The sequence below is a fragment of the Collinsella aerofaciens genome, from assembly GCF_964283865.1.
Taxonomy (GTDB): Bacteria; Actinomycetota; Coriobacteriia; order Coriobacteriales; family Coriobacteriaceae; genus Collinsella.
In genome coordinates this window covers 120,531-178,201 of sequence record NZ_CAXYLS010000003.1, presented here as the reverse complement: position 1 = coordinate 178,201, position 57,671 = coordinate 120,531, and the positions used below count along the sequence as shown (strand labels likewise).

Genomic DNA, 57,671 nt, shown 5'->3' with positions numbered 1-57,671 from the left:
ATGACGCCAGCCGCGATACGGTCCGATCCGCAGAGCACGCCATCGAAAGCAATCTCGCGCGCGAGGATCTGGTGCATGGCCTGATAGCCGTCTCCGCTGTTCCAGCCGGTATAGATAACGTTTGCGCCTGGGAGGTCTTCGCCCAGGACGGTGCGGTAGCCGCGCAGGCGGTCGACAACAGCGGGGTTGTCTTGCGGTCCCAACACGGCGACGATATCTTTGCGCCCGCGATCTTTCATAGCGAGTGCCGCAAAGCGTCCACCCTCTTCGTCGTCAGAGTAGACTGTCGAGAACACATCGCGATAGGGGTGGCCCTCGAGCTGGCCGCACAACACGGTGGGTACGCCCAGCTCGCGCAGCACCTCGAGCAGCTCGCTGCCCTTGTAAGGGGAGACGTCGATCACGGCGTCGAACGAGCGGCGCTCAAAGTGCTCGCGTGCGCGGTTGCGCTCATGCGTAGAAGACGCCTGCAAGATAACGGGCAGATAGGACGACTCCGACAGTTCCTCGGTAATGCCGCTCAAAAATTCGCTATAGGTGGGGTCGCTGAAGAGCTCACTCAGGGGCTCGGTCACGAGCACGGCGATGATTTCCGTGCGCCCGACAGCGAGCGCTCGGCCGCGAGCGTTGGGGACAAAATTGACTTTCTTGGCCGCCGCACGGACGCGCTTTTTGGTTTCCTCGCTAATGCGGGGCGAATCGTTGAGGGCGCGCGATGCCGTGGAGCGCGACACGCCGGCAGCTGCGGCAACCTCGGCAAGCGTAGGTGCGGTGCGAACTGGCTGGGTCATGGCGTCTCCTGGAAAATGCGGTCGATGTTGTCACTGATACGGGCTGGTGCGGATACAGCTTACTATAGTGCACCTGAACAGCGTTCATGATATCCGGTGACAGGTGTCGTTTTGCAACCAAGCCGCAATCGAATACGTCTCGTGTGGGTGAGATATCAGCGGGCGTGGCGGTTGCCTACGAGCTTAAGAACGATGTTTTGCGTTGAGTTTCGATATTCAGGGTGACATAAGTGTCGCGGTTGTACAACCGGTTGCACCGTTAATCCGGCCAAATCGACCGTTCAGCGGACAACCGGTTGCACAGTTTTTTGCATCGCCCGTAAGATAAGGACAACCGGTTGCACAAGAATCACTACGATGACGAAGGAGCATCACCATGGACGCCATTAACGATTGGGAAAACCAAGCGCTCACCCACAGGAACCGCCTGGCACCCCATGCGTACTTTATGGGTTATGAGACCGCCGATCTCGCTGCTACGTACAGCCGCGAGCTGTCGCGCGGGTTTGTCCAGCTGTCTGGCTCGTGGCAGTTCCGCCTCTTTGAGGGGCCTGCTGCCGTCTCCAACGAGGAGCTCTCCACGTACAAGTCTGAGTGGGATCACGTGGAGGTTCCGCACCTGTGGCAGGTAGACGGCTATGGCAACCTTGCCTATACCGACGAGGGTTTCCCGTTTCCGGTGGATCAGCCGTTCGTTCCCTCCGACGACCCCACGGGCGTCTACCAGCGCATCGTCAACCTTCCCGCCGTTCCTGCCGGCGCCCGCGAGATCATTCGCTTCGACGGCATCGAGAGCTATGGCGAGCTGTACGTCAACGGCCAGTTTATCGGCATGACCAAGGGCTCGCGTCTGTCCGCCGAGTTCGACGTGACCGACGCGCTCGTCGAGGGCGACAACCTGTTTGCGGTCAAGGTCCTGCAGTACAGCGATGGCAGCTATATCGAGGATCAGGACATGTGGTGGGCTTCGGGCATCTTCCGCGATGTGTACCTTATGCAGCGTCCCGCCGCGCACCTGGTCGACTTTAGGTTCCGCACGCACCGCGAGGGCGATGCCGCTCTGATCACGCTCGATACGGTGGCCGAGGGCGCTACCCGCGTCGTGTTTACGCTCAGCGATGGCGAGAACGTGGTCGCTACGGGCGAGTGTGTCGACGGCCATGCCGAGTGCAGCGTTGCCGATGCCCACTTCTGGAACCCCGAGGACCCCTTCCTCTATGACCTTACGTTTGAGGTCTACGACGGTGACGAGGTCAGCGAGTACGTTCCGCATCGCCAGGGCCTTGCCGAGGTGACGGTCGAGGGCAATCATATCTACCTCAACGGCACCTACTTTAAGATGCATGGCGTCAACCGCCACGATCACGACGATCACAAGGGCCGCGCCGTGGGCCTCGATCGCATGCGCCGTGACCTGGAGCTCATGAAGCGACACAACATCAACGCGGTGCGCACCTCTCACTATGCCAATGACCCGCGCTTCTACGAGCTGTGCGATGAGTATGGCATCATGCTGGTCGCCGAGACCGATATGGAGAGTCACGGCTTCGAGAATATCGGCAATATCGCCCTGGTCACCGACGACCCGGCATGGGAGGCGGCCTACGTCGACCGCATTGAGCGCCTGGTGATGCAGGAGCGCAACCACGCCTGCATCATTATGTGGTCGATGGGCAACGAGAGCGGCTATGGCTGCAACATCCGCGCGATGTACGCCAAGGCTCACGAGCTCGATGATCGTCCGGTCCATTACGAGGAGGACCGCAACGCCGATACCGTCGACGTCATTTCCACGATGTACTCCCGTGTGTCGCAGATGAACGACTTTGGTGAGCATCCGTTCCCCAAGCCGCGCATCAACTGCGAGTACGGCCACTCCATGGGCAATGGCCCCGGAGGCCTGTCCGAGTACCAGGAGGTCTTCGATCGCTGGGATTGCATCCAAGGCCAGTTTATCTGGGAATGGTGCGACCACGGTTTGGCTGCTGTGACCGAGGACGGCGTTGCTTACGATATGTATGGTGGCGACAACGGCGATTACCCCAACAACAGCAACTTCTGCATCGATGGCATGGTGTTCCCTTGGCAGCAGCCGAGCCCGGGCCTCACTGAGTATGGCCAGGTCATCTGCCCGGTTCGCATGGCTTATGACACCGAGGCGGGCGAGCTGACCGTCACGAACAAGCGCTGGTTTACTACCCTCGAGGATGTCTGCCTGTCGGCGGAGACCCTGGTAGACGGCGATGTAGTGTGCCGCAAGACGCTTATGCCCGGCGCGGTGGCTCCCGGCGAATCCGTCCAGCTGCCACTGGTGATTCGCGAGGCCGCGGTAGGCGAGACCCTGCTGACCGTGTGCGCCTACACCATGGCGGCTCACGCCTGGTGCGAGCCGATGTTCCAGCTGGGCGCAAGCCAGTTTGCCATCGCAAACCATCCGGCGCCGGCCATCGCCGCCCCCGCTCGTCCTGAGCTTACGGTCGAGGAGACCGAGCAGGAGATCCGCATTCACTCCCTCAACGGCGAGCTGACCTTCAGCAAAGTCAACGGTACCGTGAGCGAGTGGAAGGCATCCGGCCGCGACGTAATGGCCTCTGGTCCCCAGGTTGGTTTTTGGCATCCGCTCGTCGACAACCACGCTCAGGAGTATGACTCCCTGTGGAAGGACAACTTCATCGATGTGATGCAGACGTCTACCCGCAAGGTTTCTTGGAAGCAGGACGGCAATGCGGTCGTCGTTACCGTGAGCCAGCGTATCGCTCCTCCCGTCCGCGCGTTCGGCATGCGCGTCGAGCTCGTCTACACCGTGCTTCCGAGCGGTCGCGTCGACCTCAAGGTTTCCGGCGAGCCCTACGGCGATTACTCGGATATCATCCCGCGCATCGGCATCTCCTTCGAGGTCCCCGGTTGCAATCGTGCCGTCGAGTGGTATGGCCACGGCCCGGGCGAGAACTATCCGGACTCGCTGCGCGCCAACCCGGTCGGTCATTACCGCACTACGGTCGACGACATGTTTACGCCCTACGTTATGCCTCAGGACTGCGCCAACCGTGAGGGTACCCGCTGGGTTGCCCTGCGCTCCAGTCACGGTGACGGCGTGTTGGTGACTCGTCCGGCTGATGCCGCCTCCAACCCGTTCTCGTTCTCGGCATGGCCCTATAGCTGCGAGGCAATCGATAACGCCAAGCACGTCTACGACCTTGTCAAGGGCGATACGGTCACGGTCAACATCAACGACCAGCTGCTCGGCCTTGGCTCGAACTCTTGGGGTTCCGAGGTACTCGATTCCTACCGCACCCGTTTTGAGAGCTTCAGCTTTGAGGTGTCCCTGCGACCGCTGACGTCTGCCGATCTGGCTCAGGCGCTGGCACCCATTAAGGAGGCATAAGTCATGCATGTCTTTAACTCGCGCGCCGATTTCGACGCTCAGATGAAGTCTGTCAAGAAGTGGATGCGCACCGGTCAGGCGCTCGATGGCGTTGCCGACCTGCAGCACGACGTGGCGTACTCCATCGGCGACTCGTTGGTGTACTGGTGGGTGAACGCCCACGAGGCGGCTACCGCCGACCTGGTCGGTCACCGTCGCTACCATGCCGTGCTCGCCCCGCTCGACGGCGACCTGACTGTCGAGGTGGCTTCCAAGACGGATCTTACCCGCACGCGCGCCTACAGCGATATCGACGATCGCGAGCGCTTTGAGGGTACGGGGGAGACCGTGACGATTCCCGCCGGCGGCGTTGCCGTCGTCGAGATCGACGAGGCCTACCGTGTCGTGGCCGATGTCGCGGATCCCCGCGTCGTGGTACTGCACGTGACGGTTGAAGGTTATTCCTTCCCCAACAAGTAGTATTCGTCCGTTTGGACGTTTGCTTCGCGCCGTTAAGGGGGATGGCTTTGTTGACTCCCTTTTCCCCATTCCCCTTAGCAGGTGCGTCGTCCACGATTGCGCTTGCAGTCCGGACGGTTTTAGATGAGATATAACGGATGATTGGGAGGGCTTATGAGCTCTGAAAAACGAGGAACGATCGGTTCGTTCGCTCTGCTGGGCATGACGGTCGCCGCCGTGTTCGGTATCAAGAACATCATCAACAACAACGCGGCCATCGGCTTGGCAGCTGCGCCGTCGTTCTTCTTCGCCACGCTTTTGTACTTTGTCCCCTATACCCTGGTTACCGCTGAGTTCGTCGGCCTCAACAGGGACTCCGAGTCTGGCGTGTACGCATGGGTTAAGACCTCGATGGGTGGTCGCTGGGCGTTCCTGACGGCATTTAGCTACTGGTTCGTTAACCTGTTCTACTTTGCGTCCGTCCTGCCCAACGTCATCATTTACGCGAGCTACGTGTTCTTTGGTGCCAATGCCGAGCTCTCGCAGCTGTGGATCACCATTATCGAGATCGTCGTCTTTGCTATCGCCACGTGGGTTTCGACCAAGGGCGCTAAGTGGATCGGCTCCATTTCCTCCTTCGGCTCGACCGCGGCTCTCGGCCTGACTGCCGTGTTCATCTTGCTGTCCCTGGCTGCTGCCTTTGGCGGCGTCGAGTTCGCTACGGCTCCTACCCCCGCTAACATGGCTCCCGACATGAGCAACTTCGCAACTATGTGGGGCTTCTTCGGTACGCTTGCCTGGATCATCCAGGGCGTTGGCGGCGCTGAGTCTGTCGGCGTGTTCCTTAACGACCTTAAGGGCGGCGTCAAGGCCTTCGTGCGCACCGTCGTTATCGCCGGCCTGACCATCGGCCTTCTGTACGCAGGTGCTTCGCTGCTGGTCAACCTGTTCATTCCCGAGGGCGGTGTTGCCATCTCCACCGGTATCTTCGACGTATTCGGCGCTGTCTTTGCCCACTTTGGCATTCCCATGGAAGTGTCCACGCGCGTCATTGGCCTGATCCTTCTCGCTGCCACGCTGGGCTCCCTCATGATGTGGACCTCTGCTCCCATCAAGGTCTTCTTCACCGAGATCCCCAAGGGCGTCTTTGGTAGCAAGATCGTCGAGCTCAACGAGCACGGCATTCCCGCCCGCGCCGCTTGGCTGCAGTTCGCCATCGTCGTCCCCATCCTGATCATCCCGGCCTTGGGATCTGGTAACCTCGACGACCTGCTCATGATCGTCACCAACATGACGGCTGCCACTGCTCTGCTCCCGCCGCTGCTGATCCTGCTTGCCTACTTTATGCTGCGCAAGAACTTCGACGCCGCTCCCCGTGACTTCCGCATGGGCTCGCGCAGCTTTGGTCTGGTCGTTGCCGCATTCCTGCTTGTGGTCTTCTGCTTTGTGCTTGTCTGCGGCACCATCCCGCTCGATCAGCCGCTGTGGCTGACGCTGGTCTACAACGTTGGCGGTGTGGTTGTCTTCCTGGGCCTTGCCGTGATGTGGTACAACCGCTATATCAACCGCCTGCGCGAGACCGATCCCGAGGCCGCCGAGAGCGAGCTGCGCCCTTCCGTCCTCGACATGATGGAGTAGCGGCTAGGATTAATCTACAGCTGTGGAATAAATCGATTCCCTTTCCTAAGGAGGGGCCTTACGAGGCCCCTCCTTTTGTGTTTTGGGGCATGGTTTTGGACCCCGTGGTCAAAAAATGCCAAATATGAGTACTGTTGCAAAAGAGGTGTCATATTTTTCGGCCTGTTCTGAGCAAAAACGGGCTCAAAATCAATTTATATAACCCCCTTTAAAGGGCGTTTGACGGCTTTCAACCTCTTCGAATCGCTCAAAGGAGGCAATTTGCTCTCGATTTTGCTGCTACTAAATTGGTGACAGTACTCATATTTGCCACTTTTTGCCCACGAGGTGTTCAGAGGAGCTCTCGGCAAGCATCTCACGCTACAATAACTACCACGTGGCTGGGTTTGCCGGCCGAATGTGCGATGCCGCGGGAGGGGACATGGTCGAGTTTACAAAGACGATTAAAGATCCGTTGGGACTACATGCCCGCCCGGTTGCGCTGCTCTACGACATCATTGCCAAGCATCGTAGCGACGTGTCGGTTAGCATCGGCGACCGCCATACCGACGGCCGTGATGTGATGGGGCTCATGGCGCTTTACGGCGAGTGCGGCGAGGACATCGTCTTTCGCGTTTCGGGCGTAGACGAGGCCTCGTGTGTCACGTCGATCAGAAACCTCTCGCTCTAAACGCAACAAGGGGCTGCGGACAGTCCCTTTGTCACATCTCTGGGAGGCGCTCTTTGCGGCGCCTCTTTTGTTTCATATGGGAAACTTTTCCGAAAACTGAATAGGGACCCTTTCCAAAAAGTTAACCACGTGCTAGTTTACTGTAGCGAACATAGACGTGGTTAACTTTTGCTGCGTCGATGTTGAGGACGAACTGACGTTAGGAGCACACTCATGTCTTGCGGACCGCAGATGCCGGCCATGCCGCTTTCGATGGTGAAAGCGGGCGAAACCGTGCACGTGTCTCGTGTAAAGGGCAATGAGGACATGAAGCACCACCTCAAGGACCTCGGCTTTGTCGAGGGCAGTGAGGTTCACGTGGTGAGCTCGAGTGGCGCCAATATCATCGTCACCGTGCTGGGCGCACGCTTTGGTATCGATACCAAGGTCGCCATGCACATCATGACCGTCGGTTAGTTCGCAGCATTTCATAAAAGCTGAAAGGGGGAAAAGAATATGAAGACGTTGGGTGACGTTAAGGTGGGCGAGAGCTCTACCATCGTCAAGCTTCACGGCGAGGGCGCGCTTCGCCGTCACCTTATGGACCTGGGCCTCATCAAGGGCACTTCGTTCAAGGTCGTTAAGGTTGCACCGCTCGGAGATCCGGTCGAGATCAACGTGCGCGGCTACGAGCTTTCCATCCGCAAGGAGGAGGCTGCCGTCGTCGAGGTCCAGTAAGGGCCCGCGGCAACTATTTATGCAGATAAAGTTAGGTTTTTCTAACTTAAATTTGCAATGTTGAAGCACATTATCCAGCCCGTGCGGAGAAAGCAGCGCGGGCACACAAGGAAGAAGGATTGAATGGCGGATTCTCAGATCCATGTCGCGCTGGCGGGTAACCCCAACTGCGGCAAGACCACGCTTTTCAACCTGATCACCGGCGCCAACGGCTACGTTGGCAACTGGCCCGGCGTCACGGTTGAGAAAAAGGAAGCCAAGCTCCTGAGTGACAAGAACGTCACGATTACAGACCTCCCCGGCATCTACTCGCTTTCCCCCTACAGCCCCGAGGAGCAGTGCTCGCGCGACTACCTCATGAGCGGCGAGCCCGATGTCGTTGTCCAGGTGGTCGATGCCACCAACCTCGAGCGCAACCTGTACCTGGCGCTTCAGGTTATCGAGACCGGCCTGCCCGTGGTCGTCGCCCTCAACATGGCCGACCTGGTCGAGAAGAACGGCGACAAGATCGACACGGACAAGCTTTCCAAGAAGCTCGGTTGCCCGGTCATGATGATCTCGGCCCTTAAAAACAAGGGTATCAAGGAGCTGTTCGAGCAGGTCAAGAAGTCTGCTGCTTCCAAGGGCCAGGTGCCGGAGCACAAGTTCGATTCCTCCATCGAGGACGTTCTGGACCACATCGAGAACAACCTGCCGGCGAGCGTTCCCGCCAACAAGCGTCGCTACTACGCTGTCAAGCTGTTTGAGCGCGACGCGGACGCCTGCAAGCTCATCAACCTCACCAAGGAGAAGGCCGCTCGCGTCGAGCAGCTGGTCGCCCAGTGCGAGCAGGATTGCGACGACGACGCCGAGTCCATCATCACCGGCGAGCGCTATGGCGTGATTGCCCACATTATCGACGAGTGCATGACCAAGGCTCCGGCCAAGATGAGCACCTCCGAGAAGATCGACCGCGTGGTTACCAACCGTATCCTGGGCCTGCCGATCTTTGTGGTCATCATGTTCTGCGTGTACTACATCGCCGTTTCCACCCTGGGCGGCACGGTGACCGACTTCACCAACGACCAGCTCTTCGGCACCGACGGCTGGTACGTGCTCGGTCAGGGTCGCGACGCCTATGACGCAGCTGTTGAGGCTGCGGGCGACAACGCCGACTCGGTCGATCCAGCACAGTACGGCCCCTATGTCCCGGGTATCACCACCGCGGTGCATGACGCTCTCGTGGCGGGCGGTACCGAGGACGGTGGCCTCGTCGATTCGCTGGTCTGCGACGGCATCGTGGCTGGCATCGGCGCCGTCATGGGCTTCGTCCCGCAGATGTTCCTGCTCTTTGTGATGCTGTCCTTCCTGGAGGACTGCGGCTACATGGCCCGCGTCGCCTTCATCATGGACCGCGTGTTCCGCCGCTTTGGCCTGTCCGGTAAGTCCTTTATCCCCATGCTCGTGTCCTCGGGCTGCGGCGTCCCCGGCGTCATGGCCACCAAGACCATCGAGAACGAGAAGGACCGCCGCATGACGGTCATGACCACCACGTTTATTCCCTGCGGTGCCAAGCTGCCGATCATCGCCCTGCTCATGGGTTCCATCATCGGCGATTCTTCCACCACCGCCGCATGGATCAGCCCGCTGTTCTACTTCTTGGGCGTCTTTGCCGTCATCGCCTCGGGCCTCATGCTCAAGAAGACCAAGCTCTTCGCCGGTCGCCCGACGCCGTTCGTTATGGAGCTTCCCGCCTATCACTTCCCGGCAATCCGCTCTTGGGCGCTGCATGTATGGGAGCGCTGCTGGGCCTTTATCAAGAAGGCCGGCACGGTCATCTTTGCGTCCACCGTCGTCGTTTGGTTCCTCTCCAACTTTGGTAGCTACAACGGCGCCTTTGGCTACCTGCCTTCCATGGAGGGCATCCCCGAGGAGTTCATGGATTACTCCGTGCTTGCCATGTTCGGCAACCTGGTCGCTTGGATCTTCGCCCCGCTCGGCTTTAGCACCTGGCAGGCCACCGCACTGACCGTCTCGGGTCTCGTTGCCAAGGAGAACGTTGTCGCCACCGCCGGCTCGCTGCTGTCCGTTGCCGACGCCGGCGAGACCGACCCGAGCCTGTGGACCGCGTTTGCGGCTATGTTCCCGACCATGGGCGCTTGCGTCGCCTTTGGTGCCTTCAACCTGCTGTGCGCTCCGTGCTTTGCCGCTATCGGCACCATCCGTAACCAGATGAACTCCGGTAAGTGGACCGCGATTGCCATCGGCTACGAGTGTGCCTTTGCTTGGGTCATCGGCCTGTTCATCAACCAGTTCTATAACCTGCTTGTTCTTGGGCAGTTTGGTATCTGGACGGTTGTGGCCATCGTGCTGCTGGCTGCGATGCTCTTCCAGATCTTCCGTCCCATGCCCAAGCATGCTTGGACCGACGAGGACGAGACCAACACCTCTTCCGCCGCAGTTTCCGCTTAAGTCCAAATAAGGATTAGCCCCTTTCCACGAGCCCGGGTGTCCCAGTGACACTCGGGCTTTTTGGTGCAATGGGGGACAGATTGCTTTGCTCCAGAATTAAGATGTGGCGTTTCCGCAGATAAAACCGACCAAAACAAACCTGTCCCTTTTTGGCAGGTGGAAGATGGGGTAAAGTAAGTGGTGGTTAACTAGAGGAGGCTTACTATGGCACCTATCGATATTGTTGTGTTGGCTGTTATCGGCATTGCGTTTGTCGCCGTGTGTGTGCGTATCTACCGAAAGGGCACCTGCGCCGACTGCGCCCAGGGTGGCGTTTGCACGGGGCATTGCTCCAACAAAAAGACGTGCGCCGCACTTAAGGGCGTGGACAAAATCGCCGAAGACTTGGGCCGCGGGATCAAATAAGGCCCGGACATCAAAGCGCCCCGCGAGCATTCGTTCGCGGGGCGCTTTGCGCATTTGGACGCGAGCGCGGCGAGTTGAAGAGTAATTTTGGGCATCGTTAAATCAGTTGCGGTGAAATGCGGACTGTTTTGGCTGTCAAAGGCCTTATCTACTCCGTATTCCACCGCAACTTTTTGTGGGGTGGGCTAGAGACGCTGCATGCGGTACCCGACGCCCATGTGCGTCTGAATCATCTTGGGGTGAGAGGGGTCTGCCTCGATCTTCTTGCGCAGGGTGCGCATGAACACGCGCAGGCTCGCCAGATCGCTGTCCCAGCTCGTGCCCCATATCTCGCGGGTGATGAAGGTGTGGGTGAGCACCTTGTCGACGTTTTTCGCCAGAAGGACGAGCAATTTGTACTCGGTTGGGGTGAGCGAGAGCTCGCGTCCGTCTTTCGTCGCGTATCCCGCGGCGTAGTCGATATGCAGCGGACCGTTGTCGAACGTGCTCGCTTCTGTCGACTCGCTCGACGCCATCGAGGAGCGCCTCAAATTCGCACGGACGCGCGCGAGCAACTCATCCACAGAAAAGGGCTTGGTGAGGTAGTCGTCTGCCCCTGCGTCAAGTGCTGCAATCTTGTCGGAATCTTCGGTGCGCGCCGAAATGACGATAATGGGGACTGCCGACCAGCTTCGGATCTTCGTGATGACCTCGATACCGTCAATGTCGGGAAGGCCGAGGTCGAGCATGATGAGGCTGGGGCCGTGCGACACCGCATCCATGATGGCGGCCTGGCCGTCGCAAACCTTGCTCACGACATAGCCGTGGAGGTCAAGCGCGGTCGAAACGAGGTTTTGAACGGTCAGGTCATCTTCGACCAGGAGGATGCGTGGCTTAGCGGCATTATTCATGAATCTCGATCTCCTCAGCGGGCAGGGTAAAACGGAAGACGGCCCCATGGGGGTGGTTGTCGCGAACTTCGATGACGCCGCCATGCGCCTCCACGATGGAGCGGCAGAGCGACAGCCCAAGGCCGATACTTCGACGCGAATCCACGGGCCGCGTATTGCTTGAGGTGAAGAAGCGCTCAAAGATATGAGGCTTGTCGCAGTCTGCCACACCCGGCCCATCGTCTGCGACGTCCACCACGACGAACGCACCCTCGCGACGTGCGCTGATGGTGACAGTCGAGTCCTCGGGCGTGTATTTGAAGGCGTTCATGATGAGATTCGTAAGCACCTGCATGATGAGATGGACGTCAATGCGTACCAGCAGGATGTCGTCAGTGTGCTCGATGGTGACGGTACGTCCATGCGATGCTTGGGCGGCATGGCTGAGGGCGGCCTCGATGACCTCGTCGATGAGCTCGGATGTGAAGTTGAGGTGAATGGTGCCGTCCTCGACGCGTGTGATGGCGAGGAGGTTCTCCACGGTATCAATAAGCCAGAGGGAGTCATCGTAGATGGCATCGGCAAGATCGCAGCGCTGTTCGAGGCTGAGCCTCTCGTCGCTCTTCCGAAGGATTGCCGCAGATCCGGATATAGCCGTGAGGGGTGTCCTCAAATCGTGGCCGATGGAGCGCAAAAGGTTGGCGCGCAGCTGCTCGTTTTTCGCCAAGACCGCAGCCTCTTCGCGCTCTTGCGCCGCTCGGTCACTTTCGAGCGCCAAGGCGCATTCACCTACGATAGATAGGACGATCGAATGCTCGAAGGCTTCGGTCTCGCGCCCCTCCAGGGCGATGCCGATGACACCGAATACCTTGTCGCCGGTGCGAACCGCGAGGTAGAGACAGCGCGCCTCAGGCAGGGTCCGCGTGCTTGCGCCCGCGCGCTTGTTGTTGGTGAAGGTCCAGGTTGCAACGGCGCGCTCGTAGTCGGTGAGCAGCGACGCGGATCGGTTTTCGGTGCCAGCGGACTCATAGAGCGCCTTGCCGAGCGTGCCGTGTTCGGCGGGGTAGAAGACCACGTCGAGTTTTAGCAGTTTGACGAGTTGGTTCATGGCGACGCGGGCGCACTCCTCCGCGCTATGGGCTTGCTGTAAGAGCTGGTTCGTTTCGAGGAGTACGCGCGTTTTGAATGCGTTCTCGGCGGAGGTACGGGCATTGTCGGCGATGCGCGCAGTTAACTCGCCGGCGACCATAGCGGTAGCGAACATGATGCCGAACGTGACCAGATAGCTTCGGTCGTAGCTGGCGAGCGAAAACAGAGGCGTGACGAAGCAGAAGTTGTAAAGCACTACAGAGAGCACGCTCGATACGATCGTGCAGATACGCCCCGTCGTGGTGACGGCGGTCAGCAGGGCCGTGAGGATATAGAGGGATATGATGCTGGAATCGGCAAATCCCAGATGGCGGAAAGCCGTGCCGATCGCCGTGGCGACAAGAGAGAGGGCCAGCGTGCGAAGCACGTTTCGGCTGCTGGGCGGCTGCAGAGCGAGCGCATGGCGGCGTCCTTTGGGTCGGGAGGGCGGAGTCGACTGGTCTGGAATGATGTAAATGTCGAGGTTCGGGGCGAATGCTATGAGCTGTTCTACGAGAGATTTGCGGCCAAAGAGGGCCTGACGGACGCTGCTGTGCTCGCCCGTGCGCCCCATGACGATCTTCGAAATACCCGACAGGCGCGCGAACTCGGAGATCTGAAACGCGACGTCGTCGCCATAGACGGTTTCCATATGTGCTCCGAGCTGCTCGGCTAGGGCGATATTGGCTGCAAGCTTGGCGCGCTCATCATCGCTCATGGCTTGCGTGCGCGGGCTTTCTACGAACAGGGCGACGAGCTCGCTGCGAAACGCTTTCGCCATGCGTGCGGCGGCACGGACGATGCGGGGATTGGTCGGCGCCGGGGAGACACAGACTAAGATACGCTCCTTGGTGTAGTAGTCACGGTTTCCCAGCACGCGTGCGGCGTCTGTGAGGTGGCCGGTGCGATCGGCGCAGCGGCGCAGCGCGATTTCTCGGAGTGCGGTGAGGTTTTCGACGGTAAAAAAATGCTGTTGCGCTCGGTCGGCTTGTGCGGGACGGTAGACGAGGCCGGCGCGAAGGCGCTCAAGTAGGTCTTCGGGCTCTATGTCGACGAGCTCGACCTGGTCGGCATCATCGAAGATACGGTCGGGGATTCGTTCGCTCACGACAACGCCGGTGATGGATGCAACCATGTCGTTTAGGCTCTCGATATGCTGAACGTTTACGGTCGTATAGACGTCGATGCCCGCATGTAGAAGTTCCTCGACGTCTTGATAGCGTTTGTCGTGGCGAGACCCCGGCGCATTCGTATGGGCGAGCTCGTCGACAAGGATGAGCTGAGGGGCGCGCTCGATAGCCACATCTAGATCGAACTCGCTGAGCGCAATGCCGTTGTGCTCGATGAGTTTACAGGGCACGTTCTCAAGCCCTTGTGCAAGATGGGCAGTTGCCGGACGTTCGTGCGGCTCGATGTATCCCGCGACGACGTCGACACCTCGCCGCTTGGCGGCGTGGGCGGCTTGAAGCATCGCATAGGTTTTGCCTGCGCCAGCAGCGTAGCCAAAGAAAATTTTGAGGTGTCCCCGGCTGGTTCGAGCGTCATCGGCGGCCTCGTCTTTCTCAATTGCCTTGAGGATGAGGTCTGGATTGACGCGAGTGTCCGATGCGTCGCGCTGCATAGCGTAGCCTTTCTGAAGCGTTGTCCATGCGTGCATACGCGGTGAGGACGCCACTGTATGCTCGCGAGGTCGAGTATAGGCGCACTGCAGCCGCAATAGTGCTTTCTACCTGCATCTTTACGGCATCTTAAGGTCGTGAGCCCCAGCCCTCACGCCTCTTTAACACCTAGAAGCGTTTACTGTCCCCAGACGCTTGCGAGGGCAGGCGTCCGAGACATCGGACCGCGCGTGAAAGGGGCGGTAATGGACATCCTCATTCCCATTATCGGAGTCGTCTGCATTGGACTCCTTATCTATTACATCTACATTCTGATGAGGAGTGATTCGTAAACTATGGACGCTGCGATTCAGTACATCTTGTACTTTGCCGTGCTCGTCGTCCTGGCCGTTCCGCTCGGTCGGTTCATGGCCCATATCATGGATGGTGAGCATACGTTCCTGTCGCCTGTGATTGCTCCTGTGGAGCGTGGCGTCTATCGTCTGCTTCGCATCGACGCGGCAGAGCAGATGGGGTGTAGGCGCTATCTGGCAAGCGTGCTGGCCTTTTCGGGGATCGGCCTCGTGGCTCTTGTGGCACTCCAGGCGCTTCAGTCCTTCTTGCCAGGCAATCCCCAGCACCTGCCGGGTGTGCCATGGGACCTGTCGTTCAATACGGCTGCTTCCTTCATAACCAACACCAACTGGCAGTCCTACTCCGGTGAGACCACCCTGTCCTACTTCGTGCAGTTCATGGGCCTCACCGTGCAGAACTTCGTTTCCGCTGGTACCGGTATCGCGGTCATGTTCGCGCTGATCCGCGGCTTCCGTCAGATCAAGGAGCAGGGTCTGGGTTCCTTCTGGGTCGACCTCACCCGCACCGTCCTGTATGTGCTCATCCCGCTGAACCTCGTGTTCGGCATCTGCCTGGCTGCCGGTGGCGTCATCTCCAACTTCCAGCCGGCTCAGAAGGCTGAGCTCGTAGAGCCCGTCGCTGTCCAGCCTAATGCAGACGGCGGCTGGAGCGTCATCGACGGCGCCCAGATCGAGGGCGACACGGTCAAGGTCGACGGCAAGGTTGTCGAGGGCGCGCGCGTGGTCACCGAGCAGTTCCTGCCCCAGGGGCCCGCGGCTCCTCAGGTCGCCATCAAGCAGTCCGGCACCAACGGCGGCGGCTTCTTCGGTGTGAACTCCGCCCATCCGTATGAGAATCCCAGTGCCTTCACCAACATCATCGAGATGACCAGCCTGCTGCTGATCCCGGCCGCCTGCTGCTTCACCTTCGGTATCGGCGTCAAGAACACCAAGCAGGGCAAGGCCATCTTCGCGGCGATGCTTATCCTGCTCGTGGTCTTTACCGGCATCATCGCCGTTAACGAGCATATGGGTACGCCGCAGCTGGCCGATGGCGGCGCGGTCAACATCGAGATGACCGATGGCCAGGCGGGCGGCAATATGGAGGGCAAGGAGAGCCGCTTTGGCATCGCCTCCTCTTCCACCTGGTCCGCTTTCACGACGGCTGCTTCCAATGGCTCGGTCAACTCCATGCACGACTCCTACACCCCGCTCGGCGGGTTTGTCCAGATGCTCCAGATGGCTCTGGGCGAGGTCGTCTTCGGCGGCGTGGGCTGCGGCCTGTACGGCATGATCGGCTTCGCCATCCTCACAGTGTTCATCGCCGGCCTTATGGTCGGACGCACGCCTGAGTTCCTGGGCAAGAAGATCGAGCCGGGCGAGATGCGCTGGGCAGTTGTCCTGTGCCTGGCAACTCCGTTTGCCATTCTGGTGTGCTCGGCCATCGCCTGCATGGTGCCCGGTCTTGCCGACCAGCTCAACAATGGTGGCGCGCACGGCTTCTCCGAGGTGCTGTATGCCTTCACCTCATGCGGTGGCAACAACGGCTCGGCGTTTGCAGGCATGAACTGCAACAATCCCTGGATCAACGTCATGCTCGGCCTCGAGATGCTGTTTGCCCGCTTCATGCCCATCATCGGTACGCTGGCTATCGCCGGCTCGCTGGCCAAGAAGGGTAGGGTCGCCGAGAGCGCCGGTACCCTGTCTACCACCAACGGCATGTTCGTATTCCTGCTCGTGTTCATCGTTCTGCTGATCGGTGCCCTGAGCTTCTTCCCGGCCCTGGCGCTTGGCCCCGTTGCCGAGTTCTTCCAGATGATTGCGTAAAGGAGGACGCAGATTTATGGCTATGCAAAAAGACATGATGGGCCGCGCGGTCCGCGACTCGTTTGCCAAACTGGATCCTCGCGTCCAGATTCAAAACCCGGTCATGTTCCTGGTGTGGCTTTCCGCCGTCATGACCTCCGTCCTGGCCGTCGCTTCCATCTTCGGTGTGCAGGACGCGGGTGTGCCCACCTACTATGTGGTCACCATCGCGGTCATCCTGTGGCTCACCGACCTGTTCTCGAACTTCGCCGAGGCGCTTGCCGAGGGCCGCGGTAAGGCTCAGGCCGATTCCCTGCGTGCGGCCAAGAAGGATGTCGAGGCCCATCGTATCGAGTCCGTTGAGGACAAGGAGCACTTCACCGTCGTTCCCGGCACCGAGCTCACGCGCGGCGACCTGGTGATCGTACGCGCCGGCGAGCAGATTCCCGGCGATGGCGACGTCATCGAGGGCGCTGCCTCCGTTGACGAGTCCGCCATCACCGGCGAGTCCGCCCCCGTGGTCCGCGAGGCCGGCGGCGACCGCTCTGCCGTTACCGGCGGTACCACGGTGCTGTCCGACTGGATCATCGTCAAGATCTCCAGTGAGCCCGGCCAGAGCTTCCTGGACAAGATGATCGCGATGGTCGAGGGTGCCGCGCGCAAGAAGACCCCTAACGAGATCGCTCTGGAGATCTTCCTGGTGGCCCTTTCCATCGTCTTTATCCTGGTCACGCTGGCCCTGTATTGTTACTCCTGCTTCTCGGCCGGTCTTAACGACATGGTCAACCCCACGGCCGTGACCACGCTCGTGGCACTGCTCGTGTGCTTGGCTCCCACTACCATCGGCGCCCTTCTGTCCGCCATCGGCATCGCCGGCATGAGCCGTCTGAACGAGGCCAACGTGCTGGCCATGTCCGGCCGCGCCATCGAGGCCGCCGGCGACGTCGACATCCTCATGCTCGACAAGACCGGCACCATCACCCTGGGTAACCGCCAAGCCGCCGAGTTCATCCCGGTCGACGGCGTCGATCCCGCGGAGCTGGCCGATGCCGCTCAGCTTTCCTCGCTGGCCGACGAGACCCCCGAGGGTCGTTCCATCGTCGTGCTCGCCAAGGAGCAGTTTGGGCTGCGCGGCCGCACACTCGAGGATAAGGGCATGGAGTTCATCCCCTTCACCGCGGCGACTCGCATGTCCGGTGTGAACTACGAGGGCAATGAGATCCGCAAGGGCGCTGCCGATTCCGTGCGCACCTATGTGGAGGCAGCCGGCGGCGTGTTCTCCCAGGAGTGCGACGAGGCCGTCGAACGCATCGCCAAGGCCGGCGGCACCCCGCTGGTCGTGACCAAGAACTGCCGCGTGCTGGGCGTTGTGTACCTCAAGGACATCATCAAGTCCGGCGTTAAGGAGAAGTTCGCCGACCTGCGCAAGATGGGCATCAAGACCATCATGGTGACGGGCGACAATCCGCTCACCGCCGCGGCAATCGCCGCCGAGGCCGGCGTTGACGACTTCCTGGCCGAGGCCACCCCCGAGGGCAAACTCGAGAAGATCCGCGAGTTCCAGCGTGAGGGTCACCTGGTCGCCATGACCGGCGACGGCACCAACGACGCGCCGGCGCTCGCCCAGGCGGACGTCGCCGTGGCCATGAACACCGGAACCCAGGCTGCCAAGGAGGCCGGCAACATGGTCGACCTCGACTCCAGCCCCACCAAGCTCATCGAGGTCGTGCGTATTGGCAAGCAGCTGCTCATGACCCGCGGTTCGCTCACGACCTTCTCGGTGGCTAACGACATGGCGAAGTACTTCGCTATCATCCCGGCCCTGTTCTCGCCGATCTACCCGGGCCTTGGCGCGCTCAACATCCTCGGTCTGGCAAGCCCACTGTCCGCGGTTCTTTCGGCCATCATCTATAACGCGCTCGTTATCGTCGCGCTGATCCCGGCCGCGCTGAAGGGCGTTAAGTACCGCGAGGTCCCGTCTGGACAGCTGCTGACCCACAACCTACTCGTGTGGGGTCTGGGCGGCATTGTTGCCCCGTTCGTATTCATCAAGCTCATCGACATGCTGCTCGCGTTCTGCGGCATTATGTAAGTGGAGGTTTGTATGTTCAAAGGTGTTGCATCGTGCGCACTTGGCGTGTTCGCGCTGTTTACCGTTGTCTGCGGCCTGGGCTATACGCTCGTCGTGACCGGCATCGCCCAGGTTGCGTTCCCGTATCAGGCGAACGGTTCGCTCATTACGGTCGACGGCAAGGTTGTGGGCTCCGAGCTCATCGGCCAGAACTTCGAGGACGAGGACCACATGTGGGGCCGCATCCAGAACGTGTCAATTGTCGAAGGCGAAGACGGCGAGCTCGTGGCGTATGGTGCCCCGTCCAACCTGTCCCCGGCGAGTGAGGAGTACCGGCAGCTTGTGGACGCGCGCGTCGAGAAGATTCGCGCCTCCAACCCCGACGCCGGCATGGATGCCGTGCCCGTCGACCTGGTGACGTGTTCTGGCTCAGGGCTCGACCCCGAGATCTCCCCCGATGCCGCCGAGTACCAGGTACCGCGCCTGGCGAAGGCCACGGGCAAGAGCGAAGGCGAGGTGCGCGACATCATCGCCCAGTGCACCAAGGGCCGTTTCCTCGGCGTGTTCGGCGAGCCCACGGTCAACGTGCTCAAGGTGAACCTTATGCTGGACGGCGCGCTGTAGGTGAGGGAGTGGCGGATGAGGGCATGACTGACTATCTGAGCCCTCAATTCCACCCCGCCCATCAGTTGCGGTGAAATACGGACCGTTTTGGCTGTCAAAGGCCTTATCTACTCCGTATTCCACCGCAACTTTTTGTGGGTTGAGTAAAAGCCGGGGGAGCGTGTACGGTCGGGTACAGCGCGGTTGCTGATACGATAGGTACGTTAGCAACTGCCGCCGAGCGGCTCAAATGAAAGGAACCCTGTATGGAGTCCTCCGCCTACCCGATGCTCTTTAGCCCGATCAAGGTCGGTACGACCGAGGTCAAGAACCGCGTCTTTATGCCGCCGGTGTCTACCAACCTGGCCGATCACGGCTATGTGACCGACGATTTGGTCGACCATTACCGCGCCCGTGCCAAGGGCGGCGTGGGTCTGATCATCACCGAGGTCGTGACGGTCGAGCCTACCTATACCTATCTGCCGGGTGACATGTGCTGCTACGACGACACGTTTATCCCTGGCTGGGAAAAGCTCGCCGCCGCCGTCCACGAGTACGGCTGCAAGATCATGCCGCAGCTCTTCCACCCCGCCTACATGGCCTTTAACATTCCGGGCACCCCGCGCCTGATCGCTCCGTCCTTTGTGGGCCCGTCCTATGCTCGCGAGGCGCCGCGCCCCATTACGGTAGATGAGATCCACGAGCTCACGCATCAGTTTGGCGACGCTGCCGTGCGTATGCAGAAGGCCGGCGTCGATGGCGTCGAGGTTCATGCGGCGCACGCCCACGGTATGCTCGGCGGCTTTTTGACTCCGCTCTACAACAAGCGCACCGACGAGTACGGCGGCTCACTCGACGCCCGCATGCGCTTCCTGCTCGAGGTCATCGCCGAGATTCGCGAGCGCTGCGGCAAGGACTTTATCATCGACGTCCGCATCTCGGGCGATGAGTACACCGATGGCGGCCTGACCCTCAACGACATGATCTACGTCTCGCGTCGCCTGGAGAAGGCCGGCGTCGACATGATTCACGTGTCGGGCGGCACCACTATCAAGCGTGGCTCTGCGATTCCCGCCGCCGGCACCCAGCAGGCCTCGCACGCCGCCTGCTCGCGCGAGATTAAGAAGCACGTCAACATTCCCGTCGCCACCGTCGGCCGCATCAACGAGGCCTGGATCGCCGAGGAGCTGATCGAGGACGGCGCTGCCGACATCTGCATGATGGGCCGTGCCAATCTGTGCGATGCCGAGTTCTGCAACAAGGCCGCTGCCGGCAACGCCGACGACATCCGCCCCTGCATCGGTTGCCTGCGCTGCCTGAACGGCATCATGTTTGGCAAGCGCATCTCCTGCACCGTCAACCCGGACGTGGAGCGCGACGAGGCCGGTTACGAGCCTGCCGCCGAGGCCAAGAACGTGCTCGTTGTGGGTGCCGGTCCCGCGGGCATGGAGGCGGCCTATATTGCCGCCAAGCGCGGCCACAACGTGGTGCTCGTGGATAAGCAGAACGAGCCGGGCGGCGAGATGCGCATCGCGGCCGTTCCGCCGGCAAAGCAGGAGCTCACCCGCGTGATCAAGTATCAGTATCGTCGCCTGGCCGAGGCCGGCGTCGCGTGCGTCTTTGGTACCGAGCTTTCGGCCGAGGACATTCAGCGCGACTACGCGGGCTACGAGGTTGTCCTGGCTTATGGCGCCGAGCCCATTGCTCCAGCCTTTATGCAGGGCTTTAAGCAAGTTATGACGGCCGATGACCTGCTGGGCGGCAAGGCTTTCCCGGGCAAGAAGATTGTCATCGTCGGCGGCGGAACCGTCGGTTGCGAGACGGCCGACTACCTGGCCCCGCTGGTCAACGACCTGTCGCCGGCCAACCGCGATGTCACCGTCATCGAGATGACCAAGACGCTTGCCGCCAACGAGGGCGGTGCCGGTCGCGCGGTGCTCATCACGCGTATGCTTTCCAAGGGCGTTCACGTGCTGACCGAGGCCAAGGTGACCGAGATTACCGAGGACACCATCAGTTACGAAAAGGACGGCGAAGTCCATACCATCGCCGACGCCGATACGCTGGTGCTTGCCATGGGTTACCGTCCCAACACCAAGCTGGCCGATGACCTTGCCGCTGCCGGCGTTGTCACCCACGTGCTGGGCGATGCCCAGAAGTGCGGCAACATCCGCGACGCTATCGGCGATGGCTACAAGATCGCCTGCGAACTCTAGTCAACCCCTTGGCGCATGGGGGCCAGGTTACTTTGCGCTAAGTTGATGCATGTAAACCTGACCCCATTGCACCATTTGATAAAACGCAAGCGCTCGCTGCCTGCGTTTTATCAAAGAAAGATTATTGTCGAGCCTTAAATGCCTTTTGTTTGTGTGCCTTCCGCAATCATATTGCGGTTGTAGACCAGGTGCAGATACATCGCATCGTGAGCGGCGGTGGGGTTGCGCGTCTCAATGGCGTCGGCCACACCGTGGTGCGTGCGGATGGTCTCCTCGACGAACTTTTTTGCCCGTTACGTCGATAAAGAGGGGAACGGATGCCTTGAGCACACCCATCAGACGGGTAACGGCGAGGTTGCCGCCATCCCAGGGCGGCTTCATGGGGTAGCGCCCGTACGCATCGAATTTTTCCTCTCATAGATGTGCGGCACAAAGAGCCCCGAGTTCATACGAGCTCGGGGCTCTTTTCGTTTGGATTTCAGACGTATTGACAGACGAAAACAGTCTGCGTCCGGTATTGAGCCATACGAAAGCGAAATTATGCGTCTTAATTCCGTACGCAAATCAAGACGAAAACAGTTTGCGTCTTATATAAATCAGTACGCAAACGGTTTTCGTCTTATAATACGGTTATGAATGGTACGAAACGAGGGGGTTGTGCATATGGTTGTTAGAGAGAGCCCTACAGTCGAATACAAGGAAAGCGTTACGCCGACGTTTCTTAAAACGGTGAGCGCCTATGCAAACTACGGGACGGGCAAGATTGAGTTTGGCGTTGATGACGAGGGCGTGGCTGTCGGCCTTGCAGATCCGGTCGCAGAGTGTCTCCGCATTGAGAACATGATTAATGACAGCTTGGATCCCGCTCCCCGTTACACGCTCGAGTCCGATGAGAAACACGGGACCGTAATCCTTACGGTTTATGAGGGACAGGACAAACCCTATCGAAGCAAGGGAAAGGCCTACAGACGAAACGATTCGGCAACGGTGGAGGTCGACCGGTTTGAGTATGGCAGGCTGACGCTCGAAGGCAGCAACGTGACGTTCGACGCGCTCACGTCGGCTCGCCAGGACTTGGGCTTTCATACGCTCGAGCATAAGTGTGTTGAACACCTCGGCATTTCCGAGCTAACGCCGGATATCATGCGTACGCTCCGCTTGCTCGGCAAGGATGGCTATACCAATGCCGCGGCGATTTTAGCGGATAAGAATGATTTTCCAGGCATCGACTGCGTCCGTTTTGGCGATACCGAGGATGTGATCTTGGATCGCGAGGCGGCGACAAATGTATCCGCAATTGAGCAGGCGGACAGGGCGGTGGCTATGTTTGCACGCTACTACCGTTATGAGCGTATCGAAGGGATGGAGCGCGTCCAAACCGATCGAATTCCTCTTGAGGCATTCCGCGAAGCTGTTGCAAACGCTTTGGTGCATCGGACGTGGGACGTTCGAGCGAACGTTCAAATTGCCCTGTACGATGATCGTGTCGTTGTGACCTCCCCTGGATCGCTGCCCGCCGGGTTGACGACGGAACAATACCTGTATGGGCAGATATCCGTGCTCAGAAACCCCATCGTTGCAGAGGCCTTCTTAAAGCTGGATTACATCGAGAAATTTGGTACGGGAATCGCGCGCATTAGACGTGCCTATCGCGATTCGATCAATCAACCAATTTTTGATGTTCGCGGCGGCATGGTGGCCGTCACATTGCCCGTTACCGATGCCTTTGAAGGGTCCGAGGAAGAGGTCCAGGTTCTCAAGGCCTTGTCGGGCGGGCGAATTATGTCGCGAAGCGAGATTGAAAAACAGACGGGGCTGAGCCGCATGCGGACGTTGGCGGCACTCGAATCTCTGCTTGAACGGAATGCAATCGTAAGGCAGGGAACCGGGCGGGCCACGAAATACGAGCGCTCATAGTCCAAAAGAGCCATGGTACAAGACGGGCCCCAAGCCAGCGTTGGCTTGGGGTCCGTTATATCCCGGATGGTAACGGGCCGATTATTGTCAAGTTAAAGCAAAGTACAGCGACGTACAGCAAAGTATAGTGAGATATAGCAAGCCGTATAGCGCGCCTTGATTTTCAACCCTTGATTATCAACCGTCCGTATTTCACAGCAACTTATAACAGGCTCGGGGTGCCAATTTGGGGTGCAGTAGTGCTGCGCCACGAAAAGGGCCTATCTACTACGTTTAAGCCGCAGGGGTCAACCATAGTCGGTTTTTTCGAAAATCGACAAGCTATCTACCTGCGGTTTTGTTTTCACGGTTTTCGGTATGGCCGAGGCTATCCGTGTTAACGTAGTAGATGGGCCACTTTTGTGGCAAGGGGGGCCGATCTGCGGGCCAGGGTAGCTAAAAGAGCCCCGTCCCAAAAAGACTGATTGGGAGCTGGGGCGTGTCGATGCGATAGTATTACGTGGTGATATTCGACAAACCGTGGGCTTCATCCGAGGGCTTTATGGAACAGCACCAGCATTATCAGAGCCTGCAAGATCAGGCATACAACGCACTGCGCTCTAAGATCATCTATGCCGAGCTCAGGCCCGGCACGCGCCTTTCGGCGATTGGTCTGGAAAAGGAGACGGGAATCGGGCGCACGCCCATTCGCGAGTCCTTTGTGCGCCTGCGTGAGCAGGAGCTAGTGGAAACGCGTCCCAAAAGCGGCACCTATGTCTCAAAAATCAGCATGGAGCGCGCCGAGAACGCCTGTTTCTTGCGTGAGAAACTCGAGAGAAGCGTACTCATTAAATGTTGCTCTGCCGCCACGCCTGAGCAAAAACATCGGCTCGAGCAGATTCTTGCCGAGTCCGAGTCGCTCGACCATAGCGAAACGCGTCGCTTTTTCGATCTGGACAACCTATTCCACGAGACGTGCTTTGAGATTGCCGGCCGCCACATGTTGTGGGATTGGATGAAGAGCGTCAATACGCATTTTGAGCGGTACAACTGGTTGCGTATGGTGTCGCAGGATATGGATTGGGAGCCGATTCGTCGTCAGCATCGCCGGATTCTCGAGTCCATTAAGAGGGGCGATACCGACACGGCGAGCTATCTGGCAGAGACACACCTGCATCTGATGCCCGAGGAACAGGGACCGGTTATCGCCTTGCATCCCGACTATTTCGAGCTGCCCAAAGACTCGGCTATCTAACTCGCGCCCTTTATTAGCTGCGGTGAAATTAAGATCGCTCTGCGGGTCTGGTGGCGTAGGCAGTTCGCATAAATGCCTAAAATGGCTCAGACTGCCGACAATTGGGAAACGGGGTGCGCTATGGCGCAGATGAGGATTAAGGACATTGCTGCCGAGGCGGGCGTGAGCCCGGCCACGGTCTCGCGCTATCTCAACAACCGCCCTGGGCAGATGACCGAGGAAACCCGTGCTCGCATCGCGGCAGTTATCGAGCGCACCGGCTATCGTCCACGTGCCGCCGCGCGCAATCTGCGCAGCTCGCGTACCAACCTCATCGGCGTGATCTTGGCCGACATTGCTAACCCGTTCTCCAGCGCCATGCTCGAAGGGCTTTCCGCCAGCGCCGCCGCGCGCGGCTGCTCGCTCATGACGGCCATTAGCGGCAACGACCCCGCCAAGGAGGCAGAGTCGCTCACCAGACTTATCGATGCCGGCGTGGACGGCCTGGTCGTCAATACCTGCGGAGGCAACGACAAGGCGATCGCCGAGGCTGCGGGACGCCTGCCCGTCGTGCTGCTCGACCGCGATGTTGCCGACGGCGGTGTCGATCTGGTGACCTCCAACAACCGTGAGCTGGTCGCCGGCCTGGTAGACGCCTTGGCCTCTGCGGGCAGCGAGCGCCTGTGCCTGCTCACCGAGGCAAGCGACGACAGCCCCGTGCGTCGCGAACGCGCCGAGGCGTTTGCCGACGAGCTTTCGCGCCGCGGTCTTGCGGGCGAGGTCGTCACCCTGGCCGACGGTGGCGTCGAGGGTGTCAGTCGCCTGGACGAGACCATCCGCGGCTATGCGGGTAAAAAGCTCGGCCTCATTGCCGTCAACGGTCTGGTCTTCCTGCGCCTGACCGAGGCGCTGGCACAGTTGGGACCTTCGTTGCCGGCGGGTCTCAAGATCGCAACGTTTGACGACTATCCCTGGAACCACGTGCTCTTTGGCGGTGTGACCACGGCAGCGCAGGACACTCTTACCATTGCCGAGCGCGTAGTCGAGCGTCTGTCCGAACGCATCGACATCGTTACCACTACGGTGGGCGATGCCGCAAAGCTCGCCCCCAAGCGCATCGAGATCCCCGGCCACATCGAACACCGCGCCTCGACCTTACGCTAGCCGCTCGTTCGCAACGGTCTGCTCGCGCACGTTTTTTTGAGCGCTTGATACGCTTTAACCCTGCGGAAACATTTTTCTGCGATAGTATCTGCGATATAGACCAGTCGAAACCCGCCCGAAAGAAAGGGGAGCGACATGAACCAGCAGAACATCGATTACGTACTCCGCTCCGTAGAGCAGCGTGATATCCGCTTTGTGCGTCTGTGGTTTGTCGACATTCTCGGCCGCCTCAAAAACTTTGCTATTAGCCCCGAGGACCTCGAGGTCGCTTTTGAGGAGGGCATTGGCTTTGACGGCTCGGCCATCGAGGGCTTTGCCACGCCCGAGGAAGCCGACATGCTGGCGTTCCCTGATGCCTCGACCTTCCAGATTTTGCCGTGGCGTCCGAGCCACAACGGCGTCGCCCGTGTGTTTTGCGACGTATGCACCCCCGATTGCAAGCCCTTCGCCGGCGACCCGCGCGATGCCCTGCGCCGCATGTTCCACAAGGCCGAGAAGGCCGGCTACCTACTCAACGTTGGTGCCGAGCTGGAGTATTACTACTTCCCCGACGAGCACACGCCCGAGCCGCTCGACAACGTGGGCTACTTCGATCTTTCGGTGAGCGATGCCGCCCGCGACCTGCGCCGCAACACGGTCCTCACGCTCGAGAAGATGTCCGTGCCCGTGGAGTACACCTTCCACGCCGCCGGTCGCTCGCAGCACGGCATGAGCCTGCGCCACGCCGAGGCCCTGAGCATGTCCGACGCCATCACCACGGCCAAGCTCATCATTAAGCAGCAGGCTTACGAGAGCGGTTGCCACGCCTCCTTTATGCCCAAGCCGTTGGCAGGCGAAGACGGCAGCGCTATGTTCCTGTGCCAGTCGCTATTCGACCACGACGGCAACAACGTCTTTTGGGGCGAGGACGACGAGAAGTACCACCTCTCCGATATCGCCAAGCACTACATGGCCGGCATCCTGGCGCACGCGCGCGAGATCAGCGCCATCACCAACCCCACGGTCAACTCGTACAAGCGCATTACCACGGGCGGCGACTCCGTGCCGCAGTACGCCACGTGGGGCCTGCGCAACCGCGCGAGTATGGTCCGCATTCCGGTCTACAAGCCCGGCAAGCAGCTGTCCACGCGCATCGAGCTGCGCAGTCCCGATCCCATGGCCAACCCGTACCTGGTCAACGCCGTCACGCTGGCGGCTGGTCTGGACGGCATCGAGCGCAAGCTGGAGCTCCCGCCCGAGGCCACGGCCGAGACACTCAAGCTTACCGACCGTCAGATGGTTGAGGCCGGCTATACGCCGCTGCCGCGCTCGCTCAAAGAGGCGCTCGACGTGTTTGAGGACTCGCAGTTTATGAAGGATGCCCTCGGCGAGCACATCCACAGCTTCTTCCTCAAAAAGAAGCGCGACGAATGGCATAAGTTTGAGTCCACGATCACCGAGTGGGAGATCAAGCACTACCTGGCGAACTCCTAATCACGCTGGCTTGTTCCAGTACGATTGAGCTCATTTCCTTGGAGGCCGATATGTCCGAAAAGAGTGCCCTGTTCATGGCGCGCACGACGCGCTTCCACGAGTTTGCCCGCAGCTTGACGACTACCCTGGGTGTCGAGGTGAGCCTGGCAACCCCTGATTCGCCAACTGCGGCGCACGACTTTGACCTGCTGATTCTCGATTCCGATGGCATCCGCAGCGACCGCATCGATCAGATTGCCAAGTGGCTTGACGACCGCGGCGGCGTTCCCATGCTGGTGATCGTCGACGACGAGGCGCTCGGCACCCTGCGCCTGCCGAATCACGCGCATGCCGACTTTGTATGCCCCACGGCGACGCCCAACGAGCTCAAGGCTCGCGCGCAGCGCCTGATGGGCGAGGAGGAGACCGTCACCGCCGACGATGTGCTCAACATCGATAACCTCGAGATCAACCTGGCTACCTACCAGGTGACGCTCGATAACGAGCCCATCGACCTGACGCTGATGGAGTACTCGCTGCTGAGCTTTTTGGCGACGCACCCCAACCGCGCCTACAGCCGCGAGGTGCTGCTGCACCGCGTGTGGGGCTTTGAGTACTGCGGCGGCACGCGCACCGTCGACGTGCACATCCGACGCATCCGCTCCAAGGTGGGCCCGCAGATCGCGGCACACATCACCACCGTCCGCGGCGTGGGCTATCTGTTTAAGGACTAGATTTCCACCACAAAGGGGACAGGCACCTTTGTGGTGGTTTTGACGCAGGTGCGGGTTTCTTTCGAGTTTGCAGCAGAACTTAAGCCTTCCTAAAAGATTGCGTTCTCGTACACGTACGCCCGCATATTGGGGTACAACTCAACGTGAACAATGATGGCCCGCCACATGTTTGGCGGGCCTTTGGTTATTTGACGAAAGGATCGCAGCTATGAGCGAGTACGATTCCCAGCGTCCCCAGGATGCGGGCAACGCCGGCGAGACCCAGCAGCAGCCGCGCGTGCAGGTGGAGTCGACGCCTGCCGACGGCAACATTCCCTACGTGCAGGCCTACGATACGCAGGCCGGCAAGCCGCTGGGCGGCCAGCAGGTTGTAAACAAGCACACGGTGGTCAAGACCAAGACCAAAAAGCTGCCGATCTTCATTACGGCGCTTGCCGGCTGTGCCTGCGGCGCCCTGCTGGTCATTGCACTCATTATGAGCGGCACGCTCAACATTGGCGGTGGCAAGAATGCCGTGACGGCGGGTGCTTCGGGTTCATCGACGCAAAAGATCACCATCGATTCCGAGGACACTACGCTGGCCGAGGCCGTTTCTGCCAAGGCCCTGCCCTCCGTCGTTTCCATCACCGCCACGTCGAGCGGCAGCCAGAATGGCTCGCTTTCGCAGTCTGCCGACGAGTCGGACAACTCGGGCAGCGTCGGTTCGGGCGTGGTGCTCGATACCGAGGGCCATATCCTCACCAACAACCACGTGGTCGATGGCTATGACCAGTACGTGGTGACCATGGACGACGGCACCACCTACGAGGCCGAGTTCGTGGGCAACGACGCTTCGAGCGACCTGGCCGTCATCAAGCTCAAGGACGCCGACGCCTCCAAGCTCACGCCGATTGAGATCGGTGATTCCTCCAAGCTCAACGTGGGCGAGTGGGTCATGGCGATCGGCTCGCCCTTCGGCAACGAACAGTCTGTCTCCACCGGTATCGTCTCGGCGCTGTATCGCTCCACGGCCATGAGCTCTACCGGCGGCAACACCATCTATGCCAACATGATCCAGACCGATGCCGCCATCAATCCGGGCAACTCCGGCGGCGCGCTCGTTAACGACAACGGCGAGCTCGTGGGTATCAACTCGCTCATCGAGAGCTATTCGGGCTCCAGCTCGGGCGTGGGCTTTGCCATTCCGGTTAACTACGCCAAGAACATTGCCGACCAGATTATCGACGGTAAGACGCCGGTGCATCCGTACATGGGCGCCACGCTTTCGAGCGTCAACGCGCTCAACGCCCGTACCAACAAGCTGAGCACCGATAGCGGCGCGTATGTGGCGAGCGTCGTCGAGGACGGTCCTGCTGCCAAGGCCGGTATCCAAGAGGGCGATGTCATTACCAAGCTGGGCGACGACGAGATTACGAGCGCCGATGGCCTGATCATCGCACTACGCAGCCACGAGGTGGGCGAGAAGGTCGAAATCACGCTCATGCGCGGCAAGGAAGAGAAGAAGGTCACCGTCGAGCTGGGCTCCGACGAGGAACTGCAGAACCAGCAGCAGAACGACAGTGCAACCGACACTGGCAACGGCGGTATTACCGATGAGCAGCTGCGCCAGTACCTGGAGGAGCTGCTCGGCCAGCAGGGCCAGGGCCAGGGCTACGGCCAGGGTTTCTAACGAGCTGTATCGCACATATCGAAGCCAGAGGGGCTGTTCCGCCAACGCGGGACAGCCCCCTCTTTTCTTATTGATCCCTTGGGGACGGAGGAAAACGAATCACTTGTGGCTGACAAGAGGCCTGGCTCGTAATGGTCTGAACTAACTGTCCACCACGGTCTGTCGGCTGCCGATTCGGTGCGGTTCGAAAGGGTTATTCGGCCCCATCGTGACCGGTGGTACTCTTGTATCCGTTTGAAATCGAGCGAAGGAGTGCCGCTATGGAGCAATCGAGCCTGTTTGGTGACGGCGTGGACATCGATACCGAAACGCCCGCGAGCACGGATACCGCTGCACCGGCCGATGCCCGTGCCCAGGCCGCCGCGCGCGCGGCTGAGTTGCGCCACGAGCTCGATTACCACGCCTATCGCTACTACATGCTCGACGCGCCCGAGATCACGGACGCCGCCTTTGACAAAATGCTCGTTGAGCTGCAGGAAATTGAGGCGACCTATCCCGATCTGGTGACGCCCGACAGCTATACCCAGCGCGTTGGTGGCTACGTGAGCGAGCAGTTTACGCCGGTCACGCACATGGCACGCATGTATTCCATGGACGATGCCATGGATCTGGACGAGCTCGACGCATGGCTCCAGCGCACCGAGGATGCGCTCGGTGCCGGCAGCGTCACCTATACCTGCGAGCTTAAGATTGACGGTCTGGGCGTGGCCCTTACCTACCAAAACGGCACCTTCGTACGCGCCGCCACGCGCGGCGACGGCACCACGGGCGAGGATGTATCGCTCAACGTGCGCACCATCAAGGATGTGCCCATGCATCTGTCCGAGGCAGCGCTCACCCACATGGGCGCCGACCGCGAGCGTACCATCGAAGTACGCGGCGAGGTCTATATGCCCAAGGGCAGCTTTGTTCGCCTGAATGAAGAGGCCGATGCCGAGGGCCGCGACCCCTTTGCCAACCCGCGCAACGCCGCTGCAGGATCCCTGCGCCAGAAGGATCCCAAGGTCACGGCACGTCGCGACCTCGCCACCTTTATCTACGCCATTGCCGATACCGACCCGCTGCACGTTCACAGCCAGCGTGAGTTTCTGGACTGGCTGCGTAGCGCCGGCTTTAGCGTCAACCCCAACGTGGCACACTGCGCCACGCCGGCCGAGGTCCACGAGTTCTGCGCCCAGGCCCTCGAGCATCGCGGTGACCTGGACTACGACATCGACGGCGTGGTCGTAAAGGTCGACAGCTTCCAACAGCAGCTCGACCTGGGCTTTACCGCCCGCGCGCCGCGTTGGGCCATCGCCTTTAAGTTCCCGCCCGAGGAAAAGCAGACCGTCCTGCGCGAGATTCGCATCCAGGTGGGTCGCACCGGCGTGCTCACGCCGGTCGCCGAGTTCGACCCGGTGACGGTCGCCGGCTCCACCATCGCGCGCGCCACGCTGCACAACATCGACGAGATCCGCCGCAAGAACGTGCGCGAGGGCGACACTATCATCGTGCACAAGGCGGGCGATGTAATCCCCGAGGTCGTGGGCCCGGTGCTCGACAAGCGCCCGGCCGATTCGGTCGACTGGCACATGCCCGAGGTCTGCCCCGTGTGCGGCAGCCCCGTGGTTCACGAGGATGGCGAGGTGGCCTACCGCTGCGTGTCCATCGACTGCCCCGCACAGCTCAAGGAGCGCCTGCTCCACTGGGTGAGCCGCGGCTGCATGGACGTCGACGGCCTGGGCGACGAGATCGTCGACAAGATGATCGCCGCTGGCCTGATCCACGATGTCGCGGACTTCTACCAGCTCACGGTCGACGACATCGCCGGCCTGGACACGGGGCGCGTGTACGCCAGCTCCAACAGCAAAAAGGGCGTTAAGAAGGGCGATCCCATTCCGGTAGGCCTTAAGACGGCCGAGAAAATCATCGCCGAGCTCAACAAGTCCAAGAGCCAGCCACTCGGGCGTGTGCTGTTTGCCCTGGGCATCCGTCATGTGGGCAAGAGCGTGGGCGAGGTCATCGCCGAGCGATTCCTGTCGATTGACAAGCTCATCTTGGCGAGCGAAGAGGATATTGCCGAGTGCGAGGGCATCGGTCCCAAGATTGCGGCGAGCGTCAAACAGTTCCTGGCCGTGCCCGAAAACCTCGCCGTGCTGGAGCGCTTGCGCCAGGCTGGTCTGTCGCTTGAGGTCGACTTGGGCGCCGCGCACGCGCAAGCCGCAGCCGACGCTGGGGTGGCGGGCGAGCTTGCCGACGCACAGCCGCTTGCGGGTCTGACCTTCGTGCTGACGGGCACGCTCGTCAATCGCACGCGCGACGAGGCGGGTGCGGCGCTCAAGGTGCTCGGCGCCAAGGTTTCGGGTAGCGTGTCAAAGAAGACGAGCTATCTGGTCGCCGGCCCCAAAGCGGGCTCCAAGCTCACCAAGGCCGAGCAGCTGGGCGTGCCTGTATTGGATGAGGACGCACTCGAGCAGATCTTGGCGACTGGTCAGGTGCCCCAGGCTTAGCGCATTGATAGCCTAATTGAAGAACCGCCCGGGAAGCATGATGCCTTCCGGGCGGTTCTTACTTTGCTGGGGCAACCGGCACCGTGATCTGCGTTACGTAGGTTGTCGGGTCGTCGCTGATGATATCGTCGATGAGGGCGATCTCGCGCGAGGGGCCGGCGGGCGTCAGGTTGTGTTCGTGCATGTAGCCGAGCAGCCGCTCGTAGCGCGGGGCTGCTTGTCCGTGCGTGCCACGGAAACTTATGGTCAGGCAGTGCGCGGCAGGCCGCGTCTCGATTTCACCCAGGTAGTCGTCGGTGTCGTCGAGCAGCAGAAAGACCTCGTCGTAGCCATCAAAGTCGCCGGCGGCCAGGCGTTCGGGCGCGATGCCCACACCTAGATTGCCAAGATAGGCAAAGGTTTCGTGCTGTCCCTGCTGAAGCTGGCGGATATGCCATCCCAGCGAATAGGCGTCGGTGGGATTGACGCGCTCGTGCAGCGCGGCGCAGCGAAGTTCGGGTTCCTCGATTTCGCTAATGGTGTCGAGATCAGCATTCAAAGCGCCGTGAAGCAAGGCAAGCCGCTGGTCAATCTTGCGCGACATGCGCTCCAACTCACGTCGCCTGTGCTCAATTAACTCCTGTTGCTTGGTCAGTTGCCGTTGTATCAAATCCATATCGCGCGTAGTGACAAACTCGCGAATCTGCGTCAACGGCAAGTCGAGAACGCGCAGGTTGCCGATGGTGTTGAGGGTGGAGAGCTGCCGCGATCCGTAGTAGCGGTACCCACTTGCCGGATCGACATATGCCGGCTCCAACAGCCCCATCTGTTCGTAATGGCGCAGTGTGCCCACGCTCAAATTGAGCAGGCGCGCCACCTCGCCAATGCGGAGCAGGCCCTCGGTGTGTTCGCTTGGCATGTCGGTCACAGGACCACTCCTTTCGGTAAAAACAGGGGAGAGGTGCTAGGCATGCGTCGCCTCGCTACGCCACCAGCTTGTCAAAAGTTCCGCGGCGGTTGAGCACGGTAAATGCAATCACGCAGATGACCGCCGACAGAATCGACCCGCACGGCGAGGCGATACCCATGGGGAACAGCGTGTCGGAATAGGCGTTCGACAGCAGCCAAGCGCCGGGCACGCGAATGAGGGCCACGGCCAGCACGTTGTGCGCAAAGCCGATGTAGCTCTTGCCGTATGCGGCGAAAAAGCCGCTAAAGCAAATGTGGATGCCGGCAAAAATCGCGTCGAAAATATAGCTGCGCATATAGCCGGTACCGGCGGCGACTACTGCAGCGTCCTTGGCAAAAAAGCCGATAAACGCCGGCGCCACCAGCCACATCAGCACCGTGATCAGGCAGCCGTACACCGCCGAGATGGTCATGGCGTCCTTGAGTACCTGACGCGCGCGGTCACCCTTGCCCGCGCCGGCGTTTTGCGCCGTGAGCGCGCTGACGGTAGCGCCCATGGAACTCGGCACGATAAACAAAAAGCTGATCATCTTTTCGACCAAGCCTACGGCGGCGGCGTCGACCAGACCGCGGTGGTTGGCGATGACGGTGATGAACATAAACGCCACCTGGATGCAGCCGTCCTGCACGGCCACGGGCACACCGATCTTAAGAATGCTGCCGAGCACCTCGGGCTGGGGGCGCAGGTCGCTACGCTTAACGTGGATGTTTGTGCGACGGCTCTTGAGCCACACGAGCGCGAGGGCAACGCTGGCTGTCTGGGCGGTCACCGTGCCGAGTGCGGCGCCTACGGGGCCGAGCCCCATGTGGCCGATAAACAGAAAGTCGAGCGCGATGTTGATGATGCACGCCACGCCAATCACGTACATGGGCGAGCGCGAATCGCCCAGTCCGCGAAAGATGGCCGAGAGGATGTTGTATGCGGCGATAAAGGGAATGCCGACAAAGCAGATGCGCAGGTAGGCGGCAGTGCCTTCGACGGCTTCGGCGGGAGTGCCAATGAGCGCCACAATCTGCGGACACAGTGCGAGCAGGACAGCGGCCAGCACCACCGAGACACCCATAAAGAGCGTGATGGTGTTGCCGATGGCGGTCTCGGCTCGGTCAAACCGGCGCGAGCCCACGGCGTGGCCGACGATGACCGTCGTTCCCATGGCCAGGCCCACGAGCGTTACGGTAATGATATAGAGCGTCTGCGTGCCATTGCCCACGGCGGTGATGCCGGCGGCGCCGCTAAACTGCCCCATCATGTACAGGTCGGCCATGCCGTAGAGCATCTGCAAAAAGTACGAGAGCATATAGGGCAGGGCAAAGACCGCGATGGTCTTGAGGACATTGCCGCGTGTGAGGTCGTGTTCCATGGGCGGGGCTTTCTGGCTGGGTTCGTTTTGCTACCAGTGTAGTGAAAACCCTACAACGATTGTAGAGTCAAGGTTTATGTTGGCAGCGGGGCGAAAAAAGTCGCGCTCGCGTTCATTTCCAATTGAATACAGAGATGCACCTTGCGAGCTTAGCGCCTGCACTAGCCTTGCAGAAATCGATTTCGGAACACTTGACACCGCCGCACGGCGCGCCATAATACGTGGGTTTGCGAACAACGTTTGATGGGGGATGAACCTGCGTGCGCAATCTCAAGATTCTGTTTTCCTATCTGGGGGCATACCGCCGCGATGCCATACTCGGCGTGCTCTTTGTGACGGCCGAAACGGCGCTCGAGCTGTTTATCCCGGTCATCATGGCAAATATCATCGACGTGGGCGTGCCCGCGGGCGACATCAACTACATGCTGTTGCAGGGCACGTATATGTTGGCATGCGCCGCATGTTCGCTGGTACTTGGCTTAGGCTATGCGCGCACGTCCGCCCGCGTTGCCTCGGGGCTGGGCGCTAACCTACGCGAGGCGGAGTATCGCAAGATCCAGACGCTCGCTTTTGGCAATCTGGACAACTACGACGCCAGCTCGCTCGTCACGCGCATGACCACCGACATCACCGTGATTCAAAACGCTATCGGCAATGGCTTTCGCCCCATGGTGCGCGGCCCCGTGACGCTTATCGTCGGCTTGGCCTATGCGCTGGTGCTGTCGCGTCCACTCGCTACGGTATTCGCAATTATTCTGCCGGTGCTGGCGATCGTGCTGGGCGTTATTACCTACCGTGTCAGTCCGCTCTACCGCCAGCTGCAGACCTCGATGGACCATCTCAACGGCGTGGTGCAGGAGGACCTCACCGCCGTGCGCGCCGTCAAGGCGTACGTGCGCGCCGAGCACGAGGAGGCCAAGTTCGATGCCGTCAATACCGAGCTTGCGCGCACCGCGACGAAGACCTTTGGCAACGCTGTGCTCAACCTGCCGGTGTTTCAGCTGTCGATGTACGTGGCGGCGCTTTCCATTCTGTGGATCGGCGGGCGCATGATTCTTGCCGGCGAGCTCGGCGTGGGCTCGCTCACGGGCTTTATGAGCTACGTGCTGCTGATCATGAACTCGCTCATGATGATTTCCAACGTGTTTTTGCTGCTCACACGCGCACTTGCCAGCGTGGAGCGCATCTCGCGGGTGCTCGACGAACGTTCGCTTATCCAAGCGCCCGACGCTGCCGCTGCCGTGCGCGAAGTGGCCGACGGAAGCATCGAGTTTCGCGACGTGTCGTTTAAGTACCGCGCGGATGCTGCCGAGGACGTGCTCGAGCATATCGACCTTTGCATTGAGGCGGGCTCCACGGTGGGCGTGCTCGGCGGTACGGGCTCGGGCAAGAGTTCGCTTGTGCAGCTGATCGCGCGCCTGTACGACGCCACCGAAGGCGCCGTACTCGTGGGCGGGCGCGATGTGCGCGATTACGACCTGGTTGCCCTGCGCGACGCCGTGGGTATCGTGCTGCAAAAGAACGTGCTGTTTACGGGTACCGTGCGCGAGAACCTGCAGTGGGGCAATCCGCAGGCGTCGGACGATGAGCTCCTCGCGGCCTGCCGGGCGGCATGCGTGGACGAGTTCCTGGATCGCATCGGCGGTCTTGACGGCTATCTGGGCCAGGGCGGTGCCGGTGTCTCGGGCGGGCAGAAGCAGCGCCTGTGCATCGCGCGTACGTTGCTCAAGCATCCGCGTGTGCTCATCTTTGACGATTCGACCAGCGCGGTCGATATGGCGACCGACGCCAAGATCCGCGAGCATATCGCTCAGATTCCCAACACGACGGTGATTGTCATTGCACAGCGCATTGCGAGCGTCATGGATGCCGACCGCATTATTGTGCTGGACGACGGCCGTGTCCACGGTGTGGGCACGCACGAGGAGCTGCTGGCGGGCGACGCCATTTATCAGGAGATCTATGCCTCGCAGATGGAGTTTGCGGGGGATGCGGGCGTCGCGGACGGCGCAAATGCCCTGTCTTCCTCTGGCCCCAGTGGATCACCTCAAGCCACGGAAGGGGGTGAGCGCCATGCCTAAGACATCCGCTCAGGCCCGTCCCACCAATCTGACGCAGACGCTCCGCCGCCTGCTCTCCTACATGGGACACGCCAAGTTTTCGCTGCTCGCGGTGGGTGTGCTTGCCTCTGTGGCCGCCATCGCGAGCCTTGCCGGTACCTACATGGTGCGCCCCATCGTCAACGGTTTGGCAACGGGCGGCGAGGAACTGCTCGCTAGGCAGGTTATCTTTACCGCTGCCATCTACGCCGCGGGCGTGCTCTCGGCTCTGGGCTACTCGCAGATCATGGTGCGCGCGGCCCAACGCGTGGTGTCCGATATTCGCCGCGACCTGTTCGCGCACATCCAGATGCTGCCGCTGAGCTACTTCGACAGCACGCGCTCGGGTGACATCATGAGCTTCTTTACCAACGACGTCGACACCGTCTCCGAGGCGCTCAACAACAGCTTTGCCAACGTGATTCAGGCGAGCATCCAGGTGGTCGGCACCACGGCCATGCTCATCATCCTCAACTGGCAGCTCACGATTATCACGCTCGTGTGCGATGTGGCCATTGTGTTGTACGCGCGCTACTCGGGCATGCGTTCCAAGCGCTTTTTTGCCGCCCAACAGGCGTCGCTGGGCGATTTGGACGGATATATCGAAGAGATGGTCTCGGGCCAAAAGGTCATCAAGGTCTTTAATCACGAACAGGCCAACGTGGCTGGTTTTGACGCGCGCAACCAAGAGCTGCGCCGCACCGGTGGTGCCGCGCAGGCCTACGCCAACTCGATGGTGCCCATGACCGTGGTGATCGGATATGCCAACTACGCCATCGTTGCGGTGGCGGGCGGCATGCTCTGCATCAAGGGGCTCGCCGACGTGGGCGCGCTTGCAAGTTACCTGGTCTTTGTGCGTCAGGCCGCCATGCCCATCAACCAGTTCACGCAGCTGGGCAACTTTTTGCTCAACGCGCTGGCCGGTGCCGAGCGCCTATTTGCCGCCATGGACCTTAAGCCCGAGGTAGACGAGGGCTGCGTGGAGCTGGTGCAGACGGGCGACGCCGCGTGGGCGTGGAAGATTCCCGAGGGCCAGGGCGTGGGCGCGTACGGGCACTTGCATGATGTGGCTGCCGTTGATGAGTCGGGCCGTGCGGTGGCTGCCGACGGTACCGAGCTCACGTGCGGCTTGGTCCCGCTTGCCGGCGACGTGCGCTTCCATGCCGTGGACTTTTCCTACGTGCCGGGCACCCGTGTGCTCACGGACCTCAACCTGTTTGCCAAGCCGGGGCAAAAGATCGCGTTTGTGGGCTCCACAGGCGCCGGTAAGACGACCATCACCAACCTCATCAACCGCTTCTACGAGGTCGATGACGGCGAGATCACGTACGACGGCATCGACGTCAAGCACATTGCCAAGGCCAGCCTGCGCGGGTCGCTCGGCATTGTGCTGCAGGACACGCACTTGTTTAGCGGCACCATTGCGCAGAACATCCGCTTTGGCAAGCTCGACGCGACCGACGAGGAAGTGCGCGCCGCCGCCGAGGCTGCCTGCGCGGATTCGTTTATCCGCCGCCTGCCTAGAGGGTACGACACGCCGGTCACGGCCGACGGCGCCAACCTGTCGCAGGGCCAGCGCCAGCTGCTCGCCATCGCGCGCGTGGCCGTCGCCGACCCGCCGGTGCTCATCTTGGACGAGGCCACTTCGAGCATCGACACGCGTACCGAAAAGCTTATCGAGCGCGGCATGGACCGCATCATGCGCGGACGCACCACCTTTATGATCGCGCACCGCCTGTCCACCGTCCGCGACGCCGACGCCATCATGGTCCTCGAACACGGCCGCATCATCGAGCGCGGCACCCACGAAGAGCTGCTCGCCCAGCACGGCGAGTACTGGCAGCTGGCGCATGGCTTAAAAGAGTTGGATTAACCCGTTCGAGCACGATGCTTTGACCTCTCCGTGCTCTTCACCTCGCCTCAAACCATCACAACATTCGACGTTTTTTGCCAAAAACGGGAAAAGCATCGAATGTTGTGATGGTTTTTCTACCACTCGACCGGGTGGAATCGCTTTCTTGCGCACGAAGGTGTGCGGACCCGTGGGCAGGGGAATAAGGTTGGTTATCCGACTCCATTGGAGGGCTCATGGACCTGCCGATCGTCCTGTCCCATAAGACTGCCTGGCTGTACCACAACGTGGCGCGCCCGTCCGAGCCGCTCTCGCGAGCAAGCAGCCTATACGATGAGGACTCGCTTGCTAACGAGGCGGAGCCGACTGCGGGCCTGTCCAAATTGGGACTCGATGTCAAGGGGCTGAGGGCTTCAGGGGCAGTTGGGATCGTTGCCGACTATCTGGTTTCGCTTGGTATTCCACGAGAAGAGCTCGGTCATATCGACACGCTCGTCAACTTCGATTTTGAGCGCTCGACGCCGGCTGGATTTAGGTGCCACGTGTTTGGGGCGCCGGTACCTCCAGACCATCTTCTTGAGGTGGCAGAGGGCCTTCTAGTGGTTGATGAGGTCATGTGCTTTGTCCAAGCGGGTTCGTGGATGAGCGAGCCCGAGCAGCTGGAATATGGGTATGAAATCTGCGCCCGATACCATTTGAATCATCTGTCGACAGACGATTATATCGAGATGGGGCAGAGGTATACCGTTGCCGACTTGATTGCTTATTGCGATGAGAATCGATCTCGTCAGGGGGCTATACGCGCGGCCGGTGTGCTCAGGCGCGTGCACGATGGCGCGCGATCGCCCATGGAGACGGCCACCGCAATCATGGTCGTAGCAAAACGTTCCCAGGGCGGGCTGGGATACGTCAAGGTTGAGCTCAACCATCGGGTCGATGTTCCCAGCGAGTTCAAGTATCTCGCTAAGGCCGGGTATTTCGAGATTGACGTATATGCGCCTGCGAGCGGTACGGGAATTGAATACAACGGCTCGGACCATCTTGATAAACAGCGCAGCGCGTCGGATGCGGAGCGTATGACCGTGCTGAGCGCGCTGGGCTTTAGAATGATCGTCCTCACCGGGACTCAGTTTGCCCATCAGCTGCAATTGCACCGGGCGATGAACGCCATCGCACTCGCTATGGGCCTTAAGTGCGACCGAAGCGAAACGTTCCAAAAGCGGCAGAACGACCTGCGAGAATTCGTGATTCGGCACTGGGACGGCGGCCTTTAGGGGCGTTTTGGTCCTTCTACGGGGTGCCGTGGGCAGGCAGACCATCACAACATTCGACGTTTTTCGCCAAAAACGGGAAAAGCATCGAATGTTGTGATGGTTTGCGTGCTGAGGATGGGCTTGGGAAGCCGGTCTTGCTCGAAGCGACCTGTCCTGTCGTACGGGTGTCGGCATGATTCTCCCGTGGGGTATTATGTTTTCCGAAGAATAAAACGCCGCGTGAGGGGAGGGCTGCGTGGACGGGCACGTGCAACATGACGGCTTTGGCCGCGATATCAACTACCTGCGCATTGCCGTTACCGACAAGTGCAATTTCCGCTGCATTTACTGCATGCCGGTCGATGGCGTGGCGCCCCGTGCACACGACGAGCTACTCAGCGCCGAGGAAATCGCCCGCTTTGTGCGCTTGGTGGCGGGGGAGGGCATTCGCCGCGTGCGCCTGACGGGCGGCGAGCCGCTGGTCAGCCGCCGTATCATTCCGCTCATTCGCGACATCCGCGCGATTCCGCAGATCGAGGACATCTCGCTCACCACCAATGGCGCCCTGCTGCCCAAGCGGGCGCCCCAGCTCAAAGATGCCGGGCTTGACCGCGTCAACATTTCGCTCGACACACTCGACCCTACGCTCTTTGGAAAGATCACGCGCCTGGGTCGGCTCGAGCAGACCATGGCTGGCATCGACGCGGCGCTGGTTTGGGGCTTTGAGCCCGTTAAGGTCAACTGCGTTGTCGTGCGCCGACTCAACCAAGATGTGGCGGCCCTCGCGCGGCTCACGCTCGACCGCCCCATCCACCTGCGCTTTATCGAATACATGCCCATCGGCGACGAACACACGAGCTCGCATTGCACTGTGGACCCGCATGCGCCCGCGCTCAATCCCGAGCTGTGGGACGCGAGCGATACCGTGCCGAGCGACGAGCTGCGGGCGCGCATCAATGCCGGGGTCGCCGCGACGGGACTGGGCGAGCTCGAGCCGCTCGACATCAGCGACGCTCCTGCCGGCGCGGGCCCTGCGCGCTATTGGCACTTTCCGGGCGCGGCGGGAACGGTCGGCTTCATCAGCGCCATGTCCAACCATTTTTGCGCGAATTGCAACCGTCTGCGCCTGACGGCCGATGGCAACGTGCGTCCGTGCCTATTCAGCGATGCCGAGTATTCGGTGCGTGAGGCGCTGCGCCGTGGTGATGATATGCAGGTACTTTCGATTTGGCGCGATGCCGTGGCCCACAAACCGCAGGAACACGCGATAATTGAGGGCACGCAACGATTTATGTCCCAAATCGGAGGATGATCATATGGCCAAGAGCAGGTACGCCGATGCCACCAAGGCCGCTCGCAGGGCCGCGATGTCTGCCCACAAAGTCACGGCCGCGGCGAATGCTGGCAACGCCGACGCGTCCGCACAGCCGACTGCCAGCGCTGCCACCGAACCCGCCCGTGACGCCCGCCGCGACGAGCTGACGCACGTGGACGCCAAGGGCGAGGTGCGCATGGTCGACGTGTCCGACAAGGCCGAGACCCATCGCATTGCCATCGCCGAGGGCACCATCCTCATGCATCCCGAGACGCAGGCCATGGTACTGCAGGACCGCGCCAAAAAGGGCGACGTGCTTGCCTGCGCGCGCGTGGCGGGCATTATGGCCATCAAACGCACGAGCGACATCATCCCCATGTGCCATCCGTTGCTCATTACCAAGAGCAAGTGCGATATTGCGCCCATCGCTGCGGCGGGGACGCCGGCCGAGGACGTGCCCGAGGGCTGGGCGCCGGCGCGCGCGGACGGGCAGGTTGGCTTTCACGTACTGGTTACGGCCGGCGTAACGGGCAAGACCGGCATTGAGATGGAGGCGCTGACCGGCGCGAGCGCCGCGTGCCTAACGATCTACGACATGTGCAAGGCCGTCGATCGCGGCATGGAGATCGTCGACGTGCGCCTGCTGCACAAGGAAGGCGGCCGCTCGGGCGTATGGGATCGCGCAGAGCGTCAGGCCGCTGCCGTTGAGGCCGTGGCCGCTGACGGTGCCGCGCCCGCGAGCGCGCCCGTCGCCGTCGCGCCCGCAGCTCCGGCCCCGGCCGTCCCCGCGATCGCGTTTATCGGCTACCAGAACTCGGGCAAGACCACGCTCGTCGAGAAGGTTATCGCCGAGCTCACCCGCCGCGGCCTGCGCGTGGGTTCGCTTAAGCATCACGGGCACCATGGCTTCGATATCGATGTGCCCGCTAAGGATACGTGGCGCCATCACCAGGCCGGTTCTAAGCACGTCGGCCTGATTTGTGCCACACGCTGGGCCGAGTACGCCGACACGCTCGAGGAGGACGAGATGCCCGCGCGCGAGCTGCTGTCGCGCTACAACGATGTCGACGTGGTGATCATCGAGGGCTACAAGACCGAGGGCTTCGACAACATCGTCGTCGCGCGATCTGGTGTCGACCGTCTGCGCGGCAAGAGCTCGCTCGACCTGGTCGACGGTCACACGCTGGCCCTTGCCTGCAACGAGGCCCTGGCACGCCAGGCTTTCGACGCCGGCTTTGCGACCCGAGCCATCAACATCAACGACGCCCGAGCCATCTGCGATCTGATCCAAGATCATCTGGCCTAAAACCTGCCAAATAGGGACAGGTTTGTTTTGGCAGGTTTTATCTGGGCAAACGCCATTTCCACCACAAAGGGGCCAGGCACCTTTGTGGTGGTTTTGGCCAAAGAGGCTTTGACTTAAACCTACCTCAAGGTGTAATAATCGCTGACAAACGATTGCGATTACGGAGGCCTCATGCCAAAACTGTACTTTATGCGTCACGGTCAAACGCTCTTTAACCTGCTTCGTCGCAAGCAGGGTTGGTGTGACTCGCCGCTTACCGAGCTGGGGATCGAGCAGGCTAAAACTGTCGGCGCGACCCTGAGAGGGCGTGGCCTTACGTTCGACCACGCGTACAGCTCCACGTCCGAGCGTGCGTGCGACACGCTTGAGCTTGCGTTTCCCGGCCAGCCTTACGAGCGCGTCAAGGGCCTTAAGGAGTGGAACTTTGGCAAGTTTGAGGGTGCGAGCGAGGATTTGAATCCGCGTCTGCCGTACGGCGATTTTTACAAGCAGTATGACGGCGAGGGCGAAGACGAGTTTCGCGAGCGCATCATGGCGACCATCACCGAGCTCATGCAGCGCCCCGGACATGAGAGCGTGTTGTGCGTGAGCCATGGCGCCGCAGCGGCTCAGGTTATGCGCGGCGTGGGCGTGGAGCCGCTCAAGATGAAGAACCGTATTGGCAACTGCTGTGTGCTCGAACTCGACTTTGATGCTACTACCGGCACATTTGCTCTTGCAGATTTGTACAACCCCTACGGCACCCCGCGCGAGTAACATCGGGGCATCAGCCAAAACCACCACAAAGGGGCCAGGCACCTTTGTGGTGGTTTTGCCGTTTACAGGCGATTTCCTACCGTTCGGCGGACTTTCGCACTAACGGGGCTTACGCTGCATGCAAGTTTCATCCTACAATCGCTCACGTGCTCACAAGTTTGTTACTCCTCGGGAGGCATCACTTGCGCATAATAGAAGACGAGGAATAACACCCCGTCGTCTAGCGCCGATGTCCGAGGAGTTTTTTCATGCTCATTTTAAAGAAGATCAACAATAACGTTGCTCTTGCCGCCAGCGATGACGGCCGAGAGGTTGTTGTCTTTGGCAAGGGCATCGGTTTCCACGAGATGCCCTACGAGCTTGCCGATGAGTCCCTCATCCAGCGCAAATTCTATAACGTTCCCGAGAGCCTGCAGGATATGGTCGGCACCCTTCCCGACGATGTGCTGCTCGCGGCAAGCGACATTGCCTGTTTTGCGTCCCAGCAGCTTGGCTGCAAGCTATCCGGTGGCCTGCCCTTTATCCTGGCAGATCACCTGCAGTTTGCCGTCCAGCGCGATGACGACCAGCTCAGCGCTCCCAACCCGCTCGAGCATGAGGTGGCTTTCATCTACCCGCGTGAGCTCGAGATCGGTCAGGCCGCGCTCGCCATCGTGCAAAAGCACACCGGCGTCAAGCTGGGTCAGAACGAGGCCACGAGCATCGCGCTCCACATCGTTAACGCCGAGGTCGACGGCATGGGCCGCGCCAAGGACATGGACTTCATCATGAAGAGCACCCGCGTGCTTGACGAGGTAACCCATTCCGTGGAAAAGCAGCTCGGCTGCTCGCTCGACACGGCGTCGTACTGCTACATTCGCTTTCTTGCGCACCTGCGCTTTTTGGTTCGCCGCCTCTGCAAGGGCAAGTGCACGCAGACCGAGAACTCCTCGCTGTTTATGCAGGCCGCCCGCGATTTTCCCGAGGCATACCAGTGCGCGTACGCCATCAACCGCGTGTTCGAGAAAGAGTTTAAGCAGAGCTGCTCGGACGAGGAGCTCTTGTATCTGATGATGCATATCAACCGTCTGCGATCGGCTTCGCAGACCGAGTGAGTAAAGCCGCCAGCCTGGAGGCAATCGCAACAATTCTTTTTGGTTTCTAACTGCGGGCAAGGTACCGGCTCGCGGTAGGGGATATTTTTGTCGAAATTTGGAAAAGAGAGGACAGATCATGGCAGGTAAATATGACGATCTTGCTGCCCAGATCGTAGAGCTGGTTGGCGGTAAGACCAACGTCAAATCCGTCGCACACTGCATTACCCGCGTTCGCTTTAAGCTCAAGGACGAGTCCCTGGCCAGTGATGAGAAGATCTCTGAGCTGCCCAACGTTATCAAGGTCATGCGCGCCAACGGCCAGTACCAGGTTGTTGTGGGCAACATCGTCGAGGACGTCTACGACGCCGTTCTCAAGGCCGGCGGTTTTAGCGATGGCGGCGCCGTCGACGCCGATGACGACGATGTCGCTCCCAAGAGCGTTACCGATGTGATCATCGACCTCATCTCCGGCATCTTCCAGCCCATGCTGGGCACCTTCTCGGCTGCCGGCATCATGAAGGGCCTGCTGGCGCTCGCCACCTTCCTGGTCCCGAGCTTCGCCAACGACGGCGCCTACACGCTGCTCTACACCGTCGCCGACGGCATGTTTTACTTCCTGCCCGTGGTGCTTGGCTACACCGCGGCCAAGAAGTTCAAGATGAGCGAGTTCAACGGCATGGCCATCGCCTTTGCTCTGGTGTATCCCACCATGGTCGCACTCACCTCAGGTGAGGTTGTCGGCTCCGTCGAGCTCGGCTTTGCCGGCACCTTCTCTTGGTACACCACGTTCCTGGGCCTGCCGCTCATCATGCCTGCCTCGGGTTACACCAGCTCCGTTATCCCCATCCTTCTCATGATCTGGTTCGGCTCTACCCTCGAGCACTGGGTTAAGAAGTGGATGCCCGCTTCTATGAAGATGTTCTTCACCCCGCTGATCGTCGTCACCGTTACCGTCACTCTTGGCTACCTGGTCATTGGCCCCATCGCCACGCTCATCACCAACCTGCTCGGCGAGCTCTTCGCGCTGCTGTTTGGCCTGCCCATGATCGGCTCCATCTTGGGCTGCACCCTCGTCGGTGCCTTCTGGATGTGCCTGGTCATCTTTGGCTTCCACTGGTCCCTCGTGCCCATCGCGCTGGTCAACCTGTCCACTCTGGGCTACGACTACGTTCTGGGCTCCGTTATCGCCCACTCCTTCTCGCTGGGCGCCGTGCTCTTTGCCATGTATCTCAAGAACAAGGACGAGAAGTTCCGCGGCATCGCGCTGCCGGCCATGATCTCCGACTTCTTCTTTGGCGTCACCGAGCCCGCTATCTACGGTGTCGCCCTACCCGATAAGAAGGCCTTCATCAACGCCAGCATCGGTTCTGCTGTGGGCGGCCTCATCATCGGCATCTCCGGCGCCGTGGTGTACATGTCCGGTGGTCTGGGCGTCTTCAACTTGCTGTCCTTCATCGACCCCTCCGGTGTTAACGGCATCAACCACATGATCTGGGCTATCGTTGCCTCGCTCGTGGGTGCCGCCGTGGGCTTCGCAATCGAGTTTGTCACCTACAAGCCCGAGGCTGCCAAGTAGCCCAAACGACAAAGACTCGGTACCAAGCCGGCGGGAGAGCGCCCCGCCGGCTTTTCTCGAAGGGGCTAGATGCCATGCGCTCGTCCGAGCGACTGCCCAAAATCAAAACCATGCCGGATTACGGGGCTAAAACGGTGAGTGCTGACCATACCCCGTTTTTCCGTAAACTGACAAGCTTCCTACCTGCGGTTTTGTCCTTGCCGTTTCTGGCATGCTCAAGGGGCACTGGTTCTGCTCCGTAAACCGGCATGGTTTTGAACCTGCCAATAAGGGACAGGTTTATTTTGGTCGGTTTTATCTGGGCAAACGTCGTCTCCGTCAGCTCCGTCCGCATATCTTAAGCCGGCATAGTTTCGATCGGCCGGTCCGCGCGCGTCCCGCAACATGCCTCGCCACGAAACCGGTCTATCTACTACGTTTAAGTGGTAGGGGCCAACCACGCGACGGTTTTCCCAAAACCGTCAAGCCTTCTACCTGCGGTTTTATTATTGACAATTGCGGTGTGGTCGGTGATTCGCGGTAAAACGTAGTAGATAGGCCGGTTTCGTGGCGGCCGGCTCAACGCGAACCCCGATCGGGACGCAAATTACCTTGTGGACGCCGCTTCGGCGTCCACGCAACATCCCAACACGTACGAAAGGAGCCAACATGGCTTTTCCCGATGGATTTCTGTGGGGCGGCGCCACTGCCGCCAATCAGTGCGAAGGCGGATACAACGAGGACGGCAAGGGCCTCGGCGTTCCCGACATCATGACCGGCGGCACGGTCTCCGAGCCGCGTCACATCACCGACGGCATCCTGCCCCAGTACCACTATCCCAGCCACGAGGCCGTGGATATGTACCATCACTACCTCGACGACATCAAGCTTTTTGGCGAGATGGGCTTTAAGTGCTACCGCATGTCCATCAACTGGAGCCGTATCTTCCCCAACGGCGACGAGGCCGAGCCCAACCAGGCCGGCATCGAGTTCTACCGCCGCGTGTTCCAGGCCTGTCAGGAGCAGGGCATCGAGCCCATGGTCACCCTCAGCCACTATGAGCTGCCCTATGGCCTGTCCAAAAACTACGGCGGCTGGAAGAACCCCAAGCTCATCGATTTCTATCTCAACTACGCCCGCACCGTCATGACCGAGTACAAGGGGCTGGTGCGCTACTGGCTCACCTTTAACGAGATCAATTGCCTGCTCATGGGCGGTTTTGGCGGCGTGATGGGCGGCGGCATGGTGCCCGAGGCAACTGACACGCCCATGGCCTTTGGCAACTGCGACTGGGACGATCCACAGGCGCGCTTCGATGCCCTGCACCACCAGTTCCTGGCGAGCGCCAAGTGTGTCACCATGGGCCATCAGATCGATCCCCAGAACAAGATCGGCTGCATGATCGCCGGCAACGCCTGCTACCCGCACACGTGCAATCCGGCCGACGTCCTGGCGGCGCAAAAGCAACAGCGCGAGATGAACTTCTACTGCGGCGACGTGCAGGTGCGCGGTGCGTATCCCTCGTGGGCGCCCAGCGTGTGGCGCCGCGAAGGCGTGCACGTGGAGGTCTCGCCCGAGGACGCCGCCACGCTGGCCGCCGGCAAGGTCGACTTCTACAGCTTTAGCTACTACATGAGCGCCACGGCCACGGCCGACCCGGTGCTGCTGGAGCAAGGCAACATCTTTGGTGGTGCCGGCAACGAGTATCTTAAGAAGAGCGATTGGGGTTGGGCGATTGATCCCGAGGGCCTGCGCTACTACCTGGAGGAGGTCTACGACCGCTACCAGGTGCCGCTGATGATCGTCGAGAACGGCCTGGGCTCCGTGGACGAGGTCGAGGCGGACGGTTCGATCCACGACGGCTACCGCATCGATTACCTGCGTGAGCATATCAAGCAGATGGAGATTGCCATCGAGGACGGCGTGGACCTGATGGGCTACACCATGTGGGGCTGCATCGATTTGGTGAGCGCCTCGACCGGTGAGATGAAGAAGCGCTACGGCTTTATCTACGTCGACAAGGACAACGACGGCAACGGCACGCTCGCCCGCAGCCGCAAGGACAGCTTCTTCTGGTACAAGAAGGTCATCGAGTCCAACGGCGCCGACCTGGCCTAGCCAAGTCTCAACCAGCGTAAACGCCGCAACCACCACAAAGGGGACAGGCACCTTTGTGGTGGTTTTTGCTTTGGTAGATTATTGGGACATGCCTTACAATCTACCAAGTAGTTCATGACGGGCGAAAAACGGAGAGAAGGGGGCTCGATGCGTCCTTAATGTTTCATACGGATTGATTGATTCGATAGACGGTGGCGAATGCCCACCGCCCGTATTCGTATTAAACAAGGAGTCTCCATGCTCGCCTCTCTTTTCTCAAAGCCTCAATCGTCGCTGTCCGCGCAGGCTAAACGCCTGGTGGCGATGCGCTTTCTCATCTACACCGGGTTTCAGACCAGCTACTTTATCGGCGTCATCGGAACGCTCACTTATGCAGATGACGCCTCGGTCGTCGCGACATCGCTGGCCGTCCTGTTCATGAACGTTTTCGTGATCCTGGGATCCTTTGCGGGTGGCGCGGTACTCGACGCCTGGGGTCCGCGCCGCCATTTCTTGCTGAGCATCGTCGGCGCGCTGGCAACGGGTGCTGCAATCATCGCCTTTGGTGGCGCGACCGGCATCGTCCTGCTCGGCGCGGTGTTCCTGGGCCTTACGATGGGATTCGCTCAGCCCATCGCCACGTCCTATCCCGCCTACCTCACCAACGACCCCGTCGAGCTCAAAGACATCAACTCCGCCATCGCCATGTTCTCAAACGTGAGTATTATCGTCGGGCCCACGTTGGGTGGCTTTGTCGCGGCGGCTGCGTCGTCGCGCGCGGTGTTCGTGCTCATGATGCTCTTTACCGTGCTGGCGTTCGTCGTCGGTTGGGGCTTTAGGCCGCAGACCAGCCATGTCGCCGGGGATGCGGATGCCGATTCGGCAGAGAAAGGGGAGCGTGCGGGACAAAGCTCCAACCCCAGCACGTCCGCCCGTGTCACCTTCGCAGCCAGCATCAAGACGGTCTTTACCAACAGCGTTCTCGCCCTGCTGTTTTGCATCATTTTTCTTTCGAACTTCGGCTATGGAGCCTTCGATCCGCTCGAGTCGTTTTTCTATCGCGATGTTCTGCACGTCGGCGTTGAGTGGATGGGCTGGCTCTCGTCGGCTTGCGGCGTGGGCGCGGTGCTGGGCGCCGTACTCGCGCTCCGGCTGCCGCCGCACCTGGTCAACCTTAAAACACTGCTCGTGGCGCTCATGTCCGTGGGCCTGGGAAGTCTGCTCTATGTGGGGACACCGTACGTGGGCGTGGCCCTCGTCGGCCAGATCGCCCTGGGCATAGCTTGGGGTGTCGTCAACCCGCTTCATAACACCATCGTGCAAACGACGGCGCCGCTCGAGCAACTCGGCCGTGTGAACTCGGTCATGGGCTTTGGCAATATGTTCGCTGGCGTGGCCCCTCTGGCGGTTGCACCGTGGCTGGCGGCAACATTTGGCGTACAACGGACACTCGTGGGGGCGGGCATGGTCGTGACGGCGGTTCCCGCGGCGTTGCTGCTGTTTGGACGCCGGCATTTCGATCGTTCTGTAAGGCAGTAAAACCATCACAACATTCGATGAAAATCGCGATTTTGCCGAAAAACGTCGAATGTTGTGATGGTTTGGCCCGCAAACGTCACTTCCACCACAAAGGGGCCAGGCACCTTTGTGGTGGTTTTTGCTTTGACGGGCCGCGCCTGTGCCTTGGTATACCATGTACGCCGTTCGCGAATACACCCCACACCGCCGCACGACCCAGAAAGGCCCCCATGGACACTACCTTCAGCCACATCAAAGCCGTGTTCTGCGATATCGACGGTACGCTGCTCACGAGCCAGCACACGGTGTCCCCGCGCACCGTGGCGGCGATCCGCGCCCTGCGCGAGCGCGGCGTGCTCTTTGGCCTGTGCACCGGGCGCGACGCCCGCGCGACCGAGGCCATGTACGAGCCCTGGGGCATCGAAGGCCTGGTGGACGTGCTCGTGGGCTGCGGTGGCGCCGAGGTCATCGACCGCGCGCACGACATCAACGAGCTGAGCTATCCGCTGCCGGGCGAGACTATCGCGCGCATCTGCAAGCACATGGCGGACCTTCCGGCGACGCCCGTCTGCCCCCGAGACGGCGTGTTCTACGTGCCCGAGAGTAACGCGTGCGTCGAGCACCTGTCGCGCGTCGACGGCGTGCCCTACCAGGTGGTCGATTTTGCCGAGTTCTTGCGCGAGCCGCAGCCCAAGGTGATGTTTACTATGGCGCCCGAGGTGATGCCGCAGGTTATCGAGCGGGCGTCGACGCTCGGCGATGACACCGTTAAGGCGGCTGCTCTGCAAACCACGCAGCGGCTCTACGAGTTCATGGATCCGCGCGTGTCCAAGACGCGCGGCCTTGTGCGCGTAGCGGAGCTCAACGACATGGATCTTCAGAACATCTGCGTGTTTGGCGATGCCGATAACGATACCTGCATGGTGGCCGACGCCGGCGTGGGCGTGGCTATGGCAAACGGCAGCGACGCCACCCGTGCCGCCGCCGATTTTGTAACCGCGAGCAACGACGAGGACGGCATCGCGATCTTTATCGAGGAACATCTGCTATAGCGCCGGGGGAGAACCACCACGAAGGGGCAGGCACCTTTGTGGTGGCCTCAGGCGATTTGGGCGAATTGATACCTAAAATCTGCGCATAAATTCAAATATGGTTGTCTGAACATTACGCTTCTAACCACCGATGGGTTAAAGATATTCTCATCAGTTTGGTAGGGTATTCCTCCCGGTTGATGACCTACCGCTCACGGTCGATTTTCAACCGTTCACAGGATGTTTGCTCTTGAGCAAAATGTTGTGCAAATAAATCTAATGCCATTAAAAAATAATAGGCAACAAATTACCAGCAGAAATAAATAATAGATAGCGAATAAACAAAGGCAAATCTGAGTAAATGTCAAGAGAATTAAGAACTTGCACAAAAATGTCGGTTTTGCTGCTCAGATGCTTAAACAATAGTTATAATTGCATCACTTAGCGAGCGCAATTACAGATTGCGCAGATACGTTTGATGGTGAAAGAGCAAGATCGCGGTCTCTTGGGGAGGAGACATCGATGAAAGCGAATTCGGACAAATCTAAGCAGAGTAATAAAGCGACGCGCCGTGTACTGGCAGGCGTTTTGTGCGGAGCCTCCGTTTTGAGCCTGGTACTGTCGCTCGTCATGCCCCCGATCTCGCAGGCCATTGCCAACGATGGTCAGGCGGGTGCAGCCGAGGAAACTGTGATGGGGGGGTTCCTCAAGTGAGTCTACTGATGTAGACAACACCAACAACGGGGATACCGAAAACCAGATTAGCGACGACGGTGAGGGTGGCGAGGGAGAAGACGCTGCTGCGGCGGATTCGGCTGTCGATGGCGCGGAAGCCGAGAGCGCTGCGCAGCCCGCGAATGATGGACAGTCTGTCTATAAGGTCGCTACTGTTGCAAATGAAGGTGTGGATCAGAAACTTCAACAAGATTCGGATGGGTACGCGCTGCTGAACAATGACAGAGACCTGTCTACGTACCTTGCCCTTGCCACGGCGGACAAGCCCGCAAAGCTGCGTCTGGCTGCTGATATAAGTTCGAGCTCGCCGATCGCCATCGACCAAAACACTACGATCGACCTTGCAGGTCACAAGCTTTATTACAGCAGCGGTAACAGTAACAAGGACGACAGAAATTCTGTTTGTACATTTATCACAATTAAAAGTGGCTTTACGCTAAATGTTGAAGGTACGGCGGTGGACTCGCCGACTGAAGCTGCCAGTGGTGATCCTGATCGGCCAGCAACGATGCAGTTCGATGATGAAAGTGTTCCACAATCACTCACATACTACGTAACTGAAAGCACGCCTAAAAGTCTTGGCACAAGCGAAAATACCTATCAGCACACTGTTACCAATTTCGGCGCTATCGTTGCATGCAAAGCGGGCTTTGTAAATCAAGTCATTTCCGTTGAGGAAGGCGGTACGCTCAACCTTAAGGGTGGCATGATCACAACGCCTCGTACCCTGGGCTACGACGGTCACGTTATTCTCTCTCGGGGCACTGTCAATATTTCTGGCGGGTATGTCACCAACGGTAACGGCGGCGGCTGGGGCGGTGGCATGTGCGTGACGGGCGCAAATGCCGAGCTCAAAATGACCAACGGCGTAATCGCTGCAAACAAGGCTGCTTCTGGCGGCGGCATCTATGCTGACAACGGCGCCAAGCTGAATTTTTCTGGTGGAGTTATTTCGGGCAACGCCACGTATGGCAACGTCTATAACGAAGGCGGGAGTCCCAACAATGGCTATGGCGGCGGTGTCTTTACCAAAGGCGTCAACGTTAACATCAGTGGTTCGGCCAACATCACAAACAACCGTGTTGATTCGTATATCAACGACTCGAACATTTATAACAAGGGCCTGCTTGGCGGCGGTGGCATTGCATCTGTTGACGGCGGCACACTAACCATGGAGGGCGGCTCCGTTACAGCTAACTACTCCAAAGAAGCAGGCGGCGGTATTTATGCCGGTTTCTGGGACAAAAAAATTCAGTTTACCATGACAGGTGGCACGATTGCGGGCAACGAATCTCTTAACGGCGAGGGCGGCGGTTTGCGTATCGCTGGCGGCAACAGCCCTGGTATGCAGGCGAAAATTGAAGCTAGCCCCAATAGCAAGATTTATATCACGAATAACAAGACTATGACGGGCGTAGATTGTGAGAGTGGCGGCAAACGTGGCGGCGACTGGGGCGGCGGTGGCGTCTTTATCCAGAAGGGCGGCAGGCTCAATATTTTCAAGACGCTGATCACTAATAATCGCGCCGGTGGCTGGGGCGGTGGCGTTGGTGCTTGTCCTACGGGCGAGACAATCGTTTCGCACTCAAATGGCGCTGCTATTTATGACAACACAGATAACGTTGATCAAGATGGCAAAAAGCTGCCAGACGTTGATCAAAATGAACATAAACATTCAGCATATCATTATTCCGCTGGCGGCGACAACAAAACTGAAGACCGCGATGAAGTAAATTACGTTACTCATTCCTTCCAAAATTCCGGCCATGAGGATTTCTTCTTGGTCCGTAATAAGAATGGCGCGGATAAGACAATCGCTGTCGTTCTTGGCAAGATGCTGGGCGGCGAATCGGCTGGCTGGCAGGGCACTTGCGACGGAAATCCGGTTACCATCGACCCAAACGGCGGTGCCGAGGCTAAGTACATGTTCGGCCTTAAGGCTAATCCGACACCCTATGCCAAGGAAAAGGCGCAGGCAGAGGCTACGACCATCATCAGCGGTAACTACTCCTACACCCACGGTGGCGGCATCATGACCAACGGCGATCTTGTCGTTGGCAAGGTCGAGGCTTTGAACGCGTATCCTGCAATCAAAGTCAAGGCAAATAAAGTCCTTATGAAGGACGGTGCTAAGCAGAGTCTCAAAGACCATCCCTATCAGTTTAAGCTGTTGGGTGCAGCTGCCAATTCAAAGAATGAACCATGCTGGAATGAGAACGGCACGCTTAACGAAAACGGATGCGAGGCTATGCCCGCGGTCAACGTCAATGAAAATAACGGAGAGATTCTCATTGACACGGGCGCGAACTACCAGTCGGGCGATTACGACCTCTACCTTGTTGAAGTTCCTATCGATGAAAAGGGAACAACGTTTGATAAGGCTATTTACAAAATACATATAAAGGTTGGTACGGAACCAGTTCGTACGACCAACCTCTTGGGGATCGATATTAATCGTTATGGAGTTGATAAGAGCGCTTCCACAGTATCCGTAAAAAGGGGCGACGAGGCGTCCTTCACTGACTATGACTGCTATGAATGGACTGAGGATTCGGTCGATAGCACCGTCTCGACCGTAAAAATCGGTAACAGCTCCAACCCTGCGTTTACAAACGAACTTGCTCCCTATCAGGCCTCAGGCACCTGGACACCTCAGGTGACCAAGAAGGTCGATGGCGGCGAGATGAAGGAGTTCAAGTTCGAGCTGTATACCAAGGATTCCAACGGCAATGAGCAGCCGCTCGATATCAAATTTACTAAAAAGGGGACGGGCAGCGAGGCGACGGTGACGTTTGCTAATCAGGTAATCGGCCCCCTCGGGGTTAAAGATCTTACCGGTGGCAAAGCAACGTTCACCTACTACATCCGTGAATGCGACGCCAGCGAGGTCGATGGCACCAAACACGAGGGCTACACCAACGACAACAAGACTTTCAAGGTCGTGGTGACGGCAACGGACAACGGTGACGGCACGCTGAAGTGCACGCCGGCCTACTACGAGGTCGACGCCAACAATCATGAGAGCGAGACTCCGACCCGTACTCCCACCTTCACCAACACCTACTCCACCTCTTTGCCCCTTTCTGGTATGTCGGGCGTCACTCTGACGTACCTTGCCGGCGCGGCGGTGCTTTGCGCTGCTGCGGCCTGGATGCACATTCGTCGCAAGGCGAATGCGAAGGGAGGTGAGCGTCGTGAATAAGAAAGTTTGCTCCTTCCCGATCTTGTTTGCGCTGCTTGCCCTCTTGATCGGCACCTGCGCGGTTGTGTTCCCCGCATCCGCGCAGGCCGCGCCGACCTCGACCGGTTCCATCACGGTGGGCGGCAACGTGGCGCGTAGCTACGACGCCTACCAGATCTTTAGCGCCAACGTCGTCGACGGCGACAGCGACGCCAAGATTGCCACCGACCTCGCCTGGGCAAGCGACGCCGCGCGCGACGCCGCACTGCCTGTGCTGCACAGCGCCGGCATGCCCAATTCCCAGACCACCGCGCAGGAAGCTGCCGAGTGGCTCAACACCGATTCCCACCTTACGAGCGCGCTGAGCGCACAGCTCGCTCGTTCCCTCCAGAGCTCTGACGCCGTGTCCGTGGCCCTTAACGCGGGCACGGCGGCCGAGCTGCCCTGCGGCTACTGGCTCATCGTCGCCGACGACGAGGCCATTTCCCAGAACGAGGCCGGCACCGCGCCGATCATGGCCCTGGTCGGCGGCAGCGCCGTCGCCGTCAAGCCCAAGGCCGCCACTCCCAAGGTGGCCAAGCACGTGCTGGAGGACAGCACCGCCGCCTGGCAGAAGGCCGCCGACGCCACGGTCGCCGACGACCTGTACTGGCGCCTCTCTGCCACGGTCCCGGCGGGCCTCACGGCCTACGACACCTACGCGGTGCAGTTCGTCGACACCATGAGCGCGGGGCTCGACCTATCCAAGGTGGCCACGAGCATGCGCGTGTACGCGGCGCCGGGCACGGACGGCGGCTTCGACGCTGTCTCGACCGGCAAGGACGGCCGCGTCGGCACCGAGCCCGCGAAGGGCTGGACCGACATTACGGCCCAGTGCGCCACCAAGGTAGCGGCCGACGGCAAGACCTTCACCGTACGCACCGGCGACCTGGTCGCCGCGCTCGGCGGGGCCGACGCCTTCACCGCGGGCGCCCGCGTGGTCGCCGTGTACAACGCGCCGCTCAACAGCGCATGCAACCACGGCATCGCGAAGGGCAACCCCAACGAGGTCTACCTGCGCTACCCGCGCTCTCCGTTTGCCGACCAGTCTGGCGATGCGGGCTTCACCCGCACGCCGAGCGATGATGCGACTGCCTACACGTGGGATCTCGCGCTCACCAAGCGCGGCAGCGACGGCGACAAGCCGCTGCCCGGGGCGGTCCTGAGCATCGCCGACGACCGCGGTCGCACGCTGTCGGCTGACGGCACGTGGGATGCGCAAGGCAAGGCCACCGTCACCACGGGCGAGGACGGCCGCGTGACCGTCTCGGGCGTGGACTCGGGCAAGCTGGAGGTCCGCGAGCTCAAGGCGCCCAAGGGCTACACCGCCTTTGAGGGCACGCGCTGCGTGACGGTTAAGGCCGAGGGCCTGGACGTCGACCAGGTGGCCGCCGCCAAGCCCAAGCTCACCATCACGGCCGAGTCGCCCCTGCGCGCCGACAGCGCGGACGGGTCGACGGGCAGCCTGGAGGCGTCGCTCATCAACACGCCCACCGGCACACCCCCTAGCATTACCACCGGAGGCTTTATGCCCTCGACTGGCGATATGGCAATGTACGCCGCGGCCGCCGCAGCGGTCGCCGGAGCCGCGCTCATCGTGGTCGCGCTCCTGGTCAAGCGGGGAGGTGGCAGCCATAAAGAGTAGCTGGCAGCCCCACAGAGAGCGGGGCGAGACGTAGCGAAGCAGATGCTAAGACACAGACAGATGATGATCGATCGAATGAGAACCAACCGGAAAACGGAGGAAAAGAAGATGAGCGTGAGCAAGAACATCGCACGCCTGGCAGTAACCGCCGGCCTCACAGCAGCGCTGAGCTTCGGCGGCGTGATGGCCCCGGTGACCATGGCGTTTGCTGATGGTGCGACGGGCAGCATCACCATTAGTCAGGCCGAGAAAAACGATGGCACCACGTTCAAGGCGTACCAGATCTTCAAGGCTACGGTGACCGACGTTGAAAACGGCGGCAAGACCGCTCAGAACATTACGTGGGCAAGCGAAACGGTTGGCCCGAAGGTGATTAATGCCATTAATAGCTGGGAGAATGATCACAGCTTGAAGGCTGAGGATAAGCTGCCTAACAAGCCTACGCCTCAGGAAGTCGCGGATTTCATCACTGCGCATGCGGGAGACTGCACCGCGGGGTCGGAATCGACCAAAGGAACACGAATCGCGACCGATAATATTCTCTACGCAGTTGCGAATGCCGTAAAGAATGAGACGCCGGTTAATTCCGATATCGTTGCTGGCACTCCCTGGGCTCCTGACGACGAGAATGGCAGCGGCTACTACCTGTTTTTGACCAACGGGGATAGCCTGGGTGCTGGCAAAAAGAACACCGGCACGTCTCCGATTTTCGCCGTCGTGGGTGGCAAAGCCGTGACTGTAACTGAGAAGACCAGCATCCCCACTGTCAACAAGCAGATTCTTGCCGCGACTTCTGCTGATCCCACGAAGCTGGAAACTGGTTGGGCTGGCGTTGCCAACTCTCAAATCGGACAGGAAGTGACCTACAAGCTTACCGGTAAGGTTGCGGATAACTACGCCACCTATGACTCCTATGCATACAAGTTCACGGATACTCTTTCGAATGGCCTCGACTACGTGAGTGGTTCGCTTAAAGTCTATGCAGTGAACAACGGTACTTATACTCTCATCAATAACGGCTATGAACTGACTGCTCCAACTGAGGACAACCGCGTTTTGACTGTTAACTTTGCCGTTGACAAGGCTACGAGCAAAAAGGGTCTCAAGGATATCGACTCCGTAAATGCCGACACGGAGATTGTTGTCTTCTATAAGGCGAAGCTCAACAAGAATGCCGTAACAGGTAACGGCACTGAGGGGAAAAAGGGAAACTATAACGCTGTAAAGCTCGAATACTCCAACAACCCTTCTACCGAGGGGACAGGCACGTCTGTCGAGAGCGGCGCTGGAGATTTTACCTTCAAGCTCAACCTCAATAAGGTTGACCAAGGCACCGAAAAGGGCCTTAAGGGCGCTGAGTTTAGCATCCAGTCTGCTGATGCGGACACTTTGAATCAATATGTTGCTTCAAAAAATAGTCCAGACGGAAAGGTCGTTGCTGGCCAACTTGTGAACTCTAGCGACAAGGATCTTCCGGATTATCTCAAGTTCTCTTCTGACGATAAAGGAAAGATTGAAGTAAAGGGCCTTGATGCTGGTTCCTACAAGGTAACTGAGATTAAGGCGCCAAGCGAAAAATATACCGTTGCTAATCCCTTCACCTTTACCATTACGGCAGAGTATAAGAAAGATGCGGCAGAACTTGAGAAGATTACGGTCAGTCCTTCTCAGAATGACGAGCGTCGTTCCGATGTCGTCCTCGGCACCCTTGACAACACTCCGGGTGATAATACGCTGACCGTTACGAATAATTCCGCTGCCAATGTCCAAACTGGTGAAGTCAACATCACCATCGGCAACACCAAGCAGGTTGGCCTCCCCCTCACCGGCCTGAACGGCGTGACCTTCACTTGGATCGCTGGTGGCGCGGTGCTGTGCATCGGCGTGGCGCACCTCATCCGCAGCCGTAAGCAGGCTGAGGAGTCCGAGCAGGAGTAACGCTCGCTCACCCATCCCTTTGGCAGGTGGGATGTGATGGCCATGAGACTTGCGGACACTTTTCTCGTCCATCGACGTTCTTGCTTTGCCATTCTCTTTTCGGGGCAGGCTCCGCACTGGAGTCTGCCCAGTTCTTTTTGGATAACGCAGGCAGCCTCCATCGTCCGATGCGGGCACGTTCGCCATCGC

General features: G+C 59.8%; 39 protein-coding genes (1 of these 39 only partly in view). 34 read left to right on the top strand and 5 right to left on the bottom strand.

The genetic code is table 11. The annotated features are described in order from the left end of the window. Nucleotides 1-791, bottom strand: the 5' portion of a protein-coding gene (locus ACRX4W_RS03410; protein WP_089572647.1) for a LacI family DNA-binding transcriptional regulator. The gene continues 226 nt to the left of window position 1, outside the view; 791 of the gene's 1,017 nt are visible here — the first part of the coding sequence; the start codon lies at nt 789-791; the stop codon falls past the left edge of the window. Nucleotides 792-1,167: 376 nt separating this feature from the next. On the opposite strand from ACRX4W_RS03410, the gene ACRX4W_RS03405 reads away from it, so the two are divergent. The 8 genes from ACRX4W_RS03405 (at nt 1,168) to ACRX4W_RS03370 (ending at nt 10,495) form a co-directional block, all read left to right on the top strand. Continuing rightward, complete coding sequence (locus ACRX4W_RS03405; protein ID WP_118270428.1) at nt 1,168-4,176, top strand: glycoside hydrolase family 2 TIM barrel-domain containing protein; 3,009 nt, start codon at nt 1,168-1,170, stop codon at nt 4,174-4,176. 3 nt (nt 4,177-4,179) lie between these two features. After that, nucleotides 4,180-4,635, top strand: coding sequence for a NanQ anomerase/TabA/YiaL family protein (locus ACRX4W_RS03400; RefSeq protein WP_117757843.1), 456 nt, complete (start codon nt 4,180-4,182; stop codon nt 4,633-4,635). A 153-nt stretch (nt 4,636-4,788) separates the two neighbouring features. Beyond that, a complete protein-coding gene (locus ACRX4W_RS03395) occupies nt 4,789-6,252 on the top strand; it encodes an amino acid permease (RefSeq protein ID WP_117736197.1) in 1,464 nt (487 codons plus the stop codon). A 421-nt stretch (nt 6,253-6,673) separates the two neighbouring features. Continuing rightward, the gene (locus ACRX4W_RS03390) at nt 6,674-6,922 is read left to right on the top strand and encodes an HPr family phosphocarrier protein (protein ID WP_035136856.1); all 249 of its coding nucleotides are present in this window, start codon (nt 6,674-6,676) and stop codon (nt 6,920-6,922) included. A 213-nt stretch (nt 6,923-7,135) separates the two neighbouring features. Next, complete coding sequence (locus ACRX4W_RS03385; RefSeq protein ID WP_231500839.1) at nt 7,136-7,378, top strand: FeoA family protein; 243 nt, start codon at nt 7,136-7,138, stop codon at nt 7,376-7,378. A 39-nt stretch (nt 7,379-7,417) separates the two neighbouring features. Then, nucleotides 7,418-7,639: a FeoA family protein gene (locus tag ACRX4W_RS03380; RefSeq protein WP_006234774.1), complete on the top strand. Its 222-nt coding sequence runs from the start codon at nt 7,418-7,420 to the stop codon at nt 7,637-7,639. Nucleotides 7,640-7,762: 123 nt separating this feature from the next. After that, the gene (gene feoB / locus ACRX4W_RS03375; protein WP_432299173.1) at nt 7,763-10,090 is read left to right on the top strand and encodes a ferrous iron transporter B; all 2,328 of its coding nucleotides are present in this window, start codon (nt 7,763-7,765) and stop codon (nt 10,088-10,090) included. 204 nt (nt 10,091-10,294) lie between these two features. Then, the gene (locus ACRX4W_RS03370; protein WP_035136858.1) at nt 10,295-10,495 is read left to right on the top strand and encodes a hypothetical protein; all 201 of its coding nucleotides are present in this window, start codon (nt 10,295-10,297) and stop codon (nt 10,493-10,495) included. A gap of 185 nt (nt 10,496-10,680) precedes the next feature. Here the strand turns inward: ACRX4W_RS03370 and ACRX4W_RS03365 are convergent, their stop codons facing one another. Together ACRX4W_RS03365 and ACRX4W_RS03360 are read right to left on the bottom strand one after the other, a co-directional pair. Further along, nucleotides 10,681-11,385 (bottom strand): response regulator, encoded by a 705-nt coding sequence (locus ACRX4W_RS03365; protein ID WP_117647985.1) that lies wholly within the window; start codon nt 11,383-11,385, stop codon nt 10,681-10,683. Further along, the gene (locus ACRX4W_RS03360; RefSeq protein WP_117647986.1) at nt 11,378-14,113 is read right to left on the bottom strand and encodes a sensor histidine kinase; all 2,736 of its coding nucleotides are present in this window, start codon (nt 14,111-14,113) and stop codon (nt 11,378-11,380) included. The genes ACRX4W_RS03365 and ACRX4W_RS03360 overlap by 8 nt, the downstream gene beginning before the upstream one ends. Nucleotides 14,114-14,446: 333 nt before the next feature. On the opposite strand from ACRX4W_RS03360, the gene kdpA reads away from it, so the two are divergent. The 11 genes from kdpA (at nt 14,447) to ligA (ending at nt 31,777) form a co-directional block, all read left to right on the top strand. Continuing rightward, on the top strand, nt 14,447-16,270 hold the full coding sequence (gene kdpA, locus ACRX4W_RS03355; protein WP_117773167.1) for a potassium-transporting ATPase subunit KdpA: 1,824 nt from the start codon (nt 14,447-14,449) through the stop codon (nt 16,268-16,270). A 16-nt stretch (nt 16,271-16,286) separates the two neighbouring features. After that, the gene (gene kdpB / locus ACRX4W_RS03350; protein ID WP_117647989.1) at nt 16,287-18,341 is read left to right on the top strand and encodes a potassium-transporting ATPase subunit KdpB; all 2,055 of its coding nucleotides are present in this window, start codon (nt 16,287-16,289) and stop codon (nt 18,339-18,341) included. Nucleotides 18,342-18,353: 12 nt separating this feature from the next. After that, nucleotides 18,354-18,944 carry a potassium-transporting ATPase subunit KdpC gene (gene kdpC, locus ACRX4W_RS03345; protein ID WP_432299170.1) on the top strand — a complete coding sequence of 197 codons (591 nt, stop codon included), beginning with the start codon at nt 18,354-18,356 and terminating at the stop codon, nt 18,942-18,944. A 245-nt stretch (nt 18,945-19,189) separates the two neighbouring features. Beyond that, entirely contained in the window at nt 19,190-21,139 is a 1,950-nt protein-coding gene (locus ACRX4W_RS03340; RefSeq protein WP_117647993.1) for an NAD(P)/FAD-dependent oxidoreductase, read from the top strand. 663 nt (nt 21,140-21,802) lie between these two features. Further along, nucleotides 21,803-23,056 (top strand): ATP-binding protein, encoded by a 1,254-nt coding sequence (locus ACRX4W_RS03335; protein ID WP_158549089.1) that lies wholly within the window; start codon nt 21,803-21,805, stop codon nt 23,054-23,056. Between the two features lie 541 nt (nt 23,057-23,597). Next, the gene (locus tag ACRX4W_RS03330) at nt 23,598-24,290 is read left to right on the top strand and encodes a GntR family transcriptional regulator (RefSeq protein WP_118335436.1); all 693 of its coding nucleotides are present in this window, start codon (nt 23,598-23,600) and stop codon (nt 24,288-24,290) included. 120 nt (nt 24,291-24,410) lie between these two features. After that, nucleotides 24,411-25,433 carry a LacI family DNA-binding transcriptional regulator gene (locus tag ACRX4W_RS03325; RefSeq protein WP_158549090.1) on the top strand — a complete coding sequence of 341 codons (1,023 nt, stop codon included), beginning with the start codon at nt 24,411-24,413 and terminating at the stop codon, nt 25,431-25,433. Between the two features lie 135 nt (nt 25,434-25,568). Then, the gene (locus ACRX4W_RS03320; protein ID WP_271743811.1) at nt 25,569-26,906 is read left to right on the top strand and encodes a glutamine synthetase family protein; all 1,338 of its coding nucleotides are present in this window, start codon (nt 25,569-25,571) and stop codon (nt 26,904-26,906) included. 50 nt (nt 26,907-26,956) lie between these two features. Beyond that, entirely contained in the window at nt 26,957-27,619 is a 663-nt protein-coding gene (locus ACRX4W_RS03315; protein ID WP_006234733.1) for a response regulator transcription factor, read from the top strand. A gap of 208 nt (nt 27,620-27,827) precedes the next feature. Continuing rightward, nucleotides 27,828-29,288 (top strand): S1C family serine protease, encoded by a 1,461-nt coding sequence (locus ACRX4W_RS03310; RefSeq protein ID WP_432299165.1) that lies wholly within the window; start codon nt 27,828-27,830, stop codon nt 29,286-29,288. A gap of 260 nt (nt 29,289-29,548) precedes the next feature. Then, nucleotides 29,549-31,777, top strand: coding sequence for an NAD-dependent DNA ligase LigA (gene ligA, locus ACRX4W_RS03305; RefSeq protein ID WP_432299163.1), 2,229 nt, complete (start codon nt 29,549-29,551; stop codon nt 31,775-31,777). Nucleotides 31,778-31,835: 58 nt separating this feature from the next. Here the strand turns inward: ligA and ACRX4W_RS03300 are convergent, their stop codons facing one another. Next, nucleotides 31,836-32,675 (bottom strand): MerR family transcriptional regulator, encoded by an 840-nt coding sequence (locus tag ACRX4W_RS03300; RefSeq protein ID WP_231500771.1) that lies wholly within the window; start codon nt 32,673-32,675, stop codon nt 31,836-31,838. Nucleotides 32,676-32,739: 64 nt separating this feature from the next. Beyond that, the gene (locus ACRX4W_RS03295; protein ID WP_432299161.1) at nt 32,740-34,086 is read right to left on the bottom strand and encodes an MATE family efflux transporter; all 1,347 of its coding nucleotides are present in this window, start codon (nt 34,084-34,086) and stop codon (nt 32,740-32,742) included. Between the two features lie 260 nt (nt 34,087-34,346). Here ACRX4W_RS03295 and ACRX4W_RS03290 point away from each other — a divergent pair, with 260 nt between their 5' ends. From ACRX4W_RS03290 to ACRX4W_RS03220, 15 genes are all read left to right on the top strand, one after another. Then, complete coding sequence (locus tag ACRX4W_RS03290; protein ID WP_117839984.1) at nt 34,347-36,167, top strand: ABC transporter ATP-binding protein; 1,821 nt, start codon at nt 34,347-34,349, stop codon at nt 36,165-36,167. Beyond that, complete coding sequence (locus tag ACRX4W_RS03285) at nt 36,160-38,058, top strand: ABC transporter ATP-binding protein (RefSeq protein WP_432299159.1); 1,899 nt, start codon at nt 36,160-36,162, stop codon at nt 38,056-38,058. Before ACRX4W_RS03290 ends, ACRX4W_RS03285 begins: the two co-directional genes overlap by 8 nt. A gap of 215 nt (nt 38,059-38,273) precedes the next feature. Next, a complete protein-coding gene (locus tag ACRX4W_RS03280) occupies nt 38,274-39,311 on the top strand; it encodes a hypothetical protein (RefSeq protein ID WP_432299157.1) in 1,038 nt (345 codons plus the stop codon). A gap of 235 nt (nt 39,312-39,546) precedes the next feature. After that, a complete protein-coding gene (gene moaA, locus ACRX4W_RS03275) occupies nt 39,547-40,602 on the top strand; it encodes a GTP 3',8-cyclase MoaA (RefSeq protein ID WP_349125395.1) in 1,056 nt (351 codons plus the stop codon). 4 nt (nt 40,603-40,606) lie between these two features. Next, a complete protein-coding gene (gene mobB, locus ACRX4W_RS03270; RefSeq protein ID WP_432299154.1) occupies nt 40,607-41,911 on the top strand; it encodes a molybdopterin-guanine dinucleotide biosynthesis protein B in 1,305 nt (434 codons plus the stop codon). A 171-nt stretch (nt 41,912-42,082) separates the two neighbouring features. Continuing rightward, on the top strand, nt 42,083-42,667 hold the full coding sequence (locus ACRX4W_RS03265) for a histidine phosphatase family protein (RefSeq protein ID WP_432299152.1): 585 nt from the start codon (nt 42,083-42,085) through the stop codon (nt 42,665-42,667). Between the two features lie 248 nt (nt 42,668-42,915). Next, entirely contained in the window at nt 42,916-43,761 is an 846-nt protein-coding gene (locus ACRX4W_RS03260; RefSeq protein ID WP_271806730.1) for a PRD domain-containing protein, read from the top strand. Nucleotides 43,762-43,879: 118 nt separating this feature from the next. Continuing rightward, entirely contained in the window at nt 43,880-45,319 is a 1,440-nt protein-coding gene (locus ACRX4W_RS03255) for a PTS transporter subunit EIIC (RefSeq protein ID WP_432299150.1), read from the top strand. 648 nt (nt 45,320-45,967) lie between these two features. After that, entirely contained in the window at nt 45,968-47,416 is a 1,449-nt protein-coding gene (locus tag ACRX4W_RS03250; protein WP_432299148.1) for a glycoside hydrolase family 1 protein, read from the top strand. A gap of 237 nt (nt 47,417-47,653) precedes the next feature. After that, complete coding sequence (locus ACRX4W_RS03245; RefSeq protein WP_432299146.1) at nt 47,654-48,934, top strand: MFS transporter; 1,281 nt, start codon at nt 47,654-47,656, stop codon at nt 48,932-48,934. Nucleotides 48,935-49,143: 209 nt separating this feature from the next. Then, nucleotides 49,144-49,965, top strand: a complete 822-nt coding sequence (locus ACRX4W_RS03240) for an HAD family hydrolase (RefSeq protein WP_432299144.1) — start codon at nt 49,144-49,146, stop codon at nt 49,963-49,965. A 501-nt stretch (nt 49,966-50,466) separates the two neighbouring features. Next, a complete protein-coding gene (locus ACRX4W_RS03235; protein WP_432299142.1) occupies nt 50,467-50,658 on the top strand; it encodes a hypothetical protein in 192 nt (63 codons plus the stop codon). A gap of 190 nt (nt 50,659-50,848) precedes the next feature. Further along, nucleotides 50,849-53,881, top strand: coding sequence for a Spy0128 family protein (locus ACRX4W_RS03230; protein WP_432299140.1), 3,033 nt, complete (start codon nt 50,849-50,851; stop codon nt 53,879-53,881). Beyond that, nucleotides 53,874-55,544 carry an isopeptide-forming domain-containing fimbrial protein gene (locus tag ACRX4W_RS03225; protein ID WP_432299138.1) on the top strand — a complete coding sequence of 557 codons (1,671 nt, stop codon included), beginning with the start codon at nt 53,874-53,876 and terminating at the stop codon, nt 55,542-55,544. The genes ACRX4W_RS03230 and ACRX4W_RS03225 overlap by 8 nt, the downstream gene beginning before the upstream one ends. Nucleotides 55,545-55,658: 114 nt before the next feature. Continuing rightward, nucleotides 55,659-57,482, top strand: a complete 1,824-nt coding sequence (locus ACRX4W_RS03220) for an isopeptide-forming domain-containing fimbrial protein (RefSeq protein ID WP_432299136.1) — start codon at nt 55,659-55,661, stop codon at nt 57,480-57,482. Nucleotides 57,483-57,671: the final 189 nt, after the last annotated feature.

Excerpts from the sequence above, each read along its gene's own strand:
- ACRX4W_RS03335 (WP_158549089.1), top strand. The coding sequence starts at position 21,803 with ATGGTTGTTAGAGAGAGCCCTACAGTCGAATACAAGGAAAGCGTTACG.
- ACRX4W_RS03395 (WP_117736197.1), top strand. The coding sequence starts at position 4,789 with ATGAGCTCTGAAAAACGAGGAACGATCGGTTCGTTCGCTCTGCTGGGC.
- ACRX4W_RS03385 (WP_231500839.1), top strand. The coding sequence starts at position 7,136 with ATGTCTTGCGGACCGCAGATGCCGGCCATGCCGCTTTCGATGGTGAAA.
- feoB (WP_432299173.1), top strand. The coding sequence starts at position 7,763 with ATGGCGGATTCTCAGATCCATGTCGCGCTGGCGGGTAACCCCAACTGC.
- ACRX4W_RS03380 (WP_006234774.1), top strand. The coding sequence starts at position 7,418 with ATGAAGACGTTGGGTGACGTTAAGGTGGGCGAGAGCTCTACCATCGTC.
- ACRX4W_RS03295 (WP_432299161.1), bottom strand. The coding sequence starts at position 34,086 with ATGGAACACGACCTCACACGCGGCAATGTCCTCAAGACCATCGCGGTC.
- ACRX4W_RS03370 (WP_035136858.1), top strand. The coding sequence starts at position 10,295 with ATGGCACCTATCGATATTGTTGTGTTGGCTGTTATCGGCATTGCGTTT.
- ACRX4W_RS03330 (WP_118335436.1), top strand. The coding sequence starts at position 23,598 with ATGGAACAGCACCAGCATTATCAGAGCCTGCAAGATCAGGCATACAAC.
- ACRX4W_RS03360 (WP_117647986.1), bottom strand. The coding sequence starts at position 14,113 with ATGCAGCGCGACGCATCGGACACTCGCGTCAATCCAGACCTCATCCTC.
- ACRX4W_RS03300 (WP_231500771.1), bottom strand. The coding sequence starts at position 32,675 with ATGCCAAGCGAACACACCGAGGGCCTGCTCCGCATTGGCGAGGTGGCG.
- kdpB (WP_117647989.1), top strand. The coding sequence starts at position 16,287 with ATGGCTATGCAAAAAGACATGATGGGCCGCGCGGTCCGCGACTCGTTT.
- ACRX4W_RS03325 (WP_158549090.1), top strand. The coding sequence starts at position 24,411 with ATGGCGCAGATGAGGATTAAGGACATTGCTGCCGAGGCGGGCGTGAGC.
- ACRX4W_RS03285 (WP_432299159.1), top strand. The coding sequence starts at position 36,160 with ATGCCTAAGACATCCGCTCAGGCCCGTCCCACCAATCTGACGCAGACG.
- kdpA (WP_117773167.1), top strand. The coding sequence starts at position 14,447 with ATGGACGCTGCGATTCAGTACATCTTGTACTTTGCCGTGCTCGTCGTC.
- ACRX4W_RS03245 (WP_432299146.1), top strand. The coding sequence starts at position 47,654 with ATGCTCGCCTCTCTTTTCTCAAAGCCTCAATCGTCGCTGTCCGCGCAG.
- ACRX4W_RS03400 (WP_117757843.1), top strand. The coding sequence starts at position 4,180 with ATGCATGTCTTTAACTCGCGCGCCGATTTCGACGCTCAGATGAAGTCT.
- ACRX4W_RS03310 (WP_432299165.1), top strand. The coding sequence starts at position 27,828 with ATGAGCGAGTACGATTCCCAGCGTCCCCAGGATGCGGGCAACGCCGGC.
- ACRX4W_RS03255 (WP_432299150.1), top strand. The coding sequence starts at position 43,880 with ATGGCAGGTAAATATGACGATCTTGCTGCCCAGATCGTAGAGCTGGTT.
- ACRX4W_RS03315 (WP_006234733.1), top strand. The coding sequence starts at position 26,957 with ATGTCCGAAAAGAGTGCCCTGTTCATGGCGCGCACGACGCGCTTCCAC.
- ACRX4W_RS03235 (WP_432299142.1), top strand. The coding sequence starts at position 50,467 with ATGAAAGCGAATTCGGACAAATCTAAGCAGAGTAATAAAGCGACGCGC.
- ACRX4W_RS03340 (WP_117647993.1), top strand. The coding sequence starts at position 19,190 with ATGGAGTCCTCCGCCTACCCGATGCTCTTTAGCCCGATCAAGGTCGGT.
- ACRX4W_RS03320 (WP_271743811.1), top strand. The coding sequence starts at position 25,569 with ATGAACCAGCAGAACATCGATTACGTACTCCGCTCCGTAGAGCAGCGT.
- ligA (WP_432299163.1), top strand. The coding sequence starts at position 29,549 with ATGGAGCAATCGAGCCTGTTTGGTGACGGCGTGGACATCGATACCGAA.
- ACRX4W_RS03250 (WP_432299148.1), top strand. The coding sequence starts at position 45,968 with ATGGCTTTTCCCGATGGATTTCTGTGGGGCGGCGCCACTGCCGCCAAT.
- ACRX4W_RS03405 (WP_118270428.1), top strand. The coding sequence starts at position 1,168 with ATGGACGCCATTAACGATTGGGAAAACCAAGCGCTCACCCACAGGAAC.
- ACRX4W_RS03280 (WP_432299157.1), top strand. The coding sequence starts at position 38,274 with ATGGACCTGCCGATCGTCCTGTCCCATAAGACTGCCTGGCTGTACCAC.
- kdpC (WP_432299170.1), top strand. The coding sequence starts at position 18,354 with ATGTTCAAAGGTGTTGCATCGTGCGCACTTGGCGTGTTCGCGCTGTTT.
- ACRX4W_RS03260 (WP_271806730.1), top strand. The coding sequence starts at position 42,916 with ATGCTCATTTTAAAGAAGATCAACAATAACGTTGCTCTTGCCGCCAGC.
- ACRX4W_RS03390 (WP_035136856.1), top strand. The coding sequence starts at position 6,674 with ATGGTCGAGTTTACAAAGACGATTAAAGATCCGTTGGGACTACATGCC.
- mobB (WP_432299154.1), top strand. The coding sequence starts at position 40,607 with ATGGCCAAGAGCAGGTACGCCGATGCCACCAAGGCCGCTCGCAGGGCC.
- ACRX4W_RS03240 (WP_432299144.1), top strand. The coding sequence starts at position 49,144 with ATGGACACTACCTTCAGCCACATCAAAGCCGTGTTCTGCGATATCGAC.
- ACRX4W_RS03265 (WP_432299152.1), top strand. The coding sequence starts at position 42,083 with ATGCCAAAACTGTACTTTATGCGTCACGGTCAAACGCTCTTTAACCTG.
- ACRX4W_RS03365 (WP_117647985.1), bottom strand. The coding sequence starts at position 11,385 with ATGAATAATGCCGCTAAGCCACGCATCCTCCTGGTCGAAGATGACCTG.